This is a genomic window from Phycicoccus sp. Soil748 (assembly GCF_001428025.1).
Classification (GTDB): domain Bacteria; phylum Actinomycetota; class Actinomycetes; order Actinomycetales; family Dermatophilaceae; genus Pedococcus.
In genome coordinates, this window is the sequence record NZ_LMSC01000007.1 from 231,889 (window position 1) to 288,329 (window position 56,441).

The window sequence follows — 56,441 nt, forward strand, 5'->3', positions numbered from 1 at the left end:
GGTGGCAAGCTCGACAACATCACGTTCAAGATTTACCAGGACGCTGACGCTGCCTACACCGACGTCCAGGCCAACAACCTCGACGTGACCGACGAGGTTCCCTCCTCGGCGATGATCGACGACAAGTACAAGCAGGACCTTCCGGACCGCAACGCCCAGAAGGCCGTCGGCGTCATCCAGACGATCACGTTCGCGCCGTCCAAGGTCGACCCGAACTACGCCGACCCGAAGGTCCGCCAGGCGATCTCGATGGCGATCGACCGCCCGACGATCATCAAGCAGATCTTCAACAACACCCGTCAGCCCGCCACCGGCTGGGTCTCCCCGGTCGTGGACGGCTACAAGGCCAACCAGTGTGGCGAGTGGTGCACGTTCGACGCTGCCAAGGCGAAGGCCAAGCTCGACGAGGCCGGTGGCTTCAAGGGCGGCAAGATGACCATCTCCTACAACGCCGACGCCTCTCACAAGGCGTGGGTCGAGGCGACCTGCAACTCCATCAAGGGTGCCCTCGGTGTCGACTGTGTCGCCACCCCGGTCGTGGACTTCTCCACCTTCCGCGCCAACATCGCGGCCCGCAAGATGAAGGGCATGTTCCGCACCGGCTGGCAGATGGACTACCCGTCGATCGAGAACTTCCTCGCCCCGATCTTCAAGACCGGCGCGTCCTCCAACGACGGTGACTACAGCAACCCCGAGTTCGACAAGCTCCTCAACGAGGCTGCTGCCCAGACGGACGCCGCCCAGGCGAACGCCAAGTACCAGCAGGCCGAGGCGCTCCTCGCGAACGACATGCCGGCCATCCCGATGTGGTACTCCACCGCCACCTTCGGCTGGTCCGACAAGGTCACCGGTGTCAAGATCACCGCGTTCGGCACGATCGACTTCTCCAGCCTCGCGCTGAAGTAAGCCGTCCCGGGAATCCCTGCAACCGCAGGGTGACCCACCCACAGCGTCGTCGGCCTGCCGGCCCAGTGTCGGCAGGCCGATGGCCTGTCCGGGGGCAGTCGAGGGGAGACCCCGCCTCCTGCCCCCAGCACCCCCCATACGACTATGTTGTGATGAGCAGCGGCGCCCACGTGATGTAACGTCCCGGCTCGTCCAGCCACGCCAGCGGGAACACCCCCACCCGGTGGCGTCAAACCAGAGGAGGTGACGTGTACAAGTACATCTTGCGGCGATTGATCCAGATGATCCCGGTTCTGCTTGGCGCCACGTTCATCATTTTTGCCATGGTCTACGCGCTCCCCGGCGATCCCACGATCGGCCTCTGCGGTGAGCGCCCCTGCCCGGCGGCCTTCGTCGCGGAGTTCCGCGACAAGCACGGGCTCAACGACCCGCTGCACGTCCGCTACCTCACCTACATGGGCAACCTCCTCCAAGGCGACCTGGGCACGAACTTCCGTGACATCAAGGTCGTCGACGAGCTCGCCCAGCGCTACCCGGTCACGACGAAGCTGGCCGCCATGGCCATCCTCTTCGAGACGGTCATCGGCATCATCGCCGGTGTCCTCGCGGGCATCCGCAAGGGCAAGTTCATCGACAACCTGGTCCTGGTGAGCACGCTCTTCGTCATCTCCGTGCCGGTCTTCGTCATCGGTGTCTCGCTCCAGTACTCCTTCGGCCTGAAGTGGCCCATCTTCCCGGCCACCGTCGGCTCGGACGCCACGGTCTACCGCCTGGTCCTGCCTGCGTTCGTGCTCGGCAGCGCGTCCATCGCGTACGCCGCACGACTCACGCGCACCAACCTCGTCGAGAACCTGCGCGCCGACTACCTGCGCACGGCCATCGCCAAGGGGATGTCGCGTCCACGCATGCTCGGCGTGCACGCCCTGCGCAACTCGCTCATCCCGGTCGTCACCTTCATCGGCGCCGACTTCGGCGGCCTGCTCGGTGGCGCCATCGTCACCGAGCGCATCTTCAACATCCAGGGCGTCGGTGGCTTCCTGTTCACCGGCATCCGCAACCGCGACCCGGTGAGTGTCGTGGGCACCGTGACCATCCTGGTGCTCGTCTTCCTTGTCGTGAACCTGCTCGTCGACCTCCTGTACGGCGTGCTCGACCCGAGGATCAGCCATGACTGAGGCATCGACCATTGCCGTAGGCGCCGAGGCCGGCGCCCCCACCGGTGGCCAGGCGGACGAGGGGCGTTCACTCGCCTCCGACGCGTGGCGGCAGCTCAAGCGCAACCCCATCTTCTGGGTGTCGGTCACGCTCATCGTGCTGTTCATCGTCATGGCTGCGGTGCCGCAGCTGTTCACCAACGTCGACCCCAACGCCGCGGTGCTGAAGCAGGCGCGCGAGCGTCCCAACGCCAACGCGTGGTTCGGCCGCGACATCCAGGGCTACGACATCTACGCCCGCACGATCTACGGTGCCCGCGCCTCCATCCTGGTGGGCGTGCTCACCACGCTGGTCACGGTCGTCATCGGCGTGACCATGGGCGTGCTCGCCGGCTACTACGGCGGCTGGCTGGACTCACTGGTCTCGCGCATCACCGACATGTTCTTCGCGATCCCGCTGCTGCTCGGCGGCATCCTGTTCATGTCCACGTTCCCCAACGACGAGAACTCGCGCTACCTGGTCGTCGTCGGCAAGGTCGTGCTCGTGATGGCCGTGTTCGGCTGGCCGAGCATCGCCCGCCTCATGCGGTCCAGCGTGCTGCAGGTCAAGCCCAACGACTACGTCCAGGCGGCTCGTGCCCTCGGGGCGAGCCCGTGGCGGATCATCCGGTCCCACGTCATGCCCAACGCCCTGGCGCCGGTCATCGTCGTGTCCACGATCAACCTCGGTGTCTTCATCACCGTCGAGGCGACCCTGAGCTTCCTCGGCATCGGGCTCACGCCGCCGGCCGTGTCCTGGGGCGTGGCGATCTCGGACGCCCTCGTGGCACTCCGGACGACGCCGCACATCCTGCTGTTCCCCAGCCTGTTCCTGTCCCTGGCGGTGCTGGCCTTCATCATGCTCGGTGACGCCGTGCGCGACGCCTTCGACCCGAAGTCACGCTGAGCAGGAGAGACTCACAGATGACGACTACTGAGACCACGAGCCGGCGTCGCGCCAAAACCGCGACCGGCTCCGAGTACCACCCGCAGGACGGGCTGCTCCTCGAGGTGGAGGACCTCCACGTCGAGTTCCACACCGCGGACGGGATCGCCAAGGCCATCAACGGCGTGGACTTCTCCCTCAACCAGGGGGAGACGCTCGCCATCCTCGGCGAGTCCGGCTCGGGCAAGTCCGTGACCGCGCAGGCGATCATGGGCATCCTGGACATGCCGCCGGCGGTGATCCCCAAGGGGCAGATCCGCTACTGCGGCCAGGACCTGCTGACGATGCCGGCCGAGCAGCGCCGCAAGACCCGTGGCCCGGAGATCTCCATGGTCTTCCAGGACGCGCTGTCCTCGCTCAACCCGGTGTTCCCGGTGGGCTGGCAGATCGCCGAGATGTTCCGGATCCACCGGGGCATGAACCGCTCCGACTCCCTCGAGCGCGCGGTCAAGCTCATGCAGCGGGTGCAGATCCCCGCCGCCAAGGAGCGGGTGAAGGCCTACCCGCACCAGTTCTCCGGCGGTATGCGCCAGCGCATCATGATCGCCATGGCGATCGCGCTCGACCCGGCGGTGCTCATTGCCGACGAGCCGACCACGGCCCTGGACGTCACCGTCCAGGCGCAGATCATGGCCCTGCTGCAAGAGCTGCAGGAGGAGCGCCAGATGGGGCTCATCCTCATCACCCACGACCTCGGTGTCGTGGCTGACGTGGCCGACAAGATCGCCGTGATGTACGCCGGTCGGATCGTGGAGCGGGCAGACGTCTACGACCTCTACCGCCAGCCCGCGCACCCCTACACCAAGGGCCTGCTCGAGTCGATCCCGCGCCTGGACCAGAAGGGCCAGCAGCTCGCAGCCATCGGTGGCCTGCCGCCGAACCTCATGCACATCCCGCAGGGCTGTGCGTTCAACCCGCGCTGCAAGTTCGCCCAGGACGTGTGCCGGGAGGACCGGCCCACCCTGCAGCTCGTCGCCCCCGGCCGTGAGTCCGCCTGCCACTTTGCCGAGGAGGTCCTCAATGGCTGAGGCCATTCTGACCGCGACCGACCTGGTCAAGCACTACCCGATCAAGGGCGGCGTCCTGCGCCGCACCGTTGGACACGTCAAGGCCGTCGACGGCGTGAGCTTCGAGCTCCTCAAGGGCGAGACGCTCGGCATCGTCGGCGAGTCCGGGTGCGGCAAGTCCACCCTCGGCCGCCTCCTGATGCGCCTGGAGGAGCCCACCTCGGGCTCGGTCGTCTTCGATGGCGTCGACATGTACGCCCAGCGGGGGCGTGCGATGCGCAAGCTGCGTCGCGACATCCAGATCGTGTTCCAGGACCCCTACACCTCGCTCAACCCTCGCAAGACGGTCGGCGACATCGTGGGGGAGCCCTTCGACATCCACCCCGACGTGGTGCCGAAGAAGGGCCGCCGCAAGGCCGTGCAGGACCTGCTCGACCTCGTGGGTCTCAACCCGGAGCACATCAACCGCTACCCGCACCAGTTCTCGGGTGGCCAGCGCCAGCGCATCGGCATCGCCCGCGGCATCGCGCTCAACCCGAAGGTGCTGATCTGCGACGAGCCGGTCTCCGCGCTCGACGTGTCGGTGCAGGCGCAGGTCGTCAACCTGATGGAGAAGCTGCAGGACGAGCTCGGCCTGTCCTACATCTTCATCGCCCACGACCTGTCCGTGGTCCGCCACATCTCCGACCGTGTCGGCGTGATGTACCTCGGCAAGATGGCGGAGCTGGGGGAGGAGGACGACATCTACGGTCGTCCCACCCACCCCTACACCCAGGCCCTGCTGTCGGCGGTGCCCGTGCCGGACCCGACGCTGCGTGACAAGAAGGAGCAGATCGTCCTCAAGGGCGACGTTCCCTCGCCGGCCAACCCGCCGTCGGGCTGCCGGTTCCACACCCGGTGCTGGAAGGCGCAGGACAAGTGCAAGACCGACATCCCGCTGCTGGAGATGCGTCCTGACGGCGTCGCCACCCACCTGTCGGCCTGCCACTTCGCGCAGCCGCGGGAGATCATCGAGACGGTCGACGTCTCCGACCAGCAGGACGAGGTCGGCAACACCGTCTGACGACACCGTCTGACGACACTGTCTGACGCTCGCGCCAACCGTGACCGCGCCGCTTCCCCACTGGGGGAGCGGCGCGGCCGCGTTCCCCCTCAGGCCCCGGGGAGCCGGCGGTTGAGCGAGAACAGCCGCCCCAGCACCGGCATCAGGACGATGTTGAGGCCGTGCAGGATCCCGATGACGAGCAGGATCCCCCCGACCCGTCCCACCTCGAAGGTCAGCTGCTCGGCCGTCACGTGCTCCGAGATCTCGTTGCCCCACTCCTGCTGCGGCGCGAAGTGCACCGAGAAGAGGATGTAGGCCGCGAAGATCAGGTAGTAGACGATGTCGGTCAGCACGATGTAGCTCTTGCCGGTGAGCGGGTTGTCGTGGAAGACGTCGGCTGCGTAGGCGCGCCCGAACCGCTTGATGAAGGGGCCCAGCCACAGCGCGACCGCCAGCAGCACGGCGTTCGTGGCGACCTCCAGGATCCACCAGGGCATGTGCAGTCCGTCCTCTCCTCGGGGCGTGAGCGTGACCACCGCGGCGACCGACAGCACGGCGCCCGTGGTCCAGAGCGCGATGGCCGTACGGCGCCGCCGTCGGCGCCGTGCGTCGTCGTGGATGCTGTCGACCACCCGCGTGAAGAGGTCGGCCGACGGCGCGCGGCTCGCGCCCTCGGCACCCAGGGCCTCGTGCAGCCGGTCCTCGAGTGCGCTCATCGTCTCTCCTCGAGCCGGGCGGCCAGCGAGCGCAGGCCGCGGGTCAGGTGCGTCTTCACGGAGTTGGGGGAGACCCCCAGGGTGGTCGCGATGTCCTCGATGCCGAGGTCGAGGTAGTAGCGCAGGACCACGCAGTCCCGCTGCCGCCGGGGCAGCTCCCTCAGGGCCTCCACCACCTCGCGCCGTGACTCCTGCGCCGAGGCGGTCTCCTCCGCCGAGGGCTCGTCGAGGACCGCCGGTGGTCGGTGCCGCAGCGAGACCAGCCCGCGGCGGTTGTGGTCCCGGGCCAGGTTGATGACGATCGAGCGCAGGTAAGCCGCGGCCCGGCCCTCGTCGCGGATGCGGTGGCTCGCGCGGGCCAGCCGGATGAAGGCCTCCTGCACCAGGTCCTCGGCTGCCGTGCGGTCGTCGACGAAGAACCGTGCCAACGACACCAAGCGGGCGGACTCGGTGACGAACAGCGCTCTGACCAGGTCGTCGGTGGCCGGCGCCGCCCCCGTCCGGACCCGGTCCGTCGTCACCACATCCATGGATCCCATCACCTCGACAGACGACCCTGGGGCGCTGCCGGGTGACATCTCAGGGGCACGAATCTGCGTCGGCTCGCGGTGTCACCCGCGGGGCCGGCAGCCCCGTCTGTCTGTGGTGTCAGCACCATCGCGCCACACCCAAGGAGACCTCATGGACATCACCCGCACCTCACCCCGATGGCGGAGCGCGCGACACGCCCGCGAGCTCGGCCCGAGCGCGGCGCGGGCGGCGGTGGTCGGCGCCGCGCTCGGAGGGCTGTGGGGTGCCGCAGCACGGGTCTGGATGAGGCTCGTGTCGACGACGCCCGAGTTCAGCTGGGTGGGGTCGCTGGCGATCGTCGCGCTGGCCGCCGTCCTCGGCGCGGGTGTCGGGGCCTCCGCGGCGGCCAGGTCACGCACGGGCTGGCGCCGGGTGGCCCGGCTGGCGGTGGTGCCAGGCATGGTGATCTTCGCCGGCCAGGGGATCCCGTTCCTGGCGGCCTTCGTCGTGGGCGGCCTGCTGCTGCGCCGCCGGCACGTCGTCGCCCGTCTGGCGACCATCGTCGTCGTCGCCGGGCCGGCGGTCCTGCTGTGGTGGTCCGAGCGGCTCGACGAGTACACGATGCTCTCGGCACCCGTGCGGGTGCAGGTGTCGATGCTCGTCGGGTTCCCGCTGCTGGCAACGGTTCTCGCCTTCGCGGGCGACCTCGTCTGGGGTCGTCGCGCAGCGGTTGGGCGTCAGTCGGCCTCGCCGGACCGGGCCCGGAGCAGCCTCCTCAGCGACTCGAGCCTGGAGGCGCCAGCAGGTCCGGCCTGACCGGAGGCCACCCACTCGTCGAGGCCGCACTCCTCCTCGTCGTGGCTGCATCCCCGGGGGCACTGGCTGGTGCCGGCCTCGAGGTCGGGGAAGAGCTGGATGATCCGGCCGAGGTCGACGTGGGCCAGGCCGAACGAGCGCACGCCGGGGGTGTCGATGACCCATCCCTCGTCACCGGGCAGCCGCAGGGCGACGGCCGAGGAGGAGGTGTGCCGGCCACGGCCGGTGACGTCGTTGACGATGCCGGTCGCGCGGTGGGCGTCGGGCACCAGGCCGTTGACGAGCGTCGACTTGCCGACACCGGAGTGCCCGACGAGGACGCTGACCCGGCCCGCGAGGCGCTCGGTCAGGGCCTCGAGGCCGTCGAACCCCGACTCTCCCGTGGAGGTCACGACGGCCGGGACGTTGAGCGGGGCGTAGCTACCGAGGAAGGCCGCGGGGTCCTTGAGGTCCGCCTTGGTGAGCACGAGCAGCGGGTCGAGCCCCGCGTCGTACGCGGCGACGAGGCAGCGGTCGATCAGCCGGGGGCGGGGTTCGGGGTTGGCCAGCGCGGAGACGATGACCAGCTGGTCGGCGTTGGCCACGATGACGCGCTCGACGGGGTCGGTGTCGTCGGCGCTGCGGCGCAGGACCGACCGCCGCGGGGTGAGGCGGACGATGCGGGCGAGGCCGTCGGGGTTGCCGCTGGTGTCGCCGACGAGCTCGACGTCGTCGCCGACGACGATGCCCTTGCGGCCGAGCTCGCGTGCCTTCATGGCGGTCACGAGCCGCTCGGGGGCCGCCTTGCGTCCCGGACCCCGGGGGACCAGAACGTGGTAGCGACCCCGGTCGACGGCGATCACGAAGCCCGACACGGCGTCCTCGTGGGCCGGGCGGTCCTTGGACCGTGGGCGGGAGCCGCGACGGCTGGGTCGGACGCGGACGTCGCTCTCGTCGTAGTCGGAGGCCTTGCGGCTCATGCGGTCGCTGCGCTCGTCCCGGGCGCGACGAGCCCGTGCCACAGGTCGACGAACTCGGGCAGCGTCTTGGCGACGGTTGCGGCATCCTCGACGCGGAGGCCGGGGACGCCGAGGCCGAGGACCGCGCCCGCCATCACCATGCGGTGGTCGGCGTAGGTGTGGAAGAGCCCTGCCCGCAACGGTTTCGGCTCGATGCGCAGGCCGTCCTCGGTCTCGGTGACGGAGGTGCCGAGGGCGCCCAGCTCGCGCGCCAGCGCCGCCAGCCGGTCGGTCTCGTGACCCCGGATGTGCGCCACGCCGCGGATGACTGTGGGGGAGTCCGCGAGCGCCGCGACGGCGGCGACGACCGGGGTCAGCTCGGAGGCGTCGTGCAGGTCGGCGTCGATGCCGGAGACCTGGCCCGTGCCCCTGACGGTGAGCCCCTCGCGGGTGAGCGAGACGTCGGCACCCATGGCGTCGAGGATGTCGCGGATCGCGTCGCCGGCCTGGGTGGTGTGGTGCGGCCACCCGGGCACGGTGACCCGACCGGCGGTCACGAGTCCTGCTGCGAGGAAGGGTGCGGCGTTGGACAGGTCGGGCTCGACCTGGACGTCGAGCGCGTTGACCTCGGAGGGCTCGACCCGCCAGGTGTCCGGTTCGCTGTCGTCGACCACGACGCCGGAGTCGCGCAGCGTCTCGACGGTCATCTCGATGTGCGGCTCGCTGGGGACCGGCTTGCCGCGGTGGTGGACGGTCACACCCTCGTCGTAGCGGGCACCCGCGAGCAGGAGCGCGGAGATGAACTGCGATGAGGCCGAGGCGTCGAGGGTGACGGCGCCCCCGCGGACGTGACCCTGCCCCCTCACGGTGAAGGGCAGCGTGCCCCGGCCGCCGTCGTCGAGGTCGACCCCGAGGGCGCGCAGTGCGTCGAGCACCGGGCCCATGGGCCGCACCCTGGCCTGCGCGTCGCCGTCGAAGTCGACGGTGCCCGAGGCGAGCGCAGCGACGGGCGGGAGGAAGCGCATCACCGTGCCGGCGAGGCCGCAGTCGACGGCGCCGCCGCCGCGCAGCGACGCGGGGGTGACGAGCCAGTCGGGGCGCAGTCCCGGGTGGGTGGTGGTGTCCTCGACGCCGGCCCCGAGCTGACGCAGGGCCTGGGCCATGAGGAGGGTGTCGCGCGAGTGCAGCGGGCGGCGCAGGAGCGACGGGCCGTTGGCCAGGGCAGCGAGGACCAGGAAGCGGTTGGTCAGCGACTTGCTGCCGGGGAGGTGGACCTCGTCGTCGACGGGACGGTCGGCGGACGGGGCGTGCCAGTCACCCTCGACGACCTGCGGGGGACGAGCGGGATGCGCGGGATCAGGTGAGGGCATCGTGGGCCTGGGTCGCGACGAGCCTGGCCTCGCGCCGAGCTGCCTTCGTCGCCATCTTCGCCTCGCGCCGAGCCGCGGCCGTCGCGTGCTTCGCCTCGCGCTTGGTGCGCTTCGCGGCCCGCCGTGCGGAGTCCGTCGCGAGCCCGGCTCGGTAGGCCAGCCCGGGCTTGCCCTCGGTGTCGACGCTGGCGAGCAGCAGGCCGCCGAGGAGGCCGACGTTCTTGAGGAACCCGATGCGCTGGACGTTGCGCGTCGTGGGGTCGCTCTCCTCCCAGAACCGGTGTCCCACATACGTCGTCGGCACCAGCGAACCGACCAGCGCGAGCGCCGCCAGGCGCGGCACGCGACCGGTGGCGAGCAGCGCCCCGCCGCCGACCATGGTGGCGCCGTTGGCGCGCACCAGGAGCTCGGGGTCGTTGGGCAGCCCGAGGGGGGCGACCTGCTCGGCGAAGGGCGCGACCTTCGCCTTGAGCGCTGCGGGGTGCCGGAGCTGCTCGAGGCCCTGGACGACGAAGATCGCGGCCAGCATCGGTCGGGCCACGCGGCGGACGAGGGTCATGGTCACTCCTGCTGGTCGCTGCTGGGACGGGCGGTGCGCGAGGCGCGGGGCCTGCGCGTCCCTTCCTACCGTATGGCCGGGTCCACGTCGCTGCGTACCCTGTCCACCATGTGCGGACGGTATGCGGCGACTGCCAACCCCGACGAGCTCGTCGAGGAGTTCGAGGTCGAGCAGGACCGCACCGCCGACCCGGTCCGCACCGTCCTGAAGAACCCGCAGAGCCCTCCCGCCGGCACCCCTGACTGGAACCTCGCGCCCAGCAAGCTGGCCCCGGTCGTGCTGTCCCGGGTCCCCCGTGGGGAGGCGAGCGCCGAGCAGGCTGCCGGCCGCGCCGGGGGTGCTTCGGAGGGTGCTGCGGAGGGCGCCCCGGCCGACGGTGTGCGCCAGCTGCGGCTCCTCACCTGGGGCCTGGTGCCGAGCTGGGCCAAGGACGTCAAGGTCGGGATGCGCATGATCAACGCCCGCGCCGAGTCGGTGCTGGAGAAGGGCAGCTTCGCGAAGGCGGCGAAGTCCCGTCGGTGCCTGGTGCCGGCACAGGGCTGGTACGAGTGGCAGAAGTCGCCGGTCGCGGTCGATGCCAAGGGCAAGCCGCGCAAGCAGCCGTTCTTCATCCACCGGGCCGACGGCGACGTCGTCGCCTTCGCCGGTCTCTACGAGTTCTGGCGTGACCGCGCGATCCCCGACGCCGACGACCCGCAGGCCTGGCTGACGTCGTTCACCATCGTGACCACCGACGCCGAGCCCGGGCTGGACCGCATCCACGACCGCCAGCCGCTCGTCCTGGAGCGGGAGGACTGGGCCACGTGGCTCGACCCGACCATGACCGACCTCGACGAGGTCGGGCGGATGCTGGCGTTCCACCAGCCTGGCCGGTTCGACGCGCACCCGGTCGGCACGGCCGTCTCCTCCAACCGCAGCAACGGTCCCCAGCTCGTCGAGCCTGCCGGGCCCGACGAGCTGGAGGGAGTGGTCGACCCGATGACCGGGGAGATCGTCGGCGGCTCGTCGTGACCGCGGACCTGCCCCGCCCGACGCGGGTCCTCGACGTGGAGACGCCCCACGGCACCGCCCGCGCCACGGTCCACCGCCCCCGCAGGGCGCACGCCACGCTGGTCCTCGGGCATGGCGCCGGTGGCCACGGGTGGACCGGCGACGTGGTCGCCGTGACCCGGGAGATGACGGGGCTCGGCTGGGCCGTGGTCCTCGTCGACCAGCCCTGGCGGCTCAAGGGACTCAAGGTGGCGAGCCGGCCGCCGACGCTCGACGAGGCGTGGCTGCCGGTGGTCGGGGCGCTCATGGGCGGCCGGGCTGCCCTGCCGCGTCCCCTCGTCGTCGGCGGACGCAGCGCCGGCGCCCGCGTCGCCTGCCGCACCGCCCAGGCCGTCGGCGCCGACGCCGTGCTGTGCCTCAGCTTCCCCCTGCACCCGCCCGGGGCGCCGGAGAGGTCCCGCGCCGACGAGCTGCGGCTGCCCGTGGCCGCGGGCCTGCCCCTGCACGTCGTCCAGGGCGTGCGTGACCCGTTCGGGACCCCGGAGGAGGTGCGCGCGGAGCTGCCCACGCCTGACCTGGTCTCGGCGGCCAAGGGCACCCACAGCTTCGGCCGTGAGCCGGCCGACGTCGTGGCGGCGACGCGCCACTTCCTGGAGCGGGTCGCGGGTGACCACCGGGAATGACCCCGTCGCGGCGTCGGTTGAACCGAGGGAACCCCGTACCCCAGCACAGGAGCCCCGCACGTGCCACTGCTGACCGCCCTGCCGTCCGAGGGCAGCACCTCCGTGGCTCCGGGCTCGCGCCCGCCGGCCGGTGGTCGGGTCGTGCTCGGCCTGTCCGCCACGACCGACGAGCCTGACCGCGCCGAGCGCGGGCTAGGCTGGAGGGTGATGACTGAGACCCCTGCCCCCGACGCGAGCGTCGACGTGGCCACCGAGTCGAGGGATGACCGGCAGGCCCGCTTCGAGCGCGAGGCGATGCCCCTGCTCGACCAGCTGTACTCGGCGGCGCTGCGCACCACGCGCAACCCCGCCGACGCCGAGGACCTGGTGCAGGAGACCTACACCAAGGCCTTCGCCGCGTTCCACCAGTACCGGCCGGGTACGAACTTCAAGGCGTGGATGTACCGCATCCTCACCAACACCTACATCAACAGCTACCGCAAGAAGCAGCGCGAGCCGCTGCAGTCCGACGCTGCGGAGATCGAGGACTACCAGCTCGCCCGGGCTGAGTCCCACTCCTCCGCGGGCCTGCGCTCGGCCGAGACCGAGGCGCTGGACCACCTCCCCGACACCGAGGTGAAGCGGGCGCTGCAGGCGCTGCCGGAGGACTTCCGCATGGCGGTCTACCTCGCCGACGTCGAGGGCTTCGCCTACAAGGAGATCGCCGAGATCATGGAGACGCCGATCGGCACCGTGATGTCCCGGCTGCACCGAGGCAGGCGTCAGCTGCGTGAGCTGCTGACCGAGTATGCCGCCGAGCGCGGCTTCGCGACCCAGGGAGCGGACTCATGAAGTGTGGACCTGACTCCGGACAGGGCGACGCCGCCGGGACGGACTGCTCGGAGGTGCTGCACCGCGTCTACGAGTACCTCGACGGCGAGATGACCCGTGACGACACGGCCAAGATCGCCCACCACCTCGAGGCCTGCTCACCCTGCCTCAAGCAGTACGACCTCGACCAGGCGCTCAAGGCGCTGGTGAAGAGGTCGTGCGCCTGCGAGGAGGCCCCCGTCGAGCTGCGGACGCAGATCATGGCCCGGATCACCACGATCCGCTACGAGATCTCCGAGTAGGGAGCGCTCGCAGCCCCGCTGCAGGCGTCACCCCCAGCACGCAGAGAGCGGCGGCCGGATCCACAAGGGATCTGGCCGCCGCTCTCGTGCATCGTGCGCTGGCTCAGGCGTTGGGCTTGCGACCGTGGTTGGCCGCGTTGCCCTTGCGCGAGCGGCGCTTGCGGGCGCGCTTGCTCATGGGAGTCACTCCGTCGGTGGTGGTGTGGCGCGAAAAAGCGCCCTGCCGGTGGCCATTCTCTCACAGCCGGCGGGTGCTCCGGTCCGTCACGGGGCTTACGACCTGGTCAGCCGACAAAAGGGCAACCATAGGTCGGAGAGGACCTTCAAGATTTGGCAAAGAACGCCTTGGTCCGCAAGCGGGCGGTCCGGTGGGGGGCCATCATAGTCCTGCAACCACGTAGCACCCCTGGCTACCCGGTGCATTGACCGCTCGATTGGTCCGAACGGATGAGTAGGACCTCATACGAGCAGAAGGAGTTTCCCGCCATGAAGGCTATCACCACCATCTTCGAGTCCATCCTCGGCAACGACGACTCCCTCGTGTGGACCCCCAACGACGGCCCGAGCGACTTCTCCGCGCAGCGCGCCTGGGGCTGGACCAGCTGAACCCGCGCCGCACCGGCAATCCCGGGGCCTAGATTGGTGTCGTGAGCACCGACCACCCCGGGCACCCCACCCGCGCACGCCGAAGTGACGGCGGGACCGTGCTCTACGTGGCCTTCGCGGTCACAGTCGCGGTCGCCCTGGTCGTCGCTGGCATGTTCACCACGGGCCAGCCGCGCAGCTGGCTGGCGGTAGCGGTCCTGTCGGGTCTCGGCATCGCGAGCTGGATGCTTCGCGGCGCCAACGTGGGCGAGCGGGTCACCCTCTCGTTCCTCAGCATCATCCTCCTCGCGGCCGCCGTCATCGGTGGCCCCGTCGGGGCAGCAGTGGTCGGGGGACTGGCCACCATCGTGCAGGTCGATCCAGAGAAGCTGATCGTCCGCATCTTCAACGTCGCCCTCTTCAGCAGCATGGGTTCGCTCGGAGGGCTCGTCTACCTCGGGGTCGGTGGCCTCGACGAGGCGTCGACCATGACCTCCGCGGCGCGGATCCTGCTCGGCGTCGGGCTCCCGCTCATCGTCACCGACATCGCACAGTGCCTGCTCAACGCCCTGCTCCTCGCGGGGGTGCTCCGGGTCGCCACGGGCAGCCCGATCCGCACGCAGGTCTACAAGCTGCTCAGCACCACCGGCCTGGCCTACATCGGCTACGGCGTGATCGGCTTCCTCTTCGTCGTGCTGTGGATCCCCGCACGCGTGGGGTGGTTCAGTGCCGTCCTCGTGCTCGCGCCGCTGTTCGTGGCCCGCTGGGCGTTCGTCCAGTACGGCGACGAGTTCCGCGCCCACGAGAGCACCCTGCGTGCCCTGGTCACCGCCGTGGAGACCAAGGAGCCGCACAACGCCGGCCACAGCGAGCGCGTGGCCCAGCTGAGCGCGTGGCTCGTGGAGAGCCTGGGGTTGGGGCACAAGGAGATCCAGGACGTCCGCACCGCCGGCATGCTCCACGACGTGGGCAAGCTCGGGGTGCCGACCCGCCTCCTGCGTGCCCGGCGCGAGCTGACCGACGACGACCTCGTCACCATCGCCGACCACGCCCTGGCGGGCGTCCGGATGGTGCAGGACATCGACTTCCTCTCGGGGTCCGTGGACGGCATCGCCCACCACCACGAGCGGTTCGACGGCCTCGGCTACCCCGCCGGGCTGGCCGGCGAGCAGATCCCGTTCTCTGCGCGGGTCGTGGCGGTCGCCGACGTGTTCGACGGGTTGACCACCTCTCGCGCCTACCGTCCCGCGCTGTCGGTCACCGAGGCGCTGGACGTCATGAACCAGCGGGCCGGCACGCAGTTCGACCCCGTGGTCGTCGAGGCGCTCGGCCGTGCGCTGGCCCGCCACGAGTGGAGGCCCACCGTGCGCACCGACGAGGAGCTCATGGCTGCCGGGGTGGCGATCGACCACGACGAGCCCGAGACCTCGGACCTGCTGGCCGCCCGGCCGGACCTGCGCCGCCGGATCGAGGGTGCACCACAGCGCGGTCTCGAGTCGGTGACGGCTGCGCAGGGCCGTCAGGCCGCGGTGGACGTCGACGCAGTGGAGGGGCTCAGGTGAGCCGGGTGCACATCCGCCGTGTCGACCTCACGGTGCCCGTCGTCGTCGCCGGGATCGTCACCACGCTGGCCAGCTTCTGGACCGCCATCGACGACGTGCCGCACCTCGGCAGGGGTGACCTCGTCTACCTCTTGGTCTTCCTCGTGGCGATCGCGCTGGGGGAGACCGCGCGGCTGACGATCCTCACCGGTCGCGAGACGGCCCCGATGTCGACCGCGGCGGCCCTGGGCCTGTCGCTGTCGGCGGTGCGCGGTCCCGGCGAGGATCCGATGGGCGCTGCGGTCATCGTGTCCACGATCTGCCTCGGCATGGTCGCCGGCACCGTGTTCCTGCGCGTGGTCAACGGCAGCGTGCGTTGGGCCGACACTGCCGCCCGCATCGTGGGTGCCGCGGTGGCGCCGTTGATCTACCGTCACGCGACGTTCGACGGCCGGACCCTGCTGTCCTGGCAGGAGACGTGGGACGACCTGCGGTGGTTCGTCGGGGTGGTGATGCTGCTCGTGGGCATCGTCGCGATGCTGGTCGACCTCACCCTCGAGGCGGCGGTCCGCGCCGGCCGCGACCACGCGCCGCTCGTGCCCGCTGTCCTCGACGAGATCCGTTCTGCTGCAGGGCTGGCCACCGCCCTGGTCGCGTCGGGTGCGCTCATCGCCCTGGCTGAGTTCGCGATCGGCGTCACCGCCCTGCCGCTGTTCCTCTTCCCCCTCGTCCTCACCTACTTCGCCGTCCAGCGCTACGCCACCATCCGCATGACCTACCGCCAGACCATCGGTGCCCTCTCGAGCCTCACCGAGCTGGCCGGGTACACCGGCACCCACCACGCGCAGCGCGTCACCGACACCTCCGTCGCGGTCGGCCGTGACCTCGGGATGGGCCAGCGCGAGCTGACCGACCTCGAGTACGCAGCGTTGCTGCACGACCTGGGCCAGATCGCCCTGCGTGAGCCCATCCCTGCCGGGGCGACGGTGATGGCGGCGCCGGCCGACCAGCAGCGCATCGCCCACGACGGCGCCGAGATCGTCCGCAGCACCGGGGTGCTCGACAACGTCGCCACGATCCTGGAGGCGCAGACGACGCCCTACCGGCAGGTGCGCGAGTTCGGCCAGGACCTGCCGATGGCGAGCAGGATCATCAAGGTGGCCAACGCCTACGACGACCTCGTCGGGGCCGGCGGCGCCCACGACGAGCGGGCGATGGAGCGCATCCACCTCGGCCTGGGCTACGAGTACGACCCCCGAGTGGTGGACTCGTTGACCCGGGTCCTCGAGCGGCGCCGGCGCGCCGGCGCCTCGGGCCCCGGCTGACCGGCCGACGCGGCGCGGGTACGACGAAGGGGCGGTGCAGGGACCAGGTCCCTGCACCGCCCCTCCACGTGGGCGTCGTAGTCGGCGCCGCTACGGCGTACCGGTGGTGAGGTGGGCGTCCATGCCGAGGTTCTTCTCGACGCGGGGGTCGCCCGCGTCGGCGAAGTAGTCGCCCTTGATGGTCTCGTCGTGACCCGCGTCGACCTTCATCGCGTTGAACACGAACGACAGGACGGCGGCGATGACCAGGTTGATGACGAAGGCGGTCATGCCGATGTAGCCCATCTTGCCGATCGTCGGGATCATGTCGAGCGAGCCGCCGAAGTGGCCCTTGGTGGCGGGGTTGATGACGTTGTAGGCGGTGACGGTGCCGTAGACCATGCCGATGGCCCAGCCGACGAGCAGGGCCCAGCGGTGGAACCAGCGGGTATAGAGGCCGAACACGATCGCCGGGAACGTCTGCAGGATCCAGATGCCACCGAGCAGCTGGAAGTTGATGGCGTTCTGCTTGTCGAGCGTGAGGACGAAGACCAGCGCGAACGCCTTGACCAGCAGGGAGACGAGCTTGCCGATCTTCGCCTCCTGCGCATGCGTCGCGTCGGGCTTGATGAAGTCGCGGTAGATGTTGCGGGTGAAGGTGTTTGCCGCGGCAATGGACATGATGGCGGCAGGGACGAGCGCCCCGATCGCCACGGCGGCGAAGGCCACCCCGGCGAACCAGCTCGGGAACATGTCCTCGAACAGTTGGGGGATGACCAGCTGGGCGTTCGGCTTCCCGTCCAGGCCGATCGGCTTGGTGCCGGCGGCGATCGCCACCCATCCGAGCAGGGCCAGCAGGCCGAGCACGAACGAGTAGGCGGGCAGGATCGAGGCGTTGCGCCGGATCGTGTTGCGGCTCGAGCTCGACAGGGTCGCCGTGATCGAGTGCGGGTACATGAACAGCGCGAGCGCCGAGCCGAACGCCAGGGTCGCGTAGGCCCAGTACTGCTGGCTGTTCGGGATGAACGCACCGGTGGGCTTGGAGGTCACCGGGTTGGGCTTGGCCATCTTCCCCTCGGCCGCGCTGAACACGTGGTCCCAACCGCCGACCTTGGACGGCAGGTAGATGACGGCGACGATGATCACGAGGTAGATCAGCGCGTCCTTGACGAACGCGATGACCGCCGGGGCGCGCAGGCCGCTGGAGTAGGTGTAGGCGGCCAGCAGGGCGAACGCGATGAACAGCGGCAGGTCCTTGGCGAGGGCGTTGCTGCCCCCGACGCCGGCGACCTCGAGCACCGCCTGGATGCCGACGAGCTGCAGCGCGATGTAGGGCATCGTCGCGAGGATGCCGGTGATCGACACCGCGAGCGACAGCCCGCGCGATCCGTAGCGGCCCTTGACGAAGTCGGCCGGGGTCACGTAGCCGTGCCGGTGGCTGACCGACCAGAGCCGCGCCATGAAGATGAAGATGATCGGGTAGAGCACGATCGTGTAGGGCACGGCGAAGAAGCCGCTGACCGCGCCGAGGGCGAACATCGCCGCCGGGACCGCGACGAACGTGTACGCCGTGTAGAGGTCACCGCCGAGCAGGAACCAGGTGACCCAGGTGCCGAAGCGGCGGCCGCCGAGGCCCCACTCGTCGAGCGACTCCATCGAGTCGGCCCGGCGCCACCGGGTGGCCCAGAAGCCCATGCCGGTGACGAGGGCGAAGAGCAGGATGAGGACGGTGAGGGCGACGCCGTTGACGCCGCCGGTGCCCGTCGCGGCGGGGACCATGGTGTTCATCGGGTGTGCCCCTCACGCTGGGTGCCGGTGCGGCCGTCGGTCATGGGGCGGTGCGGCCGGGCGCGCAGGACGAGCCGGTAGGCGGTGTAGGTCAACGCCGAGCACAGGAAGACCCAGAGGAACTGGTACCAGATGAAGAACGGGAATCCCCACAGGACGGGGTCCTTGCGGGAGTAGCTGCTCACCCACAGCAGGGCGATCATCGGCAGTGCCAGCAGGACGCCGGCGACGGCCAACAGGCCCTTGTTGGCGGGTGGGACGGTGTCGTGGTCGACGTCGCTGTCGATGCTCACCTTGGCCTCCAGATGATGAGTTGGTGACTGCGAGGTGGCAGTCCGGTGTGCACGGTACGCCCGACTCGCGGGTAACCGTGGGAGGTCACAGGCGTCACATTGGTAACAGGTTGACGGTGGCCGCGAGCGCGTAGAGCACCCGCGGCCACCGTCACTCAGCTGCTGGTCACTGGGCCCGGCAGGGGTTGGCGAGGTCGCCGCTGTTGAAGTTGTTGAAGCGCGTGGAGGTGGTGAAGCCGGGCATGGGGTAGACCGTCTTGAGCAGGGGCCCGTACTCGCTCGTCGAGGTGCCCCCGAACGTCCTGGTGGTGCCGGGGATGAAGCGCCCGCCCTCCTGCCAGGTGCACGTGCCGTGGTCCTGCGTCGTGGTGAAGATCGGGTAGAACTGCGCCCCTCGCGGCGGGTTCACGCAGTTCGCTCCGGTCGTCCGGTCGCAGAAGGGGGCGGCGTCCTGCGAGTCCGCGGCCTCGATGCGGGGCAGGTCGGTCTCGAAGGCGACCTTGGAGTAGTTCGTCGAGCCGGTGGTCACTGGGCTCGTGAACATCAGGGGTGAGGGGTGCAGCGCCTGGTCGCGGGCGACGTCACGCAGCGTGCCAGGCCAGTCGTTGCGGTAGGACTGGCTGTCGAAGTCCTCGTCCGAGCTCAGGCACCCGTTGATCTTGACCAGCGTGGAGTCCTCCGCGGGGACGCAGAAGCTATTGTCGTCGTCCTCGTCCAGCCCGGAGGCGTCCTGGCTGCCCGGCTTGGTGCAGTTGAAGTTCGTGTCGATCGCCAGGCAGTTCTCGAAGTGGCCGATCTCGTCGGACATGGCCACGTTGTAGGTGTGCGCCGACCAGGTGTTGCCGCGCGGGTTGCCCGTGGAGTACTCGGGGTGGAACGCGTAGGGCGCCATCTGGCACGTCGTCGAGGTGGGCGTGTAGAGGATGTGGCCGAACCCGTTTGCCTTCGAGGCGGTCATCGACCCGTGCTGTCCGGTGGTCAGGTCGCCCAGGTCGATCCGCAGGCCGGCGGTCGTGTCGTGCATGTGGATCCGGACCCGGTCGCCGGGGTTCATGAAGAGGTCCTTGGCCGCGTTCGGGGTCACCGCGCTCAGGTCCGGGTTGTCGAAGGTGCCGGTGAACAGCGGGTTTGCCGGCGCCTGCGAGCGACCGCTCCTGGTGATGTAGGCCCAGTTGATCGGCTCGATGCCACCGAGGATGTAGTTGTCGCAGGCGGCCGTGTTGGCGACACCGGTGTTCTGGTTGCTGACGAAGCTGTCGATCGTCATGGCTGCGCAGTACTGGTGGGCCGTGCACCCGAAGCCCTCGAACTGCGGCACGTAGCCGGGGCCGTAGAACTGCAGCTCCATGTAGGCGTTGCCGGGGTGCTTGCCGATGTAGTCGGCCGCCGTCGGGTTGGTGCCGACCAGGTCGTTGGCGTCGGAGTCCGGGGTGCAGGTCTTGGTGTACTCCGGTGCGGACTCGGTGTCGCAGAGCGTCAGGCCGAACCAGAAGGTGGGCCGAAGCTGGAAGTTCCAGGTGGTCCCCGAGGCCCCGGAGGCGGTGGGCTGCTTCTTCGGGTCGCGGGGGAGGGTGACGGTGTAGGTGATGTCGTTGCCGGAGCCCCGGACCCCGGACTTGAACAGCACGGACGGCTCGTCGTGGCCGACGTACTCGTCGGAGGGGTTGTCGAAGGTGTCGGCGCACAGGGACGAACGGGCCTGGCAGATCGGCTCGTGGTACGTCGAGGAGGTGCTGGCAGAGGTGCCGGCGGTGGAGCCGGCAACGATCGTCCGGGTGGAGGCGCTGGTGTGCGCCGTGGCGCCGGCGGCTGCCACCACGGGCAGCATCGGCGCCGAGAGGCCCAGCAGGGTGGCTGCGCCGAGGGCGAGGAGAGTTGGTCGTGTCACGAGCGTGCCCCTTGTGCGAGCTGGCAGCCTGGGCCCAGCCGTGCCGGGGCGCTGCTGCGCGCCCCCGTCCGCCCCCTTCGCGGACCCAGGGTGTGCCGTGGATCCCGATACTTCGTGCAGACGCCGGGAGGTGCGGACAACCGGCGTCGTGTCGCCTGCAACCGACGACTCTACGCGCGTGCCGCAAGCACCCACAAGGAACAGGTAGTCCCTTCGTGCAACCAGTCCACCGCAACGGAGGATGGGCGCCCCTCCCCATCCCTGCGAGGCTCCACGCGGGGGCCGCTGGGCCCGCAGCTCAATGCAGGGGAAACCGGAGGTTCACATGACCAAGTACATCGCCAAGTTCCAGTCGAAGATGAACGAGCGCGGCGCCACCGCCGTGGAGTACGGCCTCATGGTCGCCCTCATCGCCATCGTCATCATCGTCGCCGTCTCCCTCCTGGGTGGCAACCTCTCCGGCCTGTTCAACCAGGTCGCCGGCAGCGTCTGAGCCACGCACACGCAAGCGCCCGCCCCGGTGATCCGGGGCGGGCGCTTGCGTGTGGAGCCGAAAGCCTACGCGGCCTTGGTCTCCTTGAAGATCGCGTCGATCTCGTCGATCTTGGCGAGCAGCTCGTCGGCCTTGCCGGCGTCGAGCTCGCCCTTGGTGCCCGTGGCGCCGGCCAGCTTCGTGGCCTCGTTGAAGAGGGTGTGCAGCTGGGGGTACTTCTCGAAGTGCGGGGCCTTGAAGTAGTCGGTCCACAGCACCCACAGGTGGTGCTTGACCAGCTCGGAGCGCTGCTCCTTGATGAGGATCGCCCGGGTGCGGAAGTCGGGGTCGTCGTTGTCGGCCACCTTGGCGATGATCGCCTTGATGGACTGCGCCTCGATGCGGGCCTGTGCGGGGTCGTACACACCGCAGGGCAGGTCGCAGTGGGCGCTGACCTCGGTGGTGCGGAAGATGCGGGAGAGCATGCGTATCCCTTCTGCGAGATGGATGATCACGTGCTCGCTCAACCTACCCCGCGTCCGCCCCGGGTGCACCACGCCCCCTGCGTGACCCCGGCAGGCGCAGGCGCTGCGGTATGCGGAAGAGCACCAGGGCGCGGATCTGGTCACGAGCGAGCGAGCCGATGCCGTGCGTCCACGAGTCGGCGACACCGAGCAGGCCCTGGTTGTCGCTCTCGACCCAGTAACGGGTGCGGTCCGCGGGATCGCGCATGGTCACGCGCTTGATGGCGAGCGGGCGGGGTACGCCGTCGTCGTCAGGGGGGAGGCGCACGATGGCGAGCCGGCCCAAGCGGGGTGGAGCCCCGCGCAGCACGACCATCCGGTCGCCGGTGTGCAGGGTGGGCTCCATCGAGCGCCCCCGGACCACGACGACCCCGAGGCCCACCGCCATCAGTGCTGCTCCTCCTGGCGCATCCGGCTGAGGAAGGTCCGGGTGCGCTGGTGCTCGGGGTTGTCGATGACCTCGGACGGGGGACCCTGCTCGACGACGACGCCCCCGTCCATGAAGACGACCCGGTCGGCCACGTCACGGGCGAAGCCCATCTCGTGGGTCACGACGATCATCGTCATGCCGCCCTTGGCGAGGTCGCGCATGACCCGCAGCACCTCGCCGACGAGCTCGGGGTCGAGCGCCGAGGTGGGCTCGTCGAAGAGCATCAGCTTGGGCTCCATCGCCAGCGCGCGGGCGATCGCGACGCGCTGCTGCTGGCCGCCGGAGAGCTGGGCAGGGTAGGCCGTGCACTTGTCGGCGAGCCCGACGCTGCCGAGCAGCTCGAGGGCCCGCTCCTTGACCTGCGACTTGCGCCCGCCCTTCACCTGGATCGGGGCCTCCATGACGTTCTGGAGCGCGGTCATGTGTGGGAACAGGTTGAAGCGCTGGAACACCATGCCGATGTCGCGTCGCTGGGCCGCCACCTGCTTGTCGGTGAGGTGGTGCAGCGTGCCACCGCGGTCGTCGAAGCCCATGAGGTCACCGTCGACCCAGATGCGGCCGCCGTCGATGGTCTCGAGCTGGTTGATGCAGCGCAGGAACGTCGTCTTGCCCGAGCCCGAGGGCCCGAGCAGGCACACGACCTCGCCCTTGCGCACGTCCATGTCGATGCCCTTGAGGACCTCGTTGCCGTGGAAGGCCTTGGTGACGTTGACGGCGTGCACCAGCGGCTGGGTGGTCTCGTTCGCCATCACAGGCCTCCTCCGCCGCCGCGCAGGGCCAGCATCCGGGCCTTGAAGGCTCCGGGACCACTGCTCGAGGTCACGCCGAAGCCGCGGCCGAAACGCTTCTCGAGGAAGGACTGGCCCACCATGAGGACGCTGCACACGATGAGGTACCACGCGGTGGCCGCGACGTAGGTCGGCATGATCTTCAGCGTCCGCGAGCCGATGACCGACACCTGGTAGAAGAGCTCGGTGTTGACCGGGAGCGCGATGAGCAGGGACGTGTCCTTCACCATGGCGATGGTCTCGTTGCCGGTCGGCGGGATGATGACGCGCATCGCCTGGGGCAGGACCACGCGGCGCATCGTCTTGCCGGACGACATGCCGAGCGCCTGCGCGGCCTCGCGCTGGCCGACGTCGACGGACTGGATGCCCGAGCGGGCGATCTCCGCCATGTAGGCGGCCTCGGACAGCCCCAGCCCGATGACGCCCATGGCCAGGGTGCTGCTGAACTGGTTGACGTCGAGGGTGAGGAACGTCAGGTCGCTGGACAGCCCCAGGGCGTGCGCGATCTGCTTCCCGAAGGGCGCCCCGATGTCGAAGGTGCTGTAGAGGTAGCCCAGACCGGTGCCGAGGATCGTCAGCAGCACGTAGCGGGGGATGGCCCGGAAGAACCACGTGTAGACGAAGGAGACGCCTCGCAGCACGGGGTTGGTCGACAGGCGCATGATGCCGATGACGACCCCCACCACGACGCCGATGACCATCGAGCCGATCGTCCCGATGATGGTGCCGAACATGAGGCCGCGCAGGACGGGGTTGAAGTTCATCACCCGCAGCGCGAACGGGAAGTCCCAGCGCGGGTTGGTGACGAACGAGCTGACCATCATCGCCAGGAGGACGGCGATCACCGCGACCGCCACCCACCGGCCCGGGTGGGGGACCGGCCGGGCGGAGATGCGCCCCGGCCGGTCCTGGGTGTCTTCAGACATGGGAGCCTCGGATCCGGAGGTGCTCAGCGCCGGTCAGGGATTGACGGCGAAGTCGGTGATGGCGCCGGTGTCGTTGCCCCACTTGCTCAGGATGGCCTTGTAGCTGCCGTCGGTGCCCATCGCCTTGAGGGCGTCGGCGATCGCCTGGGCGAAGTCGGTCTCGCTCTTGGGGACGACGAAGCCGTAGGGGGCGGCGTCGTAGATGTCGCCGAGCGCCTCGAGCTGGCCGCCCGTCTGCTTCACGGCGTAGAGGCCGACGGGGGAGTCGGCGAGCATGGCGTCCGACTTGCCCGAGATGACGCTCGCAGTGACCTTGCTCTGGTCGGCGTCGATGATCTGCTTGATCGCTGGCTTGCCCGCAGCGGTGCACTTCTTGGACCGGGCGGTGAGGTCGTCGATCTGCACGGTGCCCTTCTGGACGCCGATGTTGAGGCCGCAGGCGTTGTCCGGGTCGACCTTCTTGGGGTTGCCCTTCTTGACGGCCCACTGGGTGCCGGCGTTGAAGTAGCTCACCATGTTGACGCTCTTCTTGCGCTCGTCGTTGATGGTGAACGAGGAGACCCCGACGTCGTACTTGCTGGAGGTGACACCGAGGATGATCGTGTCGAAGCCGGCGTTCTTGAACTCCGCCTTGAGGCCGAGCTTGGCCGCAACGGCGTTGAACAGGTCGACGTCCATGCCGACCACGGTCTTGCCGTCGGTGTCGATGAACTCGTTGGGGGCGTAGGAGGCGTCGGAGCCCACGACGATCGTGCCGGCGTCCTTGATCTTCTGGGGGACCTTGGCCGCCAGGGCGGGGTCGACCGACTGGCTGGTCGAGGACGAGCTGGAGCTCGACGAGCTCGAGGAGGACGTGCTGTCAAGTGAGTCCGAGCCGCACGCGGAGAGGGCCAGGCCCGCCGTGGCGAGCCCGGCGACGAGGACGGCAGTGGGACGGAGACGCTGGGTCATTACGGGGTGATTCCTTCCTCAGGTGGTGCGTTTTCGCGGCGACGGGTCCGCCGTGGGGGCTTGCTCGGCATCCTGCCACCTGCCGACGCGATCCGTGTCACAGTCGCGTCACGAGGGTGTCGGTCGCCGGACCGCGTGTGCCACGATGAAACCCGCGGGTAACCCCCGCGACTGTGCGTTTGATTGGCCACACCCCGGCCCGACTGACCGTCCGGCTGCGTCGGCTGTGCCCCACGCATCTCCTCCCTCTCTCCTCTGAGGTGAATTCCTCCATGTCTGCGAATGCAGCAACCCCCGCCTACCCGACCCACGACCCGTCCGACCCGGTCTTCCTCGCCCACGAGGGGGGCAAGCTCGGGGTGCACGCCACCTCGCCCCTACGCGACCGCGCCGACCTCGCCCTCCTGTACACGCCGGGGGTGGCCGACGTGTGCCGCGCCATCGCCCTCGAGCCGGCGCTCGCGGCCCGGTACACGTCGCGTCGCAACACCGTGGCGGTCGTCACCGACGGCACCGCCGTCCTCGGCCTCGGCGACATCGGGCCGCTGGCCGCCATGCCGGTCATGGAGGGCAAGGCGGTGCTGTTCAAGCACTTCGGCGGGGTGGACGCCGTGCCGGTGTGCATGGAGACCGGCACCGTCGACGAGCTCGTCGAGGCCATCGCGCGCATCGCCCCGACGTATGGCGGGATCAACCTTGAGGACATCTCCGCGCCGCGGTGCTTCGAAATCGAGCGCCGGCTTCAGGAGCGGCTGGACATCCCGGTCTTCCACGACGACCAGCACGGCACCGCAATCGTGGTGCTCGCCGGCCTCATCAACGCCGCGCGCGTCGTCGGTCGGCCGCTGGAGTCCCTGCGGGTCGTCGTCGCTGGGGCAGGGGCGGCCGGGGTGGCGGTCACCAAGCTCCTGGCGCGGGCCGGTGTCGCCGACCTCGTGGTCTGCGACTCCCGCGGGATCATTGCCCCCTCGCGAGCGGACCTCGCCGACCACAAGCGGCGCTTGGCGGCGACGACCAACCCGCGCGGCCTCACCGGCGCGCTCGGGGACGCCCTCGTGGACGCCGATGTCTACATCGGCCTCTCCGGGGGGAGCGTGCCCGAGGCGGAGATCGCCCGGATGGCGCCGGACTGCATCATCTTCGCGCTGGCCAACCCCGACCCGGAGGTGCACCCGGAGCTGGCTGCCAGGTATGCCGCGGTGGTCGCCACCGGGCGCTCGGACTTCCCCAACCAGATCAACAACGTGCTGGCGTTCCCCGGGATCTTTCGAGGCGTCCTCGACTCGGGGGCGCCACAGGTCAGCGAGCAGATGAAGCTCGCCGCCGCCCAGGCGATTGCGTCACTGGTGCCCGAGCCGACGGCGCGGGAGATCGTGCCCAGCGTGTTCGACGGGCGGGTCTGCAACACCGTCGCTCGGGCTCTCGCGGAGCTGCGTCTTTGAGGCCGAGGCCTTCGTAGATTCGTCCGAACGGATGAGACAGGACGACGGCTGGCGGTCCCTGAGGCTGTAGAGTGCGGGGCGTTTGCGGGCTTTCTACAGCAGTGGGGATTTTGTGCGTCTTTTGATCACCGGCGGTGCCGGTTTCATCGGCTCCAACCTGGCGCGCCTGGCGCTTCAGCAGGGGCACCAGGTCAACGTCATCGACGACCTCTCCACAGGGTATGAGGAGAACCTCGAGGGGCTGGACGTCACCTTTGTCAGGGGAACAATTCTCGACGAAGAGGCGATGGGATCCGCCCTGGAGGGTGTTGAGTCCGTGGTCCACCTCGCGGCGCTCGGGAGCGTGCCGCGCAGCATCAAGGACCCCGTGGCAACCCACGCGGCGAATGCCACAGGGACGCTCAGCGTTCTGGAGGCCGCTCGGGCCGCCGGCGTCAACCACGTGATTGTGGCGTCGTCATCCTCGGTCTATGGGCTCAACCCCGCACTCCCGAAGAGCGAGCGCGAGTGGGTGCGTCCGATGAGCCCCTATGCAGTGACCAAGCTGGCGACCGAGCAGTACCCGCTGTCCTACCAGCAGTCCTACGGCATGCGCACCGTGGCCTTCCGCTTCTTCAACGTCTTCGGCCCACGCCAGAAGGCGGGGCACGTCTACGCGGCGGTGATTCCGGTCTTCGTCGATGCGCTCCTCGCGGGTGCGCCTCTACCAGTGAATGGCGACGGGTCGAATTCCCGTGACTTCACGTTCGTGGGGACCGTCTGTCGTGTTTTGCTCGACGCCGCGGAACGTCGCCTCTCGCACCCGGAGCCGGTGAATCTGGCCTTCGGCACGAACACGACGCTGATGCAGCTCATCGAGAAGATCGAGGTGACGGCTGGTCTGAAGGCCGAGGTCCTTCACCGCGAGCCGCGCCCGGGGGACGTGAAGCACTCGCAGGCGGACAACGCCGTTCTTCGCTCACTCTTTCCTGACGTCGACCCCATGTCGCTCGAGCAGGGCCTTTCCGAAACGATTGCATGGTTCAAGGAGATCCAGTCATGAAGACCCTCGTAGTCATTGGGCAGGGGTACGTCGGTCTTCCGATGGCGCTGCGCGCCGCCGAAGAAGGCATGTCGGTCGTCGGGCTCGACACCAACGCCAAGGTCGTGGACAACCTGAACGCAGGTGTGTCGCACATCGACGACATCTCCGACGATGAGCTCAAGTCGGGTCTTAAGGCCGGATATCTGGCGTCCACCGATGCCTCGTGCATTGCGGACGCTGACGTCGTCGTGGTGTGCGTCCCGACGCCGCTCAGCGCAGACGGCGGCCCGGATCTGCGTCCCGTCGAGGCGGCAGCGGGTGCTATCGGGGAGCACCTGACGCCGGGCACTCTCTGCATCCTGGAGTCGACGACCTACCCGGGGACCACCGAAGAGGTCTTTGCCCCTCTTGTCTGCCGTGACCAGTTCAAGGTGGGGGAGGACGTCAACATCGCTTTCTCGCCGGAGCGGATCGACCCTGGCAACGAGAAGTTCGGGGTCAAGAACACGCCCAAGGTCGTCGGAGGCATCACGCCCGAGTGCACGCGTCTTGCCAAGGAGTTCTACAGCCAGTTCATCGACACGGTTGTCGAGGCCAAGGGCGCCAAGGAAGCTGAGATGGCCAAGCTGCTGGAGAACACCTTCCGGCACGTGAACATAGCGTTGGTCAACGAGATGGTCCGGTTCTCCGACGAGCTCGACATCGACTTGTGGAACGCTATCGACTGCGCTGAGACGAAGCCCTTCGGCTTCATGGCCTTCCGGCCGGGCCCTGGCGTAGGCGGTCACTGCATTCCCGTCGACCCCTCCTACCTCAGCCACCGTGTGAAGGCCAAGCTGGGTTACGCCTTCCGCATGGTCGAGTTGGCTGAAGAGATCAACGACGCTGCCCCGAACTACGTGGCAACGCGCGTATGGGCGCTTCTCAACCAAGGCCGTAAATCGGTCAACGGGGCGAAGGTTTTGCTCGTCGGAGTGACCTACAAGCCGAACATCTCGGACTGCCGTGAAAGTCCCGCTGACCCCTTGGCAGCTCGCCTATTGGCTTGGGGAGCGGACGTCAGCTACTTCGATCCCTTCGTGCCTAAGTGGCATCCACACGGCGTTGACGTGGTGCTGGAAAGCGTAGAGGAGCTTTATGACACAGCGGAGGGGGCGGATATCGTCGTTCTCCTCCAGCCCCATGCGGTAATTGATCTGTCTAGGCTTGGAACCATCGCCACTGCGATTCTCGATACTCGTGGGATCATGAGCGGCAACTCCGTAGAGGCCCTATGATCTCGCGGATCGCTCACAGTGTCTGATCGGAACTCGCGGGGCCCTGCATTTTGGGCAAGACCCCGGCTGCGCAGGCTTCGGGCGGAGGAAGTGCGCCCCGTCATATGGAGGTGATCCGCGGCCTGGGGCTAGGTGGCGCCGAGGCCCTGCTGACTCAAAGACTCGTGCGGGAGGTGGCGGACGGCACCAGCAGTGATCGCACTGTTGTGAACACGGCTCCGCACGAGGCACATTACGAGAGTCAGCTTCAGCGTCACGGCTTGAGGGTGTTATCGACATCCTCCAATTTGTTCATCGGTGGAGTCCAGGCGGTCGTAATTGTGAGGAGAAGTGCCTCCACGCTTCCAATCGTCGTCCACTCTCCGGGCCCTGCCTTCTTTTTGAAACTCGCCTGGGCGGCGGGTTTGGTCCGCAGCCCAATTGTTCAGGTCATTCACACGTCGCGTTGGAGAGCTGCCTACAGGGTCGCGGCACGACTGAGTGACAGGTTCGCGGCTGGAGCTATCTGCGTGGGGCGGGAAGTCCAAAGCGCACCCACCAGTCGAAACTTCCGGCGGACTGTCGTCGTCCATGGTGGCGTCGACGTGGACGCAATGGTGAAATTCATCCGTGCAAAGCCTGACTTCAAGCGCGACTTTCGAGCAACTCTCGGTCTAGATGATGCGACACCGCTCCTTTGTGCAGTTGGCACTCTGACGGAGAACAAGGGACACCTGAACCTCGTCAAGGCGCTTGCTGTGAGCAATACCGCCGCCCATCTCGTTATCGCCGGAGACGGGCCGATGAGGGCAACCATTGAGGCCGCCATCGATGAACTCGGTTTGAAGTCTCGCGTCCACCTCATGGGACGGGTGTCGCCTGGTTGGACGGTCATGACGGCGAGCGATGCCCTATGCCATGCTTCCTTGCGCGAAGGACTGCCGGTGGTTCTGATGGAAGCCCAGGCTTTGGGACTTCCCATCATTGCCACCGCCTTCGCAGGGGCAGCGGAGGCGCGGGACGTGGGCGACGGCCGAATAGAAATTGTTCCTGTCGGTGACACTGACGCGTTAGCTGACGCCATTAGTCGCGTGTCCAGGCTTGGCGAAGCGAATCATGCATTGCTTCAACTCTCGACGACATATTGGTCCGTCTCGCGTTACGCTGCCGAGTTCGCGTCTGCCGTAACAGCGCTTACCCACCCATAACATCGCCACCCCGTTTGTTGACGGATGGCACAGGATCAGGCCAATATCACCGGAGCCTTTCCGATCACTTGCCCGCGAGTCGCGATGAAACGGGTTCGCTCGGGGACTCCAGGAGCACCGAGCACTCCTGTTCCGCCTCCACGATGTCGGCAATCGCCCGAGCCACATCGGTCGGTTGGAAATCCGCCACAGCGCGCCGGCGAGCCGCTTCACCCATGCTTGCTCGGAGAGCCGGGTCGTTTATCAAAGTTCGCATTGCTGTGCTTAGGGAGTCGGCGTCGTCGACCGGAACTATGAGACCAGTCCGACCGTGGATGACTGAATCTATAGCTCCAGTGGCCTCCGTAGTCACGCAAGGCAGACCCATCGCACTCGCCTCTAACACCACATTAGGGAACCCTTCCCTACGTGTGGGCAGCACACACAACTGGGAAGCCGCGAGATAGGGCCTCACGTCGGAGACATGGTCCACGACGCGGACCCATGGCCTATCGGCGACAAGACGCTGGCTATGGAAAGCCGAATCCCGCTCATCCTGGGCACCCAGTATCAGCAACTGTGCGTATACGCCTTGGCTATGCATTCGATCAAGCGCCTCCGCGAGAACGGAAGGCCCTTTGTCGGCAGTCAATCGGCCTAGGAACACGATTGTCGGATACTCGGGCGACATGCCCAAGGAGCGCAGCAACCCCCTATCAGGCGGGGTCGGAGCAAAGTGAACGGTGTTGACACCGTGGCTGCTGCCGTGGTGCGGGACCACGACGGGGCGCGAGGCCGACAATCGGCGACTCTCATACTCGCCTGCTAGAGAATCAGATACAGCGACGACCGTCTGACTGGACCAACTTGCCAAGCGTTCCATTGCCGACAGGACCCGGCCGCTCCACCCCTGCACACCCTCCAATCGCAGGCCCTGTAAGAAGTAGACCCGCCTCTCCACCCTGACTACACGCGAACTGAGCATGCCCAGGAGGCCCGCCTTGGGTGTGCCGCAGAACACATAATTGGGTCGAACTCTGCGCAGGAGCGTTATCCAGCGCACGAAGCTTGAAATGTCTTTGAATAGGGACACCGGGCGAGACATGGGAACGATGTGAACCGTGTCGACTACATCACGAAGGGACGATATCTCCGGGCCATCAGACGTGGCCAGGTGGACCTCGAAGCCACGGGACTTGAACTCGTGAAACAGTTCACGGTAGAAAAGATGCGCGGTGCGAGGAATTGTGGTGGCCAATAGAATTCGGCGACGAGGCAGCATCTTAGATAGGCCTTCCAGTGTGTGCGGATTTTTTCGGAGTGGGGGGCTCACCAAAATGTCGCAGTGCAAAGCGCAGAAAAGCTGCCACGGTAAGGAGGGCGGAAACCCCGACCAAGATTAGCGGCCAAGATAGAATTTTGGCCATCACTGCAATAGCGGCAAAGGCGACGGCGACTGCCGTTCGCGCAATTACGATCTCTCTCTCGCGTGTACGACTCATGTCGTCTTAGCGTTCCGCATGTAAAGAACAGAGTCGACATATTGAGCAAATACCGCATGCCACTCGTGCTCCTCTTCTATAGTACGTGACGCTGCCTCGCCTAGTCGCCTACGAAAAGCTGCGTCCTGTACCGAATGAAGTGCTGGATCGAGGCCATCGCCGGAGGCATCAAGTAGAAGACCGTTTCGGCCGTGATTCACAATGCCGCGCATGAAGCCCACGCTCGTGGCTATAACTGGCAGGCCAATCGCCATCGCCTCCAGAATAGCTCGAGGTACACCTTCGGATGTTGCGAAGTGAATGTAGACGTCTGACGCCCGCAAACGGCACGCTAGTTGCTCATGCGTTTGGTTACCCAAGATCTCGAGTTCGATACCGACTCGGTCAGCCTCGGCCTGGAGCTCCCGACTTAGTGGTCCCGAACCAACGATGGTCAAAGTCACGGGACAAGATGAATCTGACAGAGCTCGAAGGAGGGCCAAGTGGTTCTTGCGCTGTACCAATGCTCCGACTGTGATAACGCGCAGTGGCCCGGACGACTCGTAGGTGCGCTTTACAGGGCGGAAAGTTTGGAGATTCACTCGATTAGGGACAACGACCGTCTTAGTCACGCTGCGCGGATATACTCGTGCGATTTCATCCCGCATTTCTGGCGACAGCGCCCTAAGTCTTGTGGCGCCTGCGGTAGTTAAAAGGCTAAGCGGTCTATAGAAGAGCCAGTGAGCTAGGGCCCCCTTCGGGCGACTGCGAAAGTACTGTTCGCCGTGAAACTCCAGATAGACGGGATTCTTCAGCAATCGCCCCGTCACGACAGCGGCAGGGCCACCATGCACAGGGGATTGAGCCAAGATGTGAGTAGCTCCCCAGCGGACAGCAAATAAAGGTGCTAGCCAGCTGCTGAGAAGGAACGTCGCCATTGGACGAGGGCCGCGCGGGATGAGGTGGAGATATATGTTGCCTTGTGAGGCGGACTTGAACGTCTGATCGACGGACCGGGCGAATATATGCACTTCATCAAATCGCTCGGCAAACTCCGCCCAGATCCGTGCAGTGTGGTCCCGCCATGGATCGGAGTCGAAGCAATTGCCCGAGACGACAAGAAGTCGATTAGCCATCGAACAATACCTCTTCGTACATCCTTGCGACCTTTAGAGTGTCGAAATCCTGTACTCTACGGGAGTTCTCCGCCCGCAACTCCTGCCAACGGTCTCTCTCCGTGAGCAGCATGGCCAGGCGGTCGGCGAATGCATGCGGATCGTCCTTGGATACGACGTACCTCTGTTGAAGCCTTCCAAGGATGTCACCGGAACCCCCTGCGTCGGTTGTAACCACGGGTAGGCCGCTCGCCATAGCCTCCAGCATCACGCGCGGGAACCCCTCCGCGTGGCTAGGCTGAATAAAGACATCTGCAGCTGCATAGAGCTTCTCGACCTCTGTATTGGGTTGCTCTCCAATCGAGTGCACGTGGCGGCGAAGGCCACCGTCCCGTGCTTGGTCCATGAGTTTCGGGAGGTCTGGACCCCCGCCGACAATCAGGAGATGCGTGTCGTCCAATAGGTCAAGGCGCCGCAGATGGTGAAGCGCGTAAGGGAGATAATCAAGCGTCCGGCGCACCGGGGACAGTCGGTGAACGAACAGCAAGACGATGCTGTGTTCGGGAATCTGCAGTTGCTCCCTCAGGGCAGCCCGTGCGGACTCTCGGGCGTTGGGGGTTGTTCCCTGAAAGCGACGGACAACGACATCGTTGTACAGTACGCGAATTTTTTCTCGGCGCACTCCGTGAGAGGCGTAGTAAGCGGCCATGTGTTCGGGACCGGTAACAAAAGTGTGGCAGTACCTCCACACCAAGCGAGTTGGAAAATAAGTTCGCGCCCACCATTTGAGTTTGTTAATGCTGCGAGGTTGCGACTTGTCGAATTCAAGTGTGGTTCCGCTCAACCAAAAGTACACTCGGCCACGGCGGCCCAACGCCAGAATCGTCGCTAGAGCGCTAAACGAGGCGATGCGAACGAAAGCGGTGCTAAACCCCTTTGCTCGCGCCCGTCGAACCTCACGAACAAGCCACATCCACCGAAGTGCGGGGTGCAGAGGAGTGCGCGGATGCCGCACTTCGATACCAGTGCCGAGGAAGAGTGGGTCGTCGGCCTTCTCGATGAGCAATCTGATCTCAATCCCTCGCCGCACCAGAGCCTCCAGGAGCGGCAGGACATGATTAAAGTGGCTCGCGCTTCGCGCCGAATAATGGTTGAGCACATAGATTAGTCGTTTATCTGTCACTCAACTTCACCCTGTCTGGTATTCGCGCAGCCGCCGGCCTGAGGCGTGCGGGTGGATTCTTGCCGTGATGGACTGACTGGGAACATTGACGCGCTGGATACAGCATTTTTCCAAAACACTGCAAGACCGATGGCGATCGTAAGGTTTAGAGTCGCAAGCGCCGCCAGCCTCATCTTCAAGTCGGTGAAGTGCACGATGAGGACGGAGGTACAGCCGAGTGTGATCACGGCCTCCATCGCGACCGCGCCCAACCGGACGCCCGGGCGGCCCATTGCGGCGGCGAAGACCTTCGTCCACGAGAAGGCGGATCTTACAAGTCCACCCGCAGCGAAGATGGTGGCGGGCAGTGCGACAGAAGCATACTCATGACCGTACATGATGGCGATGAGCCTCGACATCAACGGTGAGAGTACGAGAAGCCCCAGGAGGCCGACGCCTAAGACGGTGATGGTCATTCGCTGAACGAGTCTTGTGATGGCGTCCCTGTCACCAGAGGCGGCCGCGTGCGCTATCCGGGGAAACGATTGTGTTGAAAGGGGGCTGAAAGCGGTTTGTGCAACCCGCCCGGGCGCTTGGGCAACTTTCAGGAATGCCGTCAGGGCGGGCCCCCCGAGAAGACCACTCATAGCAAGGACTCCTGACTCGGAGCCGAGTGCTAGAGAGGATGAGGCTGACGTAGAGAACAGGAAGCGGTAGAAACCTTCAGGGACTGGGGGTTGCGCGTTCTTGGGTGAGTGACGAGCTGGCGATAGGTGTCCTCTACACGTTATCCAGAGCCACACAAGTTGTACGCACGCTCCGGCCACCGTCGCTGAAAGATATCCTCGCGCGCCGGCGACGACTGTGCCGAGGACGAGCAAGGCAGAAGTGGCAAGGGACGCATAGAATGAAACCCTGCTGTAATGCGCTAAATTGTCGCTGATTGCGAACCCAGCTCGAAGTGTGCCGGTCGCCGTACCTAAGCCAGCGGCGGCGAGCGACAAAGTCAGGAATTCGGGGTCGAGGACATGAGTTCGGGGGAGCGCGGACGTGAGCCAGAGCGCAACTGACAATACTGAAACGGAAATGCCGAACATCAGGTCCAGGCGCACTATTCTCCAGAAGAAAAGTTGAGCCTCCTGCTTGGCTGACCGTGCAATGAGGGGATAGTAGCGCTGTGCTGCGTCTTCGAAACGAACGTCGAGGATTATCATGACCAGGGCTGCAATCGCTTGCGCGAATACGACACGTCCGACCTGCGGCACGTCCTCCCGTCGCGTCAGAATCAGGAAGGCCGCCATGGAAGCCACGGTCGATAGCTGGTTGCTGGCGGAAAGCCAAGTGAAATCCTTGACAAAGCTGCTATTGAGTCGTCGCGCGAGAAACCGCCTAAGCACTGGGGTGGCTCCAGTTCTGGCGGCGCCCAATTACGGCGCTGTGGTGCTCGATTGCCCTTTCGTATGCTCCCATGACGCGTTGCGCTTGGTTCGGCCAGTCCAAATGAGCGACAGCCTCACTGGCTAAGGTGCCCAACCGCCGGAGTTGTTCGGCGTCGGTTAGGCATCGAAGAATAAGATCTGAGAGGGACTTCGTGTCCAACGGGTCGAATACAACGTATGAATCCGACCGTGGGATGGCTGAACCGGGCGTGGCTTCGGAGGAAACGAGACATGCCGTTCCCAACGCCATGGCCTCGAGAAGGGCAGTGGGTACGCCCTCGCCCTTCGAGGCAAGGCGGCGGGAGGCGATGATAAACAGGTCAGAGGCTTGCACGTGCTCGTAGACGCGCTCCCGAGGAAGTTGGCCATGGAATGAGATACGCGGATCTCCGGCCGCCTGGATCTCCAGCTGCTGTCGAAGGGGGCCGTCACCAATTATGTCCAAGTGCACCAGAATGTTTGTCGGTAGAGATCTAACAGCTGCAATTACCGTCTCTACATTCTTGACCGCGTCCAAAGATCCGACGCAAGTGATATGGCCAGGCTTCCTGGGAGCCTCAACCGCCGCTAGCATGCCGCGATTGACGCCGCTCGACATCGTGACGATGCGTGAATCGGGGACGCCGCAACCCAACAAGTCTTCATGAACGTTATCGCCCAGTGCGATGAAAGCGCCGATATTCCGAAACGCCAACCGCGACAGCCTCGAGTATCGAGGATTCAGCTGTCCATGCACGGTAAGGACTGTTGGGGCCGCAGGACTCCAGCGTCGGCTAATCCACCAGGCCTCCGCAAGGTCACCGTGGGCGTGGATGAGGTCATATCCGCGGCTCATATGACGAGTGGCCGCGGCCGCAAACAGGAATGTCCTAGACAGGCCCCGGAACTGACGCGCGACGCTGGGAAGCATTATCTGCTGGGACTGTCCGTCCAACCCGCCGTCGCCAGCGCTGTATAACAAAGTCACTTCGTGGCCCATTGCCACCTGCGCTCTTGTAAGTTCCGCTACGTGCACCTCCTTGCCGCCGCGCAAGGGAAGGGTGCGTTCGGCAATCCGCAAGATCTTCATTGGCTTACCGTTGCCACAGTTGATATCCAACTAAAGGTAGCCGGTGCGAGTAAGACGTCGTCACCGTGCGGTAAGGAATTGGGGACGCAAGAGGTTGAATGCTTCATTGACTCCGCTTAGCCGTGAGTAGGTTCGGCAGCATCAAGTAGAGGGCTACGGCACAGATTGTAAATAGGGTCGCCAGCGCGCGGGGTGTTAGCGCCCACATCGCCGCGGACGCTGCTGCTACGAGAGCGATGCTAAGCGCCACTGCTACGTGGCTTACGCCGACATCACCGGTCAGTCGCTGGTAGGCGTGCTCGCGGTGGGCTTCCATGAGCGAGACTCCCCGCGCGGCTCGACTCAGCACAACGGTCCCAGTGTCAGCAAGATAGAGAACCAAGGGGGCGATAAGGACTACGGGGGAGGCTTTGGTGGCTAAGCCCACAACCACGGCCGCTGCAATTAGGCCGCCAAAAAGGTAGCTGCCGACGTCCCCGAGGAAAAGCCGGGCTGTCGGGGCGTTCCATGGGAGGAACCCGAAAGCAGCACCAGCCGCCGCTGCGCCGAGGACCCATACTGGTGGTGCGTTCGCCGAGACACCGGCGAGCCAAGCTGTTACACCCCAAACGCCCATACTGAAGCCGGTGATGCCATTGATGCCGTCCATGAAGTTCACGACATTGACGATGACGGGTGCCACGAGCGCGCCTATCGGAATCAGCCAGCCTCCGCCCGCCGCGACTCCCATTACGGTCCCAGCGCCCACCTGACCGGCGAGGCGCAGCACAGGGGCGAGTCCCGCGCGGTCGTCGGCGAATCCGATGGCCGCCAAGCCCAGGGCTGCGCCGGCAGCTAACCAAGGCACTGGTAGGCCCATGATGTGGGACACCATGAACGCGACCACTACGCCAAGAACGCAGGACAAGCCTCCACCACGGGGTGTGGGGGTCCTATGAGAGGAACGGTGGTTGGGGACATCGAGTATGCCGCGGTTAATAAGTGCCCATCGTATTACCGGCGCAGTGGCGAGGGTCACGATCAGGCTGATCAGGAACGGGATCACGCGCTGACTCTCGTGTCCTTTGGTTGGTCGACGGTAGCCTCGCAGCGCATCCAGTCGGCTGCACGCTTGTGGGTCTTGAGCGACTCTCGCCGGGCACCTTCGGAGTCGATGGCGGGCACCTCAACGCTGTAGACCAGCTCGTGCGAGGTCTGCTTGCGGTCCTCATGGGGAGAAAACAGCTCCTCGCCGAGCTTCTCGCCTGAGCGCAGACCTGTAAAGACGATCTCGATGTCCTTACGCCCCGACATGCGGATGAGGGTGTGCGCGACGTCGACAATCTTCACCTGCTCGCCCATCTCCAGCACCATGACCTCACCGTCGGAGCCAATGGTCGACGCCTGGAGCACGAGCTGGCACGCCTCGGGGATGAGCATGAAGTACCGCTCGACGTCGGGGTGGGTGACCGTAACGGGGCCGCCGCGCTCGATCTGGGCCGTGAACGCGTGGACGACCGAACCACGCGAGCCCAGCACGTTGCCGAACCGCACGGAGACGTACTGACCGGCGAAACGCGCCGCGAAGTCAGCCGTAAGGCGCTCAGCCACTCGCTTGCTGTAGCCGAGCACGCAACTGGGATTCGCCGCCTTATCGGTCGAGATGTTGACGAAGGTGCCGACGCCCACGTTCGCGGCCGCAGTCAGCACATTCAGCGTGCCCAGCACGTTGGTCTTCCACGCCTCCAGCGGGTAGGACTCGAGCAGAGGCAAGTGCTTGAGCGCGGCTGCGTGGAAGACGATGTCGGGCTTGGTCGTCGAGAAGACGTGCTCCATCGTTTCGGTGTCGCGGATGTTGCCCAGAATGATCTGGTCACTGTCGAGCAGCCCGTGGCCGTCGAGGCTCATCTGGGTGGCCTGCAAACCGGACTCGTCACGGTCGAGCAGGTAGAGCTTGTCGGGGCCGAAGCGGGCGATCTGGCGGCACAGCTCCGAGCCGATCGAACCGCCGGCGCCGGTGACGAGCACCTTCTTGCCCGCGATCTGGTCGGCGATCGCAGCCATGTCGAGCTCGACGGGTCGGCGGCCGAGGAGGTCGGCGACATTGACGTCGCGCAGGTCGCCGGCGGTGGGGCGGCCACCCATGATCTCGCTGATCTTAGGAAGCACCAGGACATCGAGCCCGGCGTCGGTTGCCAGCTCGGTGATGTCGCGGATCGTGCTGGCCGCTGCCAAGGGCAGGGCGATGATCAGGGTGCTGGCGTCGTACTTGTCTGCGACCGCGGCCATCTCCCGACGGGTGCCGCGCACCCGGATGCCCTCCATGCGCAGCCGAGCCTTAGACCGGTCGTCATCCAGTAGGGCCACAGGGTGGAAGCCGCTGTGCTGGTCGCGGATAAGGCTGCGGGTGAGGCGCTGGCCAGCCTCGCCAGCCCCGAAGATGAGGACCTTCTTCTCCTCGCCCTCGGCGTCCTGCCGGCGGGACCGCCACGATCGGATGATGAACCTGATGGCGAACATCCCCACCATGGCAAACGCGCCAGCGGTGATTGGCACGCTGCGCGGCACACCGTCCACCAGGTGACGCGAGAAGGTGACAAGGATCAACACGATCGTCGTCAGGGCCGCAGTCCGTCCGACGTCGCGGGTCTCCTCGAAGGAGCCGCGGTCGTGACCTACGGCGTACGGCCCCACAACCGCGCCGACCACGAGGTGAACCAGCACAGCGATCGCGCAGGCACTGCCTACCCCGCGGGTGAGCACTAGAACCGTGGAGAAGTCGTAACGCATCCACGCGGCGCCGAGAACGGCGCCAACCCAGATGATGACGTCGCCAATCGCCCACACCCAACGGTGCATGCGCTGCCGCCGTGCGCTCCCCCCACTTCCCACCCGCGTTCTCCCTTTGTCCGTTCGGCGCCGAATGCCCGCATGAGTGTAGGTCATGTCCAGTGGCCTGAGGCGACGCGTCGCCAAGGGCTGGACATCAGCCACCGTGGCAAAGCCGCAGGTCAGGCACGGCCTGTTCGGACGACGTGGGCCGAGGGGCGCCGAAAATCAACCGAACGGACGAGGGTCGGTGCAAGCGGGGTCCTTCAGGCTGGCGAAGTGCACGAGACAACCCTGATCAATGGTACGTTTCGCGCGAACGCTCACCGATTCTTGTACGAGGGGAAAACAACCATGCGCGGTATGAAAGCTGCTGCAGTGACCATCGGCCTTTCTGCCGCTCTGACCGGAAGCGCCATCAGCTTCGCCGGACCCGCGAGCGCGGCGGACTGCGTGGGCGGCTACCCGCCCGCCTCGTGCACCCTGACGATCAGCGACAGCCAGGTCGTGGTGGGCCAGAAGGTCAGCTACCGCGGTACGGGTTACTCCCCGAAGGAGACGGCGACTGCAACGGTGCACTCGACTCCCGTCGTCGTCGACACCACGAAGGTGTCACCTGCGGGTGTGGCCAAGGGCAGCTTCAAGGTGCCCCAGGTCTCCCTCGGACAGCACACCCTGACCGTGGTGGGTGCCACCTCCGGCGTCGAGAAGTCGGTCACCTTCACCGTCGTGGCCGCCCCGGCTGCATCCGCGGTTCCGTCCGGCAATGGCTCCCTCGCCTTCACCGGATCTGACACGTTCAAGGCCGCTGGTACCGGTGGCCTCCTGCTCATCGGTGGTGCGGCGATGCTCATGGCGAGCAAGCGGCGCAAGCGCGTCAACGCTACCGCCTGAGTTCCATTGTGAAGCCGGTTCGACGCCGCCGGCTCCGTAATGCCGGACTTGCCACAGCGATCGTTGTGGTTCTTTACGTCATCGTCCTCGGCTATATAGCCCTCCAGACCGACCGCCACCTGCGCAATGCGCAGGCGGCGGTCGGCTTGTTGAGGACATCCGTGACGCGCGTGGATTCGACCTCGGCGACGTTGGATGGACAGCTGCGCATCCTGCAGCATGAGGCGGCTGCTGCCCACCAAGCAACGCGAACACTTCCTTGGAGGTTGGCCACAGGTGTGCCTGTGCTCGGTCGACCGTTCTCTACGGTGCAGGGCGCCGCCACAGCAGTGGACGGCGTTGCGCGCTCAGTGATTCCCCCAGTTGTGAGTGCTCGCGACACGGTGCTGCACACTGATCTCAGAAGGGCGGGCGGAGGCATCGACCTCGGCCCGGTGATGAAGGTGGAGGGCCCGCTTGGCCGGGCAGGGCAAGCGGCGGAGGGGCTCGCGGCTGGCGTCCGCGCGCTTCCCGTTAGCCGCATCGGCCCTGTGGACCGTGGCCGGACCCGGCTGATCGAACAGCTCGAGTCCTTGACGGGACAGCTGCATGCGGTTCACGACGTGACGAGAGTGCTACCCCCGATGCTCGGCGCGCAGGGGTCGCGCCGCTACCTGTTGGCATTCCAGAACAATGCCGAGGCCAGGGGCGCCGGTGGCCTGCCCGGCGTATACGCCATCGTGCAAGCGGATCGGGGGAAGCTCTCGATCGTGCGCTATGGAGTACCCGGCGACTTCAAGGGGATCAGGGTCCCGGTGTCGGGGCTCAGCCAGGGTTACGAGGGCCACTACGCAGGGGCTGATCCAGGTCGGTACTTCGGAAACACCACGGTCAGCCCGCACTTCCCCGACGGTGCCCGGCTGTTGATGCGGTATTACAACGCCAAGACCGGAAAGGGCTTGGACGGCGCTGCGGCCATTGACCCCACCGTCTTGTCTCTGCTGCTCGGCGTCAGTGGACCGGCATCCCTTCCTGATGGCGCGACGGTCTCCTCCGCCAACGTCGTTGCCCTAACGGAGCGGGATGCCTATCAGAAATTCGCGGACCCTGATGAGCGCAAGCGGTACCTGATCGGGGTGGCCAAGGCCGCCGCTGATCAGATCCTTCGCGCGCTCCCCGCCCAGCCGACGGAGTCCGTCCTCGCACTGAGGACGGCGACGTCGCAGCGCCGACTGCTGATATACAGCACGCGGGCCGGCGAGCAAGGTGTTCTCGCTTCGCATGCTGTGGGTGGGGCGTTGAGCGACACCAAGAACTTGTTCTCTGGCGTCGTCATCAACAATGCGGGCGGTAACAAGCTCGACTACTACCTCGCGCGAAGTGTCATTTATCAAGGCGCGCCATGCGGTGGCCTCCCCTCGCACGAGGCCATAGTCACCATCCGCCTTACCAACCGCGCTCCAAAGTCCGGGTTGAGCAACTATGTGGCCGGGCGCGAAGACCACTCGCCGGTGTCGACGGTCAGGGGAAGCAACCTGTTACTGGTGGGCTACTTCGCCACGAAGGGTGCAGCGTTCTCGGACGCCACGCTGGACGGGAAGCAAGCGCTGTTGGCGGTTGACTCCGAGCGAGGACGGCCGGTCTTTACCGCGAGCGTGGAGATCAAGCCCGGTCAGACTCGCATCCTGCGCATGAAGATCGCAGAGCCGGTCACAGCGCGCGGTCCGGTGACCACCCTGGTCCAGCCGCTGGTCCTCCCGCAGACGACCACGCTGAGGCCCGGCGCTGGCTGCGAGTAACTCCTACCGACGCGTCCCTGTCTCCTGTGACCCCCACGCTGCGGATGCCGCGTGCGGCGTTGAGTGTGGGCTGGAGATGCGCTGTCGTCCTCATGCGTGATCACGCTTCCGGTGTGAGGGTGGTCGTTCGGCCCCTGCACGCGACGCGCCAGCCCGCGGCGCGTGTGGGGGTCTCCTTTGTGGTGGTCGGTGGCATCCAGGGAACCCGCGGCGTCACCGCCGCCTCATATGGGAGGATTCGGCCCATGCGTCGTTTGGGGTGGCCGGCACTGATCGCCGCTGCTGGAGTCATCGGTGGCTATGTGGCGGTGGGCCCGTTGGCTGTCCCGCTCGTTGGCTTCGCTGTCGCCGCGCTCGTCTTCGTCATCGGCCCGCGCACCCTCATCGCCGGTATCGGTATCGCGTCGGGGCTCGTGGTCGCAGAGGCGCTACCCGTCATCGCCTCCGTCGGGCCGGTGGACTTGCGCTTCACCGACGCGGCAGTCGTCTATGTGGCGGCCGCCGCCGCAGTCAGAGGCACCAAGCCGGCGACCATGCACCCAAGCGTGCGCGCCCTCACGCTGGCGATGGTCGGCTGGGGTCTGGTCCGCACGAACTTTGACCCCGGCGTCGTGTCCTTCATCCGGGTGCTCGAGCCGCTGCTGCTGGCGTGGTCGCTGCCCCGTCTGGTTGATGAGCGCCGCATGTGGTCGACCGCAGCCGTCGTCGGGGCCGCCGTAGTGCTGACTGCCCCCTTCGTCACCGTCGGTGACGTTCTCGCGGTGCAGAACCACGGCGATGCCCGCCTCGCAGGGTATGCCGGAGGGCCGAACCAGCTCGGCTCCATCGCCGCCATGTTGTTGCTCGTCGGGTGGCTCCGCACCGGGCTACGGCGCTGGGCGCTCCTCGGGGTGGGCGCCCTAGGGCTGTTCTACTGCCGATCCATCTCCTCGATGGTCGCCGCCGCCCTCGGGCTGCTGGTCGTGCAGGGGCTCTCTGGATCGACGCTGCGCAGGGCGCGTCCCTTTGCGCCATTGCTCGCTGTGATCGGCGCCGTGGCGGTCGTGGTGTTCGGCCCGCGCCTTCGCAGCGACGCGGGGCAGACGCTGCACATCCATGCCAACCTCGCATCGGCCACTGGGGGTGTGCTGGAAGCGGTGAACCCGTTCGTCGGGGCGGGGTGGCAGCGACTGCCAGTCGGCCTGACCTCGATCAACAGCCTCCACGCCCTCTATCTCGACTGGCTGGCCTACCTGGGCGGCGTGGGGCTGCTACTGCTCATAGCTTGGATGGTTGCGCTCTTCCGAAGGGCGGGTAGCCCTGTCAGCAGGGCCGTGGTCGTGATGGTGGGTGTGTGGTTCCTCACCACGGGTGCGTTCCCATGCCCTGCGTGGGCTCTGCTGGGGCTGGTCCTGGCGACGACTCGAACGGTCGCGCCAGGTGCCGAGCTGGCGCTTCAGCAGGTAGCCCGGGAGAGCGACCGTAACCACCTGGGAGGTGCCGGTGGAGGGGGCTGCGATGCCGACCTTGACGACGCTCCCGGCCGGAGTGAAGGCCACCAGGCCCGGGCCAGGGAAAACGTAGGTCTTCGCGTTCGACGTTAGGCCTGTGCGCGCGGTCGACGCGAAGATGTCGTCCTCGCCAGCCGCGACTCCGATCCCGAGCGTCGGGCCGGCCGCCACCGGCCGATTCTTCGGCATCCGCAAGGCGGGCACCGCCGCCTCCACCGACTGCAACGTCACCATCCTCGACACCTTCGGCGCTACCGCCGGGTCAGACAACACCGTCACCGGCTGCCCAGCCGCGACACTGGTACGGCGCTCCCGGCGTCGTTCTCCGCGCACGCATCTAGCCAGAACGTAACCTTCGTCGGCAACCACTACTCGATCGCCACCGTCAACGCCAACACCTCGGCGGCCGTCTTCGGTCGGGACGGCGCCGTGATCCCGGCACGCAAGGAGATCACCCGGGCCGGCATCACCTGTCGCGGCGTGCTTGCCCGGGTCTCTGGCATCGACGCCAAAACGATCGCCGCCACGACACCCAACACGGTGCCCACCGGCAAGACCGCATCATCCTCGGGGCGGTCGTGCAGTCCGGGCCCGTCAGCGGCATCACCGCCGGTGTTCGGCTTGCCACCGCTCTATGCAACTGAGCTCGATGTCAGCCGAACGGTTGAGGTTTGAGGGCAGTAATCGGTGTAAAACGGTCGCAATGCCGCATTCACTTTAAGAAACATTTACCAAAATCAAGGCATTGCTTGACCTGAATGGTTAGTTTCCTGGTCAACCGCTAAGCACAGGGGCTTGGCGCTTTCGGCAGGGGGCAGCATGTTCAAGGATGAGTCGGCCGCAGAGAAGTCTGCGCCGGGGGGCCGGGAGATCGACCGTCGAGCGATCACCAAGGGTGTGGCCTGGACGGTGCCCGTGGTCATTGTCGCCACGGCGGCCCCTGCGGCGGCGGCGTCCGGGAGCGTGTCGATCCAGTCCGTGGCTGCCACCTACGTGCCTGCCAGTGCCAGCGGAGACGCCTCCATCACCTTGGTTGTCTCGGTCAAGAGCACCGGGAGGGACAACACGATCTCTTTCAGTGGCCTCGCGCAAGGTGCGAATCCGGCCCTCACATTCACGCAGCCGCAGTCATACACCCTAGGGATCGAGACCAAGTCCTTCACGATGACGACGGGCGCCTCCCCCTCCATACAACCTACGGCCTCTAACCTGCGTTACTCGACGAATACGGTGGCGGCTCCTGACTATCCCGTGACGGTGGACGCAGTAACGGCTCTCTCCTCGCCTACTCCCATCTCGGTCACGACAGCGAGCTCCACGAGGCGAACCTTCACGTTCAACTTCAGTGCGCTCAGGAACAGCAACAGCAAGCTCACGATCACTAGCGTGGTCACGGCTGGTCTCAAGCAAAACGGGTCTGGCGGTCCGTCCTCTACCTGGCCGAACAGCGCTGTCACCCGAAATGACATTGGGACCGGAGTCAGCGTCACCCTGACCCAGCCGGCCCCGGCGCCTCCCAGCCAGAACCTGAACTGGGCCCAGACTGTTGTTACGGGTGCTCTCGACAACGTGCCTTTCAGCTACACGGTGAACGGCAGCTAATCACTGCCGCCTTGTAACGAGGCCGTGCGCTTGCATGGCCTCGAGGGTCATCGCCAGCGCGTCGGAAGGAAGCGCCGAGCTATGGCCCCTCGGCGGCTCCGCCGCGAGTGACCTCTCGACCGATACGGCTTCGTCCATGCCAAGTGCGCGCCAAACTCTGGAGGCGTTCTCAGACAGGAGCACAGGCTTGGTGCACCAGGGATTTCGCAGGTCGAGGACGATGACTCTCTCCCCATCGTCAACGAACGCAACACCATCAGCGCGCGACCAGATGCGCGACATCGCTACCTACCTGCCCTCGGCCCGGCGCGCGGCGTTGACGCCGCGACGCAGGTGAGGAAGGGCGCGTCTCCAGCGCTTACGAAGAAGGCGCGTCGTGTTTCGCGAGGAGCGTGGCACGTCCGGATGGCTGCTGTACAACGCATCGGTGGGAGGAAGTAGCGCTCGCAGAACCAACCGGGGCTTGGCGCTCCACTTCGCGTTACGGACTTCGATCATCCATAGGGTCGTGGGGACACTGCCATCGCCGGTGCGGACCCGCCACCGGCGCAGAAGCTCGTGATCGGGCGACGGGCCCTGGGGCGCAGTTATCTCCAGTTCCTCCAAGACCGGACGAAGCGTCTCGGCGCTTCCGGTCGCAGCTGCCAATGCGGCGAGGTCATGTGAGGCAGGCGCTCCACGGCCGCGTAGTGATTGGGTGACGAACTGCAGGTCTGGAGCTGTGTGGGCCAGGTGGGGGTCGCGCAGAGCGTGCAGCGCGACGATCGCTGCCTGACCGAGGTAGTCCGCGCACGGGACCGGCCAGTGCGCGACATTTAGAGAGGTGTGCCGTGTCCACAGCTCTTCAAAGACGACGTCGTCTGGTGCGAGGAAGCCGGGGAAGTTGAAGTGAATATCGATGTCGCATGGCCACTCGTCGTGGATGTAATGGATGGAGTGGTCAAAGAGATACTGAGACGCGTGCACAAAGCGGGTCTCGGCGGTCTTCCGTAGCCGCCGTCGCCAGCCACTGTGCTCCATTGCAGGCCCTAGGCGCTCGAGGCCCCCCGGCTCGCAAAGCACGTCCACGTCAGTGGACACGCGCGGCGGCCGTGCGCCAAGCGCCACCGCGGTCGGCCCCTTGATGAACAGTATTCGGACGCCCTGGAGCTCCGCGAGCCGCGCCACCAGGGCATGTGCCAGAGGCACCGCCTCGGACAGTCGCAGCTCGGCGGTCTCAGCCAAGCTCGACCAGCCCCTGCTGCTGCAACGCCTGGAGCGCGGCCTCGGTCATCTCCGTCGCACTGTGGCCAGTGGGCGGGTGGCCGAACCGGTCGGTGAGGTCGACCGTCAGCTCGTCGACGTCGCGCCAGTCCCCGGTCAGCTCGAGCAACGTCGTGCCGATGGCCGACAGCCGGATGACCTGGCGCCCGAGCAGCACCACCGACTCCCCGTCGCGGACCACCTCGTCGTGCACGGGGACCCTGCGGGCCCTCACGCGCCCGTCTCCAGCCAGCCATCCAGCAGAGGGGCGAGGTGCTCGGCCTCGCGGTAGGTCACCCGCATCACACCGCCGACGCCGTCGCACAGGGCAGCCATTCGCTGCATCGGCTTCTCCATTTCCGGCAGGTGCGAGGTCTCAGGGGTGAGCGCGGCGATCGCATCGAGCGTCGGGATCTGCTCCACGGCCGGGGGACCGGCATACCCGTCCTGTCGGTCGAGCAGGACGATCGCGGCGAGCGTCGCCTGCGGCGCGGGCGCCAGGACCCCGAGCTCGAGCGGGTCGGTCTCGTCCTTCCACGGGCCGGCCGGCTCGCGCCGTACCGAGAGCGGCTTGGGATAGGGGAGCACGGTGTCGTCGGCGGTCACGGCCACCGTCTCGTCCGAGACGTATCCGCGCCCGACGCCCAGGGTGCGTACGAGGGTGGTCTTGCCTGTGCCTCCTGGGCCCACAAGGGCGACGACGGCACCGGTCTCAGGAGACTGGATCCCAGCGGCGTGAAGCATCACCACACGACCCTTTTGGGCATCGATGGCCGCTCGGGTGACTGCCTGGGTGATGAGCTGCATCAGGTCGGGCAGCACGGACCCCGTCACGACGCCGGCGTCCAGGTCGGCACCGGTCTCGCTGGAGTCGTCATGGGTCACGAACACCCGGGCATCGGCCCCGTCATGGTCGGTGCCCGCACACAGGTGCCACACGCGCTCGATCTCGGCGATCGCCGCATCCGCCCGGTTGCCGTCGACCTGGACCGCCACGCTCGCCCCAAGGGCGACCAAACGGATCGTGCGGGCCCTCGGGTGATCGGATGAACTTGCCACATCCCGACCCTAAGGGAGCAGAGGGACAGTTAGCCTCCTTTCGCTGCAGTTCGCCCTGCCCGGGCGCTTTTCTTAGGGGACACACCAGCCGTGGAACTCACCGACTACCTGCGCGTTGCCCGCACCTACTGGCGAGGCCTGGTGGCATTCATGCTGCTGGGGGTCGCCGTGGCAGGTGGGTTGAGCCTCGTCACGCCGAAGGTCTACCAGGCCGACGCGAGCGGCTTCGTCAGCGCCGGCGCCAGCAGCAACCCCGGCGAGGCGTCCGTGGGTGACTCCCTCGCCAAGTCGCGCGCCACGTCATACGTAGACCTGGCCAAGAGCCGGGCCACGGCGCAGGACGTCATCAACACGCTCGGCCTCGGCGCCCAGCCGGCCGGCCTGATCGGCAGCATCACCGTCACGCAGCCTGTCGACACCGTGCTGCTCAAGATCAGCGCACGGGCCGCGACGCCGCGCGGGGCGCAGCAGCTCGCGGACGCCTGGGTGGCCGCCCTGGCCCGTCAGGTGCAGGCAGTCGAGAACCCGACCGGCAAGGCCGCGCAGGCCCTGCGCGTCGTGCCGATCGAGTCTGCTGCCCTGCCGGCCAGCCCGGTGTCACCGAACACCCGCCGCAACCTCGCCCTCGGCTTCGTGCTCGGGCTGATGCTGGGCCTGGGCTACGCGCTGCTGCGCAGCCAGCTCGACCGGCGCGTCCGTGAGCCGGAGGTGGTCGAGCGGGACTTCGGCGTCACCGTGGCCGGTGCCATCCCGGAGACGTCCGCCCTCGTGCGCAAGAAGGGCGGCCTGGTGCCCCTCGTCGTGGCCGGGACGAGCAAGGAGAAGGACCCGGTGCACTCGGCCGAGTCGTTCCTCAAGCTGCGCACCAACCTGCAGTTCATGGACATCGACAACCCGCCGCGGATCATCGTCATCACCAGCCCGCTCCCCGGCGACGGCAAGTCGACCGTGGCGATGAACCTCGCGGCCGCGCTGTCGATGTCGGACCGTCGCGTCGTGCTCATCGACGGCGACCTGCGCCGCCCTGTCGTGGCCGAGAGCTTCGGGCTCATCGAGGGCCTCGGCCTCACGGACGTGCTCATCGGCAGCGTGGAGTTCGAGGAGGTCGTGCAGCAGGTGGGCGGCCTGCCCAACCTGTCGGTGCTCGCCGCCGGCCGGGTGCCCCCGAACCCCAGCGAGATGCTCGGCTCGAAGGCCATGCGACGACTGCTCGAGGGACTGGGGGAGACCTACACGGTTATCGTCGACGCCCCGCCGCTGCTCCCGGTGACCGATGCCGCGGTGCTGACCGCCTCGGCCGACGGTGCCCTGGTCGTCGTGAGCGCCGGGCACACGCTCGACACCCAGCTGCGGGACGCGCTCGCCAACCTCGCCACCGTCAACGGCCACACGCTCGGCGTCGTGCTCAACCGCGTCTCGCCGAAGAGCTCGAGTGCCGGCTACTACAGCGGGAACTACGGACCGTTGCAGGAGACCCCTCAGCGAGCGGTCCGGTCCGAGGCCGGCACGGCAGCGACTCGCTAACTCATCGCGCGCACCCTGTCAGCTGGCCCTTGGGCGGTCTACCTACCAGCGGCTGCCGGCTGGACCGGTTTGGCCGATCCCGTGCAACGCTCGGTGAGACCGAAGGAGATGCGATCGTGCTCGACGACGACCCCGTCCTGGGCGCGCACCGACCACAGGCAGACGGGACACTGGTTACGCGGGGGCATGGGCGGAAACGTACGGGCGACTCGGTCAGCAGTCGGTCAAGATTGCGTCTGGGATCGGTTGGGTGACTGCCGAGGGGGCGACTGACGGAGTGGGGCCATAGTCTCGGACCCATGCTCGCCGCCTACGCCTCCAGCCAGTCCGCCGACGACCCGCTCTCCGGCCTCGAGGTGGGCGAGCGGCCCGACCCCGAGCCCCGCGAGGGCTGGACCACCGTCTCGCTGCGCGCCTCCGGCCTCAACCACCACGACGTGTGGTCGCTGCGCGGGGTGGGCCTCCCGGCCGACCGCCTCCCGATGGTCCTCGGCTGTGACGGCGCCGGCGTCGACCCCGATGGCAACGAGGTCATCGTCCACGCGGTCATCCCCAGCGACGGCTGGCGCGGCGACGAGACCCTCGACCCCCGCCGCACCCTGCTGTCCGAGCTGCACGACGGCACGCTGGCCCAGAAGGTCAGCGTGCCCGTCGGCAACCTCGTCCCCAAGCCCGAGGGTCTGTCGTGGGAGCACGCGGCCTGCCTGTCCACCGCGTGGCTCACCGCCTACCGGATGCTGTTCACCAACGCCGCCCTCACGCCGGGCGCGACCGTGCTGGTCCAGGGCGCGGGCGGCGGTGTGGCCACCGCCCTCGTGCAGCTCGGCAACGCCGCTGGATACCGCATGTGGGTGACCACGCGCGACGAGGAGAAGGGGCGCCGGGCCGTCGAGATCGGCGCCGACCGTGCGTTCGGCAGCGGCGAGCGCCTGCCGGCCCGGGTCGACGCCGTCATGGAGACCGTCGGCGCCGCGACCTGGTCGCACTCGGTCAACTCGCTCAACCCCGGCGGCACCATCGTCATCTCCGGCGCCACCTCGGGCGACGCCCCGGCCAAGGCCGAGCTGACGAAGATCTTCTTCAAGCAGCTGCGCGTGGTCGGCTCCACGATGGGCACGCGGGGCGAGCTCGAGCGGCTCGCGCAGTTCGTCGCGCACCGGGGTATCGAGCCGGTGGTCGACTCGGTCATGCCCCTGGCGCAGGCGCGGGACGGGTTCGCGAAGATGGCCGCCGGCGACGTCTTCGGCAAGATCGTCTTCACCGTCTGACCGGCGCGACGGGCGGGGACGGCCAACGCGTGGCGCGGGCCGCCCGCGGGTGGCGCGGTCAGCTGGGTGAGATCTGCAGCCAGTCGTACCAGCCGTTGTGGAGCACCAGCCACGCGATCAGGCCGTACCCCGCCTGGCCCGGGTGGTGGGCCACCCGGCTGGCCGCGAGGTCGGTGCGCCACTGCTCGTGCCCGAGCAGCGGCCGGTAGCAGTCGACGAACGGCACATCCCGCCGGTTGCAGACGTCGGCCTGTGCCTCCACCAGGACGTCGAGCTTGGTGTTGAGCTCGTCGTCGTCGGTCGGGGGAGGGCTGACCACGAACGTGCCGATGCCGGCGCTCGCCGCGTCGTCCAGGATGTTGGCGAGGTTGAGCCGGTGCCGGGCCAGGGTCACGCCGGACGCGGCGTCGTTGGTGCCGACCGAGATCACCAGGCGCTTCTCCGAGCGGCCGCGCCAGCGCGGCGCGCACTCGCTCTTCCAGCGCCCGAGGATGTCCGCCGAGGTGTCGCCGCGGACGCCGAGGTTGTATGCCGTGAGCTCGAGGTCGGGGTGGTGCGTGCGCCCCACGACGCGGGACACCCAGCCCTGGCCCTTGGGGTCGCCGACCCCGGCCACCATCGAGGCGCCGAGGAAGACCATCGCGACGTCGCGGGGCCCGTCGGCGACGACCTGGAACTCGGCACTCGGGGTGAAGGTGGGCTCGCTCACGCGCTGGTCCTCATCGTCGTCATCTGGTCGTCTCGTTCACTCGTCATCGTCGTCGAGCCGGGCCAGCCAGGTGGCCAGCCGCTCGACGGGGGTCTCGAACTCGGGGTTGAGGTCGACGAACGTCCGCAGCTGCTCGGCCAGCCACTCGAAGGAGACCTCTTCCTCGCCCCGTCGCGCCGCGAGCTCCTCGATTCCACGATCGGTGAAGTACACGCTGCAACACTAACGGGGCGCGGCCCCGAGCCTGACGAGGGCACGCGCCCACGGCGACACGAGCGCCTACTTCGTCATCGCCTCGTAGATGAGGACGGCGTCGACGACGGCGAAGGCGACCAGCAGCACGGACACCAGGCGGCGGCGGCGCTCCCCACGGCGGTCGCGGGCGCTGGGCGCTGGCTTGGTGTCAGTGATCGGCTGCACCCCCGGATCCTCCCAGCGCCCAACCGGCCCCCGCCTCAGTCGATCGGCTGGTTCGGCCCCCACCGGAAGAACGAGGCGTCAGGCGTCTTCCCGCTGTAACGCCAGATGAGTTCGCTTTGGACACAGGTATGCCGCGCGGCCCGTGGGCCACGCGGCATACCTGTCGTTGCGTGGGGTTGTGGCTGTCGGTCAGCGAGCCAGGGCGGCGGCGATCAGCTCGGCCTGCTGCTCGGCGTGGCGCTTGCTCGACCCGGTGGCCGGCGAGGCCGAGGCCTTGCGCGACACCACCTGCAGGGCGCGGGTCTCGCCGAGGTCGGCGAGGGCCTGCGGCAGGTTGAGCGCCATGAACGGCCACGCGCCCTGGTTGCGGGGCTCGTCCTGCACCCAGACCACGTCGGCGTTCGGGTACTTCGCGAGCTCGGCGGCGATCTCCTTGGCCGGCAGGGGAGCGAGCTGCTCCACCCGCACGATCGCGGTCGCGCCGTCGTCGGCCTTGTCGCGGGCGGCCTCGAGGTCGTAGACCACCTTGCCGCTCGCGAGCAGCACCCGCGTCACCGCAGACGCGTCGAGCTGCTTGCGCTCGGGCAGCACCGGGCGGAACGTGCCGGTGGTGAAGTCCTCCGGCATGCTGCTTGCCGCCTTGAGCCGCAGCATCGACTTCGGGGTGAAGACGATGAGCGGACGACGCGGACGGGCGTAGGCCTGGCGACGCAGCAGGTGGAAGTAGCTCGCCGGCGTCGACGGGTAGGCCACCGTCATGTTGTCCTCGGCGCACATGGTCAGGAAGCGCTCGATACGGGCCGAGGAGTGGTCCGGTCCCTGGCCCTCGTAGCCGTGGGGGAGCAGCAGCACGACGGACGAGCGCTGGCCCCACTTCTGCTCCGAGGAGGAGATGAACTCGTCGACGACGGTCTGCGCGCCGTTGAAGAAGTCGCCGAACTGCGCCTCCCACAGCACGAGCGCGTCGGGGCGCTCGACCGAGTAGCCGTACTCGAAGCCCATCGCCGCGAACTCCGACAGCAGCGAGTCGTAGACCCAGAACCGGGCCTGGCCGTCGCCGAGGTAGAGCAGCGGCGTCCACTCCTCGGCGGTGCTCTTGTCGATGAGCACGGCGTGGCGCTGGACGAACGTGCCACGCCGGCTGTCCTGCCCGGCGAGGCGCACCGGGGTGCCCTCCATGAGCAGCGACCCGAACGCCGCGAGCTCGCCGGTGGCCCAGTCGATGCCGCCGTCGCGCATCGAGGCCGCGCGCTTCTCCATCGCCTGCGCCAGCTTCGGGTGGACGGTGAAGCCGGGCGGCGGGTTCACGAACGCGTCGCCGATGTGCTGCAGCACGTCCGCGGTGATGGCCGTCTGGTCGGCGGCACGCGTGCTGGTGTCCTTCGCCTGCGCCGACGGCGGCTCGAGGCCCGAGTGGCCCTCGGCGTCGGTGCCGGCCAGCGTGGGGTTGGTGGCCTCCTCGGAGGCCTCCTTGAGGGCCGCCTTGGTCTCGACGAAGACCCGCTCGAGCTGCTGCTGGTAGTCGCGCAGCGCTGCCTCCGCCTCCTCCTGCCCGATGTCGCCGCGGCCGATGAGGGCCTCGGTGTAGAGCTTGCGGACCGAGCGCTTGGCCTCGATGAGGTTGTACATGAGCGGCTGGGTCATCGACGGGTCGTCGCCCTCGTTGTGGCCACGGCGGCGGTAGCACACCATGTCGATGACGACGTCCTTGTTGAACTCCTGCCGGAACTCGTAGGCCAGCTCGGCCACGCGGACACAGGCCTCCGGGTCGTCACCGTTCACGTGGAAGATCGGCGCCTGGATCATGCGGGCGACGTCGGTGGAGTACGTGCTCGACCGCGAGGCGCTCGGCGAGGTCGTGAAGCCGACCTGGTTGTTGATGACGACGTGGATCGTGCCGCCGGTGCGGTAGCCGCGCAGCTGCGAGAGGTTGAGCGTCTCGGCCACGACACCCTGACCGGCGAACGCCGCGTCACCGTGCATGAGCAGCGGCAGCACGGTGAAGTCCTCACCGGCGAGGTCGAGGCGGTCCTGCTTGGCGCGGGTGATGCCCTCGAGCACCGGGTTGACGGCCTCGAGGTGGGAGGGGTTGGCGGCGAGGTAGACCTTGGTCTTGCTGCCGTCCTCGGCGACGAACTCGCCCTCGGTGCCCAGGTGGTACTTCACGTCGCCGGAGCCCTGCACGGACTTGGGGTCCTGCTTGCCCTCGAACTCGCGGAAGATCTGGCCGTAGGACTTGCCCGCGATGTTGGCGAGCACGTTGAGGCGGCCGCGGTGCGGCATACCGATGCACACCTCGTCCATGGAGTCGGCGGCGGCGCGGCACAGGATGCGGTCGAGCAGCGCGATGACCGACTCGCCACCCTCGAGGCTGAACCGCTTCTGGCCCACGAACTTGGTCTGCAGGAACGTCTCGAACGCCTCGGCGGCGTTGAGGCGGCGCAGGATCCGCAGCTGCTCGTCGGGACCGGGCTTGGCGTAGCCGACCTCGATCTTGGCCTGGAGCCAGCGGCGCTGCTCGGGGTCCTGGATGTGCATGTACTCGGTGCCGATGGTGCGGCAGTAGGAGTCACGCAGGATGCCGAGGATCTTGCGCAGCCGCAGCATCGGCGCCCCGCCGAACCCGCCGGTCGCGAAGTCGCGCTCGAGGTCCCACAGCGTGAGCCCGTGCGACGTCACGTCGAGGTCGGGGTGGCGGCGCTGGCGGTACTCCAGCGGGTCGGTGTCGGCCATCAGGTGGCCGCGCACGCGGTAGGCGTGGATGAGCTCCTGCACGCGCGCCGTCTTGTTGACGTCGTCGTCGTGGTGGGCGGAGATGTCCTGGACCCAGCGGACCGGCTCGTAGGGCAGGCGCAGCGACTCGAAGATCTCGTCGTAGAAGCCGTTCTCGCCGAGCAGCAGCTGGTGCACGATCCGCAGGAAGTCACCGGACTGCGCGCCCTGGATGATGCGGTGGTCGTAGGTGCTGGTCAGGGTGAGGATCTTGGAGACGGCGTTGCGGTTGAGGGTCTCCTGGCTCGCGCCCTGCCACTCGGCGGGGTACTCCAGCGCGCCGACGCCGATGATCGCGCCCTGGCCGGCCATCAGGCGCGGCACCGAGTGGACGGTGCCGATCGTGCCCGGGTTGGTCAGCGTGAGCGTCGTGCCCTGGAAGTCCTCGACCGTCAGCTTGCCGCCGCGGGCCTTCTTGACGACGTCCTCGTAGGCGGTCCAGAAGTGCGCGAAGTCCATCGACTCGGCGGACTTGATCGAGGGGACGAGCAGCTGGCGGGTGCCGTCGGGCTTGGCCATGTCGATGGCGAGGCCGAGGTTGACGTGGCCGGGCACGACCAGCGCCGGCTTGCCCTTCTCGTCGGTGGTGTAGCCGTTGTTCATCTCCGGCATGTGGCCCAGCGCCTTGACCAGGGCGTAGCCGATGAGGTGGGTGAACGACACCTTGCCACCGCGCGAGCGGGCCAGGTGGTTGTTGATGACGACGCGGTTGTCGATGAGGAGCTTGGCCGGGACCGCGCGCACGCTGGTCGCGGTCGGCACCGTCAGCGACGACTCCATGTTGGTCACCGTGCGGGCGCTCGCGCCTCGCAGCGGCTTGACCTCGTCCTGGTTGACCGGGCCGGTGGCCTTGGGGACCTCGGGGTCGCGGGGCTTGGGCTGCTCCTTGGCGGCCGCGGCCTCCTTGTCCTCCGGCTTGTCGGCGACGGCCGTGTCGGTCTTCGCGTCGGAGCGGTCGGTGCTCGTCGCCTGCGGCTTGCCCGAGTCGGTGGCCGACGACGCCTTCGCGGTGGTGGCCGGCTGGGCGCTCGCCGAGGCCGGCTTGGTGGCCTGCGCGGCGGCGCTCGCCTTGGCCGGGGCGCTCTCCTGCGCGGCGGGCTTCGACGCGGCCGGGGCGGTCGGGGCCTGCGCGGTCGGGGCCGACGACGTGCCGCCGTTCACCGACCCGTTGCCCTCGCCCTCCGACGGCTGGTAGTCCTCGAAGAACGACCACCACGCCTTGTCGACGGAGTTCTTGTCGTTCTTGTACTGCTCATAGAGCTCGTCCACGAGCCACTCGTTCGGCCCGAAGGCCGCCATGGGGTCGCTGGTCGGGGACTGGTCGGGCACGGCGGATACGCCTCTTTCGTAGCGTCGACAATGACGGGCAATGGGTCCCCCCAGCCTATCCCCGTCGGCGTGCTCGGCGTCATCCGGGTGAGCCGCCGCGAGACGGGGCTCACCGGCCGCGCCATACCCCTCCCCACCTGCGGGTATGCCGCGGGGCCGGCCTCCTCACGGAAACCGGCCCCACGGCCGCGGTGCTGTCGGGTCTCAGGTGATGTCGCGCCGTGCCGTGAGCACCGAGCCGACCACGGACAGGACCGCGGCGTAGCCGGTGAGGATCAGGGCGGACAGCCACCACGAGAAGTACGGGCTCGCGTCCCCGCCCGCGCCCCCGGTGGGGTCGCTGGTGACGAGCATCCCGGCGGTCAGGTTGCCCGGGACGAACTTCGACGCGGTCGTCCAGCCCAGGATCCCGAACACGATGTTGAGGATCATCTGGAGCAGGAAGGCGATGCCGACCGCGATGAGGACCGCGGCGATCTGGTTGCGCACCAGCATCCCGAAGCCGAAGCCGAGCAGCGTCCACACGACGAAGGCCAGGATCATGACGGCCAGCGTCTTCTGGACCTCGCCGTTGCCGAGGAACGTCGCGTGACCCTTGATCGACAGCATCCCCGCGCCACCGGCCACGGCCGCGATGTCGTAGATCACCGCGTAGACGGCGCTGATCAGCAGGATCGCCACGACCTTGGACACCAGCACCTTCCACCGCACCGGCGTCGACAGCACGGTCGCCGTGAACGTCTTGTGGCGGAACTCCTGGGTGATGAGCAGGACCCCCAGCGCCAGCGGGAAGAGCGCCGCGATGCTGAAGATGATGAACCCGGCGGAGTAGACGAACTGGGCGGCACCCGGCGAGCTCGCCGACAGGACCTGGCCCTCACCGCCGCCGCCCTCCGGCTCGAGGCCGACCAGGGCAGCGAAGCCCACCGAGATGAGCGCGCTGAGGACGAACATCCCCAGGCCGAGCCCCCACCACAGACGGGTCGTGAAGATCTTGCGGATCTCGGACTTGATCGCGCCGCCCATCAGGCAGACACCCCTTCCGGGTCGGTCGACGGTGCCGTGGGCGCGGACCCACCCTGGCCGAGGTTGCGGTTGGTGCCCTCGGTGAGCTCGAAGAAGACGGCCTCCAGGTCGCTGGTGGCGCTGCGCAGCTCGTAGACCGGAAGGCCTGCCCGCAGGGCCACGTCACCGACGAGGCGCAGGTCGCCCGTGTGGACCATGAGCCCGCCGTCGGGCTGCACCTCGCTCGTGACGTCGGCCACCCGCAGGGCGCCGGCGAGCTCGTCGGTGGAGGAGGTGCGGACCAGGGAGCGCGCCTCGCCGTGCAGGTCGGCCATCGGGCCCTGCTGGACGAGCTTGCCGTTGCTGATGATGACGACGTCGTCGACGGTCTGCTCGACCTCCTGGAGCATGTGGCTCGAGACGAGGATGGTCTTGCCCTGGCTGGACAGGTGGCGCAGGAACCCGCGCAGCCAGCGGATGCCCTCGGGGTCGAGGCCGTTGGCCGGTTCGTCGAGGATCAGGACCTCGGGGTCGCCGAGCATGGCCGCGGCGAGGCCGAGGCGCTGCCGCATACCCATCGAGTAGCCGCCCGCCCGCTTGCGGGCCGCCGCGGGGATGCCGACGAGCTCGAGCATCTCGTCGACCCGGGCGGTGCCGATGCCGCAGGTGTCCGCGAGCACCCGCAGGTGGTCGCGCCCGGAGCGGCCCGGGTGGAAGTTGGTCGCCTCGAGGGCCGAACCGACGACCCGCAGGGGGGCCGCGATCTCGTGGTAGGCGTGGCCGCCGATGGTGGCCGTGCCGGACGTGGGACGCACGAGCCCGAGCAGCATGCGCAGGGTCGTGGTCTTGCCGGCGCCGTTGGGCCCGAGGAAGCCGGTGATGCGGCCGGGCTCGACGGTGAAGGACAGGTCGTCGACGGCGGTGAAGCTGCCGAAGCGCTTGGTGAGGTTGCGGACCTCGATGCGCCCGGCGCCGTGCGCGCCGCTCGTCGGTGTGGTCGGTGTGGTGGTGGTCATCGTTCCCCCGGTCTCAGGTGCATGGGCGCCATCCTCCCAACTGACGCGGGGGGAGGGTCAACGCGGTTT

The 56,441-nt window shown here is 67.5% G+C and carries 54 protein-coding genes (1 of these 54 running past the window's edge); 23 read left to right on the plus strand and 31 right to left on the minus strand.

Annotation, left to right across the window (positions count from 1 at the left end):
- The 5 genes from ASG70_RS08820 to ASG70_RS08840 form a co-directional block, all read left to right on the plus strand.
- Positions 1-906 carry the 3' portion of an ABC transporter substrate-binding protein gene (locus ASG70_RS08820; protein WP_235531416.1) on the plus strand. 552 nt of this gene lie to the left of the window's left edge, so 906 of the gene's 1,458 nt are visible here — the last part of the coding sequence; its start codon lies off the left edge, out of view; it ends in the stop codon at positions 904-906.
- Positions 907-1,154: 248 nt separating this feature from the next.
- Complete coding sequence (locus ASG70_RS08825) at positions 1,155-2,081, plus strand: ABC transporter permease (RefSeq protein WP_056883469.1); 927 nt, start codon at positions 1,155-1,157, stop codon at positions 2,079-2,081.
- Positions 2,074-3,006, plus strand: coding sequence for an ABC transporter permease (locus ASG70_RS08830; protein ID WP_056883470.1), 933 nt, complete (start codon positions 2,074-2,076; stop codon positions 3,004-3,006). The genes ASG70_RS08825 and ASG70_RS08830 overlap by 8 nt, the downstream gene beginning before the upstream one ends.
- A 17-nt stretch (positions 3,007-3,023) precedes the next feature.
- Positions 3,024-4,073 (plus strand): ABC transporter ATP-binding protein, encoded by a 1,050-nt coding sequence (locus ASG70_RS08835; protein ID WP_056883471.1) that lies wholly within the window; start codon positions 3,024-3,026, stop codon positions 4,071-4,073.
- The gene (locus ASG70_RS08840) at positions 4,066-5,115 is read left to right on the plus strand and encodes an ABC transporter ATP-binding protein (RefSeq protein WP_056883472.1); all 1,050 of its coding nucleotides are present in this window, start codon (positions 4,066-4,068) and stop codon (positions 5,113-5,115) included. Before ASG70_RS08835 ends, ASG70_RS08840 begins: the two co-directional genes overlap by 8 nt.
- 89 nt (positions 5,116-5,204) lie before the next feature.
- Here the strand turns inward: ASG70_RS08840 and ASG70_RS08845 are convergent, their stop codons facing one another.
- On the minus strand, positions 5,205-5,813 hold the full coding sequence (locus ASG70_RS08845) for a hypothetical protein (protein ID WP_056883473.1): 609 nt from the start codon (positions 5,811-5,813) through the stop codon (positions 5,205-5,207).
- The gene (locus ASG70_RS08850; RefSeq protein ID WP_156399977.1) at positions 5,810-6,343 is read right to left on the minus strand and encodes a SigE family RNA polymerase sigma factor; all 534 of its coding nucleotides are present in this window, start codon (positions 6,341-6,343) and stop codon (positions 5,810-5,812) included. Before ASG70_RS08850 ends, ASG70_RS08845 begins: the two co-directional genes overlap by 4 nt.
- Before the next feature lie 151 nt (positions 6,344-6,494).
- On the opposite strand from ASG70_RS08850, the gene ASG70_RS08855 reads away from it, so the two are divergent.
- Complete coding sequence (locus ASG70_RS08855; protein WP_056883474.1) at positions 6,495-7,139, plus strand: hypothetical protein; 645 nt, start codon at positions 6,495-6,497, stop codon at positions 7,137-7,139.
- Here ASG70_RS08855 and rsgA read toward each other — a convergent pair.
- From rsgA to ASG70_RS08870, 3 genes are read right to left on the minus strand one after another with little or no spacing between them, the layout of a single operon-like run.
- The gene (rsgA, locus tag ASG70_RS08860) at positions 7,061-8,098 is read right to left on the minus strand and encodes a ribosome small subunit-dependent GTPase A (protein ID WP_056884093.1); all 1,038 of its coding nucleotides are present in this window, start codon (positions 8,096-8,098) and stop codon (positions 7,061-7,063) included. The genes ASG70_RS08855 and rsgA overlap by 79 nt on opposite strands.
- Complete coding sequence (gene aroA / locus ASG70_RS08865) at positions 8,095-9,447, minus strand: 3-phosphoshikimate 1-carboxyvinyltransferase (RefSeq protein ID WP_056883475.1); 1,353 nt, start codon at positions 9,445-9,447, stop codon at positions 8,095-8,097. Before aroA ends, rsgA begins: the two co-directional genes overlap by 4 nt.
- Positions 9,434-10,006 carry a DoxX family protein gene (locus ASG70_RS08870; protein ID WP_056883476.1) on the minus strand — a complete coding sequence of 191 codons (573 nt, stop codon included), beginning with the start codon at positions 10,004-10,006 and terminating at the stop codon, positions 9,434-9,436. Before ASG70_RS08870 ends, aroA begins: the two co-directional genes overlap by 14 nt.
- 108 nt (positions 10,007-10,114) lie before the next feature.
- Here ASG70_RS08870 and ASG70_RS08875 point away from each other — a divergent pair, with 108 nt between their 5' ends.
- From ASG70_RS08875 to rsrA, 4 genes are all read left to right on the plus strand, one after another.
- Complete coding sequence (locus ASG70_RS08875) at positions 10,115-11,017, plus strand: SOS response-associated peptidase (RefSeq protein ID WP_056884094.1); 903 nt, start codon at positions 10,115-10,117, stop codon at positions 11,015-11,017.
- Entirely contained in the window at positions 11,014-11,679 is a 666-nt protein-coding gene (locus ASG70_RS08880; RefSeq protein ID WP_235531417.1) for an alpha/beta family hydrolase, read from the plus strand. The genes ASG70_RS08875 and ASG70_RS08880 overlap by 4 nt, the downstream gene beginning before the upstream one ends.
- Positions 11,680-11,886: 207 nt before the next feature.
- The gene (locus tag ASG70_RS08885) at positions 11,887-12,510 is read left to right on the plus strand and encodes a sigma-70 family RNA polymerase sigma factor (protein WP_056884096.1); all 624 of its coding nucleotides are present in this window, start codon (positions 11,887-11,889) and stop codon (positions 12,508-12,510) included.
- Positions 12,507-12,791: a mycothiol system anti-sigma-R factor gene (gene rsrA, locus ASG70_RS08890; RefSeq protein ID WP_056883477.1), complete on the plus strand. Its 285-nt coding sequence runs from the start codon at positions 12,507-12,509 to the stop codon at positions 12,789-12,791. Before ASG70_RS08885 ends, rsrA begins: the two co-directional genes overlap by 4 nt.
- Positions 12,792-12,894: 103 nt before the next feature.
- Here the strand turns inward: rsrA and ASG70_RS20355 are convergent, their stop codons facing one another.
- A complete protein-coding gene (locus tag ASG70_RS20355; protein WP_369791897.1) occupies positions 12,895-12,969 on the minus strand; it encodes a 50S ribosomal protein bL37 in 75 nt (24 codons plus the stop codon).
- A 469-nt stretch (positions 12,970-13,438) separates the two neighbouring features.
- On the opposite strand from ASG70_RS20355, the gene ASG70_RS08895 reads away from it, so the two are divergent.
- Both ASG70_RS08895 and ASG70_RS08900 read left to right on the plus strand, forming a co-directional pair.
- Positions 13,439-14,938, plus strand: a complete 1,500-nt coding sequence (locus ASG70_RS08895) for an HD-GYP domain-containing protein (RefSeq protein ID WP_056883478.1) — start codon at positions 13,439-13,441, stop codon at positions 14,936-14,938.
- Positions 14,935-16,242 (plus strand): HD-GYP domain-containing protein, encoded by a 1,308-nt coding sequence (locus ASG70_RS08900; protein WP_156399903.1) that lies wholly within the window; start codon positions 14,935-14,937, stop codon positions 16,240-16,242. The genes ASG70_RS08895 and ASG70_RS08900 overlap by 4 nt, the downstream gene beginning before the upstream one ends.
- A 90-nt stretch (positions 16,243-16,332) precedes the next feature.
- Here the strand turns inward: ASG70_RS08900 and mctP are convergent, their stop codons facing one another.
- The 3 genes from mctP to ASG70_RS08915 all read right to left on the minus strand — a co-directional run bounded on the left by mctP (position 16,333) and on the right by ASG70_RS08915 (position 20,190).
- Positions 16,333-18,009, minus strand: coding sequence for a monocarboxylate uptake permease MctP (gene mctP / locus ASG70_RS08905; protein WP_082590379.1), 1,677 nt, complete (start codon positions 18,007-18,009; stop codon positions 16,333-16,335).
- Positions 18,006-18,302 (minus strand): DUF3311 domain-containing protein, encoded by a 297-nt coding sequence (locus ASG70_RS08910; protein WP_235531418.1) that lies wholly within the window; start codon positions 18,300-18,302, stop codon positions 18,006-18,008. Before ASG70_RS08910 ends, mctP begins: the two co-directional genes overlap by 4 nt.
- 166 nt (positions 18,303-18,468) lie before the next feature.
- Positions 18,469-20,190, minus strand: a complete 1,722-nt coding sequence (locus ASG70_RS08915) for a hypothetical protein (protein WP_156399904.1) — start codon at positions 20,188-20,190, stop codon at positions 18,469-18,471.
- 325 nt (positions 20,191-20,515) lie between these two features.
- Here ASG70_RS08915 and ASG70_RS08920 point away from each other — a divergent pair, with 325 nt between their 5' ends.
- A complete protein-coding gene (locus ASG70_RS08920; protein WP_056883481.1) occupies positions 20,516-20,683 on the plus strand; it encodes a Flp family type IVb pilin in 168 nt (55 codons plus the stop codon).
- A gap of 65 nt (positions 20,684-20,748) precedes the next feature.
- Here the strand turns inward: ASG70_RS08920 and sodN are convergent, their stop codons facing one another.
- From sodN to ASG70_RS08945, 5 genes are read right to left on the minus strand one after another with little or no spacing between them, the layout of a single operon-like run.
- Complete coding sequence (gene sodN / locus ASG70_RS08925) at positions 20,749-21,147, minus strand: superoxide dismutase, Ni (protein WP_056883482.1); 399 nt, start codon at positions 21,145-21,147, stop codon at positions 20,749-20,751.
- A gap of 43 nt (positions 21,148-21,190) precedes the next feature.
- Entirely contained in the window at positions 21,191-21,574 is a 384-nt protein-coding gene (locus ASG70_RS08930) for a S24/S26 family peptidase (RefSeq protein ID WP_056883483.1), read from the minus strand.
- The gene (locus ASG70_RS08935) at positions 21,574-22,365 is read right to left on the minus strand and encodes an amino acid ABC transporter ATP-binding protein (protein WP_056883484.1); all 792 of its coding nucleotides are present in this window, start codon (positions 22,363-22,365) and stop codon (positions 21,574-21,576) included. The genes ASG70_RS08930 and ASG70_RS08935 overlap by 1 nt, the downstream gene beginning before the upstream one ends.
- Positions 22,365-23,330: an amino acid ABC transporter permease gene (locus tag ASG70_RS08940; RefSeq protein WP_056883485.1), complete on the minus strand. Its 966-nt coding sequence runs from the start codon at positions 23,328-23,330 to the stop codon at positions 22,365-22,367. The genes ASG70_RS08935 and ASG70_RS08940 overlap by 1 nt, the downstream gene beginning before the upstream one ends.
- Positions 23,331-23,363: 33 nt before the next feature.
- The gene (locus ASG70_RS08945; protein WP_056883486.1) at positions 23,364-24,281 is read right to left on the minus strand and encodes an ABC transporter substrate-binding protein; all 918 of its coding nucleotides are present in this window, start codon (positions 24,279-24,281) and stop codon (positions 23,364-23,366) included.
- Positions 24,282-24,553: 272 nt separating this feature from the next.
- Between ASG70_RS08945 and ASG70_RS08950 the strand changes: the two genes are divergently transcribed.
- The 4 genes from ASG70_RS08950 to ASG70_RS19500 all read left to right on the plus strand — a co-directional run bounded on the left by ASG70_RS08950 (position 24,554) and on the right by ASG70_RS19500 (position 29,211).
- Complete coding sequence (locus ASG70_RS08950; RefSeq protein WP_056883487.1) at positions 24,554-25,723, plus strand: NADP-dependent malic enzyme; 1,170 nt, start codon at positions 24,554-24,556, stop codon at positions 25,721-25,723.
- Between the two features lie 112 nt (positions 25,724-25,835).
- A complete protein-coding gene (locus ASG70_RS08955; RefSeq protein WP_056883488.1) occupies positions 25,836-26,765 on the plus strand; it encodes an NAD-dependent epimerase/dehydratase family protein in 930 nt (309 codons plus the stop codon).
- Entirely contained in the window at positions 26,762-28,024 is a 1,263-nt protein-coding gene (locus ASG70_RS08960) for a nucleotide sugar dehydrogenase (protein ID WP_056883489.1), read from the plus strand. The genes ASG70_RS08955 and ASG70_RS08960 overlap by 4 nt, the downstream gene beginning before the upstream one ends.
- A 593-nt stretch (positions 28,025-28,617) precedes the next feature.
- On the plus strand, positions 28,618-29,211 hold the full coding sequence (locus ASG70_RS19500) for a glycosyltransferase (protein WP_162253899.1): 594 nt from the start codon (positions 28,618-28,620) through the stop codon (positions 29,209-29,211).
- Positions 29,212-29,275: 64 nt separating this feature from the next.
- Here the strand turns inward: ASG70_RS19500 and ASG70_RS20360 are convergent, their stop codons facing one another.
- The 7 genes from ASG70_RS20360 to ASG70_RS08980 form a co-directional block, all read right to left on the minus strand.
- A complete protein-coding gene (locus ASG70_RS20360) occupies positions 29,276-30,472 on the minus strand; it encodes a glycosyltransferase family 4 protein (RefSeq protein ID WP_082590383.1) in 1,197 nt (398 codons plus the stop codon).
- A 216-nt stretch (positions 30,473-30,688) separates the two neighbouring features.
- The gene (locus ASG70_RS20365) at positions 30,689-31,807 is read right to left on the minus strand and encodes a glycosyltransferase family 4 protein (protein WP_082590385.1); all 1,119 of its coding nucleotides are present in this window, start codon (positions 31,805-31,807) and stop codon (positions 30,689-30,691) included.
- Positions 31,800-32,969 carry a glycosyltransferase family 4 protein gene (locus tag ASG70_RS20195; protein ID WP_082590389.1) on the minus strand — a complete coding sequence of 390 codons (1,170 nt, stop codon included), beginning with the start codon at positions 32,967-32,969 and terminating at the stop codon, positions 31,800-31,802. The genes ASG70_RS20365 and ASG70_RS20195 overlap by 8 nt, the downstream gene beginning before the upstream one ends.
- Positions 32,966-34,249: a lipopolysaccharide biosynthesis protein gene (locus ASG70_RS19265; RefSeq protein WP_156399905.1), complete on the minus strand. Its 1,284-nt coding sequence runs from the start codon at positions 34,247-34,249 to the stop codon at positions 32,966-32,968. Before ASG70_RS19265 ends, ASG70_RS20195 begins: the two co-directional genes overlap by 4 nt.
- A gap of 88 nt (positions 34,250-34,337) precedes the next feature.
- Positions 34,338-35,456, minus strand: a complete 1,119-nt coding sequence (locus ASG70_RS20370) for a glycosyltransferase family 4 protein (protein WP_082590391.1) — start codon at positions 35,454-35,456, stop codon at positions 34,338-34,340.
- 103 nt (positions 35,457-35,559) lie between these two features.
- Entirely contained in the window at positions 35,560-36,501 is a 942-nt protein-coding gene (locus tag ASG70_RS08975) for a hypothetical protein (protein ID WP_156399906.1), read from the minus strand.
- Positions 36,498-38,282, minus strand: a complete 1,785-nt coding sequence (locus tag ASG70_RS08980; RefSeq protein ID WP_369818892.1) for a polysaccharide biosynthesis protein — start codon at positions 38,280-38,282, stop codon at positions 36,498-36,500. Before ASG70_RS08980 ends, ASG70_RS08975 begins: the two co-directional genes overlap by 4 nt.
- Positions 38,283-38,627: 345 nt before the next feature.
- On the opposite strand from ASG70_RS08980, the gene ASG70_RS08985 reads away from it, so the two are divergent.
- The 3 genes from ASG70_RS08985 to ASG70_RS08995 all read left to right on the plus strand — a co-directional run bounded on the left by ASG70_RS08985 (position 38,628) and on the right by ASG70_RS08995 (position 42,519).
- The gene (locus ASG70_RS08985; protein WP_156399907.1) at positions 38,628-39,158 is read left to right on the plus strand and encodes a hypothetical protein; all 531 of its coding nucleotides are present in this window, start codon (positions 38,628-38,630) and stop codon (positions 39,156-39,158) included.
- A gap of 65 nt (positions 39,159-39,223) precedes the next feature.
- Positions 39,224-40,936 carry a DUF4012 domain-containing protein gene (locus ASG70_RS08990; RefSeq protein ID WP_156399908.1) on the plus strand — a complete coding sequence of 571 codons (1,713 nt, stop codon included), beginning with the start codon at positions 39,224-39,226 and terminating at the stop codon, positions 40,934-40,936.
- A 245-nt stretch (positions 40,937-41,181) separates the two neighbouring features.
- Positions 41,182-42,519 (plus strand): hypothetical protein, encoded by a 1,338-nt coding sequence (locus tag ASG70_RS08995; protein ID WP_056883496.1) that lies wholly within the window; start codon positions 41,182-41,184, stop codon positions 42,517-42,519.
- A gap of 275 nt (positions 42,520-42,794) precedes the next feature.
- Here the strand turns inward: ASG70_RS08995 and ASG70_RS09000 are convergent, their stop codons facing one another.
- Complete coding sequence (locus ASG70_RS09000) at positions 42,795-42,974, minus strand: hypothetical protein (RefSeq protein ID WP_056883497.1); 180 nt, start codon at positions 42,972-42,974, stop codon at positions 42,795-42,797.
- A 271-nt stretch (positions 42,975-43,245) separates the two neighbouring features.
- Here ASG70_RS09000 and ASG70_RS19270 point away from each other — a divergent pair, with 271 nt between their 5' ends.
- The gene (locus tag ASG70_RS19270; protein WP_156399909.1) at positions 43,246-44,028 is read left to right on the plus strand and encodes a hypothetical protein; all 783 of its coding nucleotides are present in this window, start codon (positions 43,246-43,248) and stop codon (positions 44,026-44,028) included.
- 288 nt (positions 44,029-44,316) lie between these two features.
- Here the strand turns inward: ASG70_RS19270 and ASG70_RS18910 are convergent, their stop codons facing one another.
- From ASG70_RS18910 to ASG70_RS09020, 3 genes are read right to left on the minus strand one after another with little or no spacing between them, the layout of a single operon-like run.
- Positions 44,317-45,252, minus strand: coding sequence for a nucleotidyltransferase family protein (locus ASG70_RS18910; protein WP_082590393.1), 936 nt, complete (start codon positions 45,250-45,252; stop codon positions 44,317-44,319).
- A complete protein-coding gene (locus ASG70_RS09015; RefSeq protein ID WP_156399910.1) occupies positions 45,245-45,505 on the minus strand; it encodes a hypothetical protein in 261 nt (86 codons plus the stop codon). The genes ASG70_RS18910 and ASG70_RS09015 overlap by 8 nt, the downstream gene beginning before the upstream one ends.
- On the minus strand, positions 45,502-46,266 hold the full coding sequence (locus tag ASG70_RS09020) for a hypothetical protein (protein WP_056883501.1): 765 nt from the start codon (positions 46,264-46,266) through the stop codon (positions 45,502-45,504). Before ASG70_RS09020 ends, ASG70_RS09015 begins: the two co-directional genes overlap by 4 nt.
- A gap of 153 nt (positions 46,267-46,419) precedes the next feature.
- Here ASG70_RS09020 and ASG70_RS09025 point away from each other — a divergent pair, with 153 nt between their 5' ends.
- The gene (locus ASG70_RS09025; RefSeq protein WP_056883502.1) at positions 46,420-47,853 is read left to right on the plus strand and encodes a polysaccharide biosynthesis tyrosine autokinase; all 1,434 of its coding nucleotides are present in this window, start codon (positions 46,420-46,422) and stop codon (positions 47,851-47,853) included.
- 299 nt (positions 47,854-48,152) lie between these two features.
- Positions 48,153-49,121, plus strand: coding sequence for a zinc-binding dehydrogenase (locus ASG70_RS09030; RefSeq protein WP_056883503.1), 969 nt, complete (start codon positions 48,153-48,155; stop codon positions 49,119-49,121).
- Between the two features lie 58 nt (positions 49,122-49,179).
- Here ASG70_RS09030 and ASG70_RS09035 read toward each other — a convergent pair whose 3' ends face one another.
- The 6 genes from ASG70_RS09035 to ASG70_RS09050 all read right to left on the minus strand — a co-directional run bounded on the left by ASG70_RS09035 (position 49,180) and on the right by ASG70_RS09050 (position 56,372).
- Positions 49,180-49,830 carry a GDSL-type esterase/lipase family protein gene (locus ASG70_RS09035; RefSeq protein ID WP_056883504.1) on the minus strand — a complete coding sequence of 217 codons (651 nt, stop codon included), beginning with the start codon at positions 49,828-49,830 and terminating at the stop codon, positions 49,180-49,182.
- A 36-nt stretch (positions 49,831-49,866) separates the two neighbouring features.
- The gene (locus ASG70_RS19650) at positions 49,867-50,043 is read right to left on the minus strand and encodes a DUF6104 family protein (protein ID WP_200949233.1); all 177 of its coding nucleotides are present in this window, start codon (positions 50,041-50,043) and stop codon (positions 49,867-49,869) included.
- A gap of 66 nt (positions 50,044-50,109) precedes the next feature.
- Complete coding sequence (locus ASG70_RS19275) at positions 50,110-50,250, minus strand: hypothetical protein (protein ID WP_156399911.1); 141 nt, start codon at positions 50,248-50,250, stop codon at positions 50,110-50,112.
- A gap of 189 nt (positions 50,251-50,439) precedes the next feature.
- Positions 50,440-54,351 carry a multifunctional oxoglutarate decarboxylase/oxoglutarate dehydrogenase thiamine pyrophosphate-binding subunit/dihydrolipoyllysine-residue succinyltransferase subunit gene (locus tag ASG70_RS09040; protein WP_369818893.1) on the minus strand — a complete coding sequence of 1,304 codons (3,912 nt, stop codon included), beginning with the start codon at positions 54,349-54,351 and terminating at the stop codon, positions 50,440-50,442.
- Positions 54,352-54,555: 204 nt separating this feature from the next.
- Entirely contained in the window at positions 54,556-55,377 is an 822-nt protein-coding gene (locus tag ASG70_RS09045) for an ABC transporter permease subunit (RefSeq protein WP_056883505.1), read from the minus strand.
- Positions 55,377-56,372 carry an ABC transporter ATP-binding protein gene (locus ASG70_RS09050; protein ID WP_056883506.1) on the minus strand — a complete coding sequence of 332 codons (996 nt, stop codon included), beginning with the start codon at positions 56,370-56,372 and terminating at the stop codon, positions 55,377-55,379. The genes ASG70_RS09045 and ASG70_RS09050 overlap by 1 nt, the downstream gene beginning before the upstream one ends.
- Positions 56,373-56,441: the final 69 nt, after the last annotated feature.

What these genes read in the sequence shown, in the direction of transcription:
- ASG70_RS08830 (WP_056883470.1), top strand. Translation starts at nt 2,074, where the DNA reads ATGACTGAGGCATCGACCATTGCCGTAGGCGCCGAGGCCGGCGCCCCC.
- ASG70_RS08835 (WP_056883471.1), top strand. Translation starts at nt 3,024, where the DNA reads ATGACGACTACTGAGACCACGAGCCGGCGTCGCGCCAAAACCGCGACC.
- ASG70_RS08840 (WP_056883472.1), top strand. Translation starts at nt 4,066, where the DNA reads ATGGCTGAGGCCATTCTGACCGCGACCGACCTGGTCAAGCACTACCCG.
- ASG70_RS08845 (WP_056883473.1), bottom strand. Translation starts at nt 5,813, where the DNA reads ATGAGCGCACTCGAGGACCGGCTGCACGAGGCCCTGGGTGCCGAGGGC.
- ASG70_RS08850 (WP_156399977.1), bottom strand. Translation starts at nt 6,343, where the DNA reads ATGGATGTGGTGACGACGGACCGGGTCCGGACGGGGGCGGCGCCGGCC.
- ASG70_RS08855 (WP_056883474.1), top strand. Translation starts at nt 6,495, where the DNA reads ATGGACATCACCCGCACCTCACCCCGATGGCGGAGCGCGCGACACGCC.
- rsgA (WP_056884093.1), bottom strand. Translation starts at nt 8,098, where the DNA reads ATGAGCCGCAAGGCCTCCGACTACGACGAGAGCGACGTCCGCGTCCGA.
- aroA (WP_056883475.1), bottom strand. Translation starts at nt 9,447, where the DNA reads ATGCCCTCACCTGATCCCGCGCATCCCGCTCGTCCCCCGCAGGTCGTC.
- ASG70_RS08870 (WP_056883476.1), bottom strand. Translation starts at nt 10,006, where the DNA reads ATGACCCTCGTCCGCCGCGTGGCCCGACCGATGCTGGCCGCGATCTTC.
- ASG70_RS08875 (WP_056884094.1), top strand. Translation starts at nt 10,115, where the DNA reads ATGTGCGGACGGTATGCGGCGACTGCCAACCCCGACGAGCTCGTCGAG.
- ASG70_RS08885 (WP_056884096.1), top strand. Translation starts at nt 11,887, where the DNA reads ATGACTGAGACCCCTGCCCCCGACGCGAGCGTCGACGTGGCCACCGAG.
- rsrA (WP_056883477.1), top strand. Translation starts at nt 12,507, where the DNA reads ATGAAGTGTGGACCTGACTCCGGACAGGGCGACGCCGCCGGGACGGAC.
- mctP (WP_082590379.1), bottom strand. Translation starts at nt 18,009, where the DNA reads ATGAACACCATGGTCCCCGCCGCGACGGGCACCGGCGGCGTCAACGGC.
- ASG70_RS08920 (WP_056883481.1), top strand. Translation starts at nt 20,516, where the DNA reads ATGACCAAGTACATCGCCAAGTTCCAGTCGAAGATGAACGAGCGCGGC.
- sodN (WP_056883482.1), bottom strand. Translation starts at nt 21,147, where the DNA reads ATGCTCTCCCGCATCTTCCGCACCACCGAGGTCAGCGCCCACTGCGAC.
- ASG70_RS08930 (WP_056883483.1), bottom strand. Translation starts at nt 21,574, where the DNA reads ATGGCGGTGGGCCTCGGGGTCGTCGTGGTCCGGGGGCGCTCGATGGAG.
- ASG70_RS08935 (WP_056883484.1), bottom strand. Translation starts at nt 22,365, where the DNA reads ATGGCGAACGAGACCACCCAGCCGCTGGTGCACGCCGTCAACGTCACC.
- ASG70_RS08940 (WP_056883485.1), bottom strand. Translation starts at nt 23,330, where the DNA reads ATGTCTGAAGACACCCAGGACCGGCCGGGGCGCATCTCCGCCCGGCCG.
- ASG70_RS08945 (WP_056883486.1), bottom strand. Translation starts at nt 24,281, where the DNA reads ATGACCCAGCGTCTCCGTCCCACTGCCGTCCTCGTCGCCGGGCTCGCC.
- ASG70_RS08950 (WP_056883487.1), top strand. Translation starts at nt 24,554, where the DNA reads ATGTCTGCGAATGCAGCAACCCCCGCCTACCCGACCCACGACCCGTCC.
- ASG70_RS08960 (WP_056883489.1), top strand. Translation starts at nt 26,762, where the DNA reads ATGAAGACCCTCGTAGTCATTGGGCAGGGGTACGTCGGTCTTCCGATG.
- ASG70_RS19500 (WP_162253899.1), top strand. Translation starts at nt 28,618, where the DNA reads ATGGTGAAATTCATCCGTGCAAAGCCTGACTTCAAGCGCGACTTTCGA.
- ASG70_RS20360 (WP_082590383.1), bottom strand. Translation starts at nt 30,472, where the DNA reads ATGCTGCCTCGTCGCCGAATTCTATTGGCCACCACAATTCCTCGCACC.
- ASG70_RS20365 (WP_082590385.1), bottom strand. Translation starts at nt 31,807, where the DNA reads ATGGCTAATCGACTTCTTGTCGTCTCGGGCAATTGCTTCGACTCCGAT.
- ASG70_RS19265 (WP_156399905.1), bottom strand. Translation starts at nt 34,249, where the DNA reads ATGGCGGCCTTCCTGATTCTGACGCGACGGGAGGACGTGCCGCAGGTC.
- ASG70_RS20370 (WP_082590391.1), bottom strand. Translation starts at nt 35,456, where the DNA reads ATGAAGATCTTGCGGATTGCCGAACGCACCCTTCCCTTGCGCGGCGGC.
- ASG70_RS08985 (WP_156399907.1), top strand. Translation starts at nt 38,628, where the DNA reads ATGAAAGCTGCTGCAGTGACCATCGGCCTTTCTGCCGCTCTGACCGGA.
- ASG70_RS08995 (WP_056883496.1), top strand. Translation starts at nt 41,182, where the DNA reads ATGCGTCGTTTGGGGTGGCCGGCACTGATCGCCGCTGCTGGAGTCATC.
- ASG70_RS19270 (WP_156399909.1), top strand. Translation starts at nt 43,246, where the DNA reads ATGTTCAAGGATGAGTCGGCCGCAGAGAAGTCTGCGCCGGGGGGCCGG.
- ASG70_RS09030 (WP_056883503.1), top strand. Translation starts at nt 48,153, where the DNA reads ATGCTCGCCGCCTACGCCTCCAGCCAGTCCGCCGACGACCCGCTCTCC.
- ASG70_RS09045 (WP_056883505.1), bottom strand. Translation starts at nt 55,377, where the DNA reads ATGGGCGGCGCGATCAAGTCCGAGATCCGCAAGATCTTCACGACCCGT.
- ASG70_RS09050 (WP_056883506.1), bottom strand. Translation starts at nt 56,372, where the DNA reads ATGACCACCACCACACCGACCACACCGACGAGCGGCGCGCACGGCGCC.